The 42,921-nt window shown below is 73.4% G+C and carries 38 protein-coding genes and 1 pseudogene; 14 read left to right on the forward strand and 25 right to left on the reverse strand.

The window, feature by feature from the left end; all coding sequences use genetic code 11:
* Nucleotides 1-233: 233 nt before the first annotated feature.
* Genes AB0G16_RS31635 through pyrR form a run of 3 tightly spaced genes read right to left on the reverse strand, consistent with a single transcriptional unit; the run spans nt 234 to nt 3,079 of the window.
* Nucleotides 234-1,583, reverse strand: coding sequence for a dihydroorotase (locus AB0G16_RS31635; RefSeq protein WP_362813308.1), 1,350 nt, complete (start codon nt 1,581-1,583; stop codon nt 234-236).
* Nucleotides 1,584-2,513: an aspartate carbamoyltransferase catalytic subunit gene (locus tag AB0G16_RS31640; protein ID WP_362813311.1), complete on the reverse strand. Its 930-nt coding sequence runs from the start codon at nt 2,511-2,513 to the stop codon at nt 1,584-1,586.
* On the reverse strand, nt 2,510-3,079 hold the full coding sequence (gene pyrR, locus AB0G16_RS31645) for a bifunctional pyr operon transcriptional regulator/uracil phosphoribosyltransferase PyrR (protein ID WP_362813315.1): 570 nt from the start codon (nt 3,077-3,079) through the stop codon (nt 2,510-2,512). The genes AB0G16_RS31640 and pyrR overlap by 4 nt, the downstream gene beginning before the upstream one ends.
* Before the next feature lie 403 nt (nt 3,080-3,482).
* Between pyrR and AB0G16_RS31650 the strand changes: the two genes are divergently transcribed.
* The 5 genes from AB0G16_RS31650 (at nt 3,483) to AB0G16_RS31670 (ending at nt 9,294) form a co-directional block, all read left to right on the forward strand.
* Entirely contained in the window at nt 3,483-4,727 is a 1,245-nt protein-coding gene (locus AB0G16_RS31650) for an arginine deiminase (protein ID WP_362813318.1), read from the forward strand.
* 81 nt (nt 4,728-4,808) lie between these two features.
* Nucleotides 4,809-6,233 (forward strand): amino acid permease, encoded by a 1,425-nt coding sequence (locus AB0G16_RS31655; protein WP_362813321.1) that lies wholly within the window; start codon nt 4,809-4,811, stop codon nt 6,231-6,233.
* Entirely contained in the window at nt 6,230-7,186 is a 957-nt protein-coding gene (locus AB0G16_RS31660) for a universal stress protein (protein WP_362813324.1), read from the forward strand. Before AB0G16_RS31655 ends, AB0G16_RS31660 begins: the two co-directional genes overlap by 4 nt.
* Nucleotides 7,187-7,456: 270 nt before the next feature.
* Entirely contained in the window at nt 7,457-7,951 is a 495-nt protein-coding gene (locus tag AB0G16_RS31665) for a transcriptional regulator (protein WP_362813327.1), read from the forward strand.
* A 254-nt stretch (nt 7,952-8,205) separates the two neighbouring features.
* The gene (locus AB0G16_RS31670) at nt 8,206-9,294 is read left to right on the forward strand and encodes a PP2C family protein-serine/threonine phosphatase (protein ID WP_362813330.1); all 1,089 of its coding nucleotides are present in this window, start codon (nt 8,206-8,208) and stop codon (nt 9,292-9,294) included.
* A 362-nt stretch (nt 9,295-9,656) separates the two neighbouring features.
* On the opposite strand, the gene AB0G16_RS31675 is transcribed toward AB0G16_RS31670, so the two are convergent.
* Both AB0G16_RS31675 and AB0G16_RS31680 read right to left on the reverse strand, forming a co-directional pair.
* Nucleotides 9,657-10,103: an SAV_6107 family HEPN domain-containing protein gene (locus AB0G16_RS31675; RefSeq protein ID WP_362813333.1), complete on the reverse strand. Its 447-nt coding sequence runs from the start codon at nt 10,101-10,103 to the stop codon at nt 9,657-9,659.
* A gap of 479 nt (nt 10,104-10,582) precedes the next feature.
* Nucleotides 10,583-11,473: a L,D-transpeptidase family protein gene (locus AB0G16_RS31680; protein ID WP_362813336.1), complete on the reverse strand. Its 891-nt coding sequence runs from the start codon at nt 11,471-11,473 to the stop codon at nt 10,583-10,585.
* 119 nt (nt 11,474-11,592) lie between these two features.
* On the opposite strand from AB0G16_RS31680, the gene AB0G16_RS31685 reads away from it, so the two are divergent.
* Both AB0G16_RS31685 and AB0G16_RS31690 read left to right on the forward strand, forming a co-directional pair.
* Nucleotides 11,593-12,069, forward strand: a complete 477-nt coding sequence (locus AB0G16_RS31685; protein WP_362813339.1) for a YbaK/EbsC family protein — start codon at nt 11,593-11,595, stop codon at nt 12,067-12,069.
* Nucleotides 12,070-12,142: 73 nt separating this feature from the next.
* Nucleotides 12,143-12,691, forward strand: coding sequence for a GNAT family N-acetyltransferase (locus AB0G16_RS31690; RefSeq protein WP_362813342.1), 549 nt, complete (start codon nt 12,143-12,145; stop codon nt 12,689-12,691).
* Between the two features lie 87 nt (nt 12,692-12,778).
* Here the strand turns inward: AB0G16_RS31690 and metF are convergent, their stop codons facing one another.
* A complete protein-coding gene (metF, locus tag AB0G16_RS31695) occupies nt 12,779-13,711 on the reverse strand; it encodes a methylenetetrahydrofolate reductase [NAD(P)H] (RefSeq protein WP_362813345.1) in 933 nt (310 codons plus the stop codon).
* Between the two features lie 397 nt (nt 13,712-14,108).
* Here metF and AB0G16_RS31700 point away from each other — a divergent pair, with 397 nt between their 5' ends.
* Complete coding sequence (locus AB0G16_RS31700) at nt 14,109-15,176, forward strand: polyprenyl synthetase family protein (RefSeq protein ID WP_362813348.1); 1,068 nt, start codon at nt 14,109-14,111, stop codon at nt 15,174-15,176.
* 32 nt (nt 15,177-15,208) lie between these two features.
* Here the strand turns inward: AB0G16_RS31700 and thiE are convergent, their stop codons facing one another.
* The 3 genes from thiE to AB0G16_RS31715 are packed head-to-tail and all read right to left on the reverse strand — an operon-like array spanning nt 15,209 to nt 17,431.
* The gene (thiE, locus tag AB0G16_RS31705; protein WP_362813352.1) at nt 15,209-15,850 is read right to left on the reverse strand and encodes a thiamine phosphate synthase; all 642 of its coding nucleotides are present in this window, start codon (nt 15,848-15,850) and stop codon (nt 15,209-15,211) included.
* Complete coding sequence (locus tag AB0G16_RS31710; RefSeq protein ID WP_344896565.1) at nt 15,828-16,202, reverse strand: Rv2175c family DNA-binding protein; 375 nt, start codon at nt 16,200-16,202, stop codon at nt 15,828-15,830. The genes thiE and AB0G16_RS31710 overlap by 23 nt, the downstream gene beginning before the upstream one ends.
* A gap of 50 nt (nt 16,203-16,252) precedes the next feature.
* On the reverse strand, nt 16,253-17,431 hold the full coding sequence (locus AB0G16_RS31715) for an FAD-dependent oxidoreductase (protein ID WP_362813355.1): 1,179 nt from the start codon (nt 17,429-17,431) through the stop codon (nt 16,253-16,255).
* Nucleotides 17,432-17,764: 333 nt separating this feature from the next.
* On the opposite strand from AB0G16_RS31715, the gene thiO reads away from it, so the two are divergent.
* The 4 genes from thiO to pknB all read left to right on the forward strand — a co-directional run bounded on the left by thiO (nt 17,765) and on the right by pknB (nt 21,974).
* Complete coding sequence (gene thiO / locus AB0G16_RS31720) at nt 17,765-18,973, forward strand: glycine oxidase ThiO (RefSeq protein ID WP_362813358.1); 1,209 nt, start codon at nt 17,765-17,767, stop codon at nt 18,971-18,973.
* An 8-nt stretch (nt 18,974-18,981) separates the two neighbouring features.
* A complete protein-coding gene (gene thiS, locus AB0G16_RS31725) occupies nt 18,982-19,182 on the forward strand; it encodes a sulfur carrier protein ThiS (protein WP_362813403.1) in 201 nt (66 codons plus the stop codon).
* Between the two features lie 11 nt (nt 19,183-19,193).
* Nucleotides 19,194-19,952 carry a thiazole synthase gene (locus AB0G16_RS31730; RefSeq protein WP_362813406.1) on the forward strand — a complete coding sequence of 253 codons (759 nt, stop codon included), beginning with the start codon at nt 19,194-19,196 and terminating at the stop codon, nt 19,950-19,952.
* Between the two features lie 75 nt (nt 19,953-20,027).
* A complete protein-coding gene (pknB, locus tag AB0G16_RS31735; protein ID WP_362813360.1) occupies nt 20,028-21,974 on the forward strand; it encodes a Stk1 family PASTA domain-containing Ser/Thr kinase in 1,947 nt (648 codons plus the stop codon).
* 119 nt (nt 21,975-22,093) lie between these two features.
* Here the strand turns inward: pknB and alc are convergent, their stop codons facing one another.
* The 11 genes from alc to AB0G16_RS31790 form a co-directional block, all read right to left on the reverse strand.
* Entirely contained in the window at nt 22,094-23,047 is a 954-nt protein-coding gene (alc, locus tag AB0G16_RS31740; protein ID WP_362813363.1) for an allantoicase, read from the reverse strand.
* A gap of 225 nt (nt 23,048-23,272) precedes the next feature.
* Nucleotides 23,273-24,646: an allantoinase AllB gene (gene allB / locus AB0G16_RS31745; RefSeq protein WP_362813366.1), complete on the reverse strand. Its 1,374-nt coding sequence runs from the start codon at nt 24,644-24,646 to the stop codon at nt 23,273-23,275.
* Entirely contained in the window at nt 24,643-24,780 is a 138-nt protein-coding gene (locus tag AB0G16_RS31750; RefSeq protein WP_362813369.1) for a hypothetical protein, read from the reverse strand. Before AB0G16_RS31750 ends, allB begins: the two co-directional genes overlap by 4 nt.
* Complete coding sequence (locus tag AB0G16_RS31755) at nt 24,777-26,129, reverse strand: glycerate kinase (protein ID WP_362813372.1); 1,353 nt, start codon at nt 26,127-26,129, stop codon at nt 24,777-24,779. The genes AB0G16_RS31750 and AB0G16_RS31755 overlap by 4 nt, the downstream gene beginning before the upstream one ends.
* Before the next feature lie 231 nt (nt 26,130-26,360).
* Complete coding sequence (gene pucD / locus AB0G16_RS31760) at nt 26,361-28,679, reverse strand: xanthine dehydrogenase subunit D (protein WP_362813409.1); 2,319 nt, start codon at nt 28,677-28,679, stop codon at nt 26,361-26,363.
* A 20-nt stretch (nt 28,680-28,699) separates the two neighbouring features.
* Entirely contained in the window at nt 28,700-30,085 is a 1,386-nt protein-coding gene (locus tag AB0G16_RS31765) for an 8-oxoguanine deaminase (protein WP_362813375.1), read from the reverse strand.
* Nucleotides 30,082-30,597 carry a (2Fe-2S)-binding protein gene (locus tag AB0G16_RS31770; RefSeq protein WP_362813378.1) on the reverse strand — a complete coding sequence of 172 codons (516 nt, stop codon included), beginning with the start codon at nt 30,595-30,597 and terminating at the stop codon, nt 30,082-30,084. The genes AB0G16_RS31765 and AB0G16_RS31770 overlap by 4 nt, the downstream gene beginning before the upstream one ends.
* Entirely contained in the window at nt 30,597-31,472 is an 876-nt protein-coding gene (locus tag AB0G16_RS31775; RefSeq protein ID WP_362813412.1) for an FAD binding domain-containing protein, read from the reverse strand. The genes AB0G16_RS31770 and AB0G16_RS31775 overlap by 1 nt, the downstream gene beginning before the upstream one ends.
* Nucleotides 31,473-31,480: 8 nt before the next feature.
* The gene (gene pucL, locus AB0G16_RS31780) at nt 31,481-32,419 is read right to left on the reverse strand and encodes a factor-independent urate hydroxylase (protein ID WP_362813381.1); all 939 of its coding nucleotides are present in this window, start codon (nt 32,417-32,419) and stop codon (nt 31,481-31,483) included.
* Nucleotide 32,420: 1 nt separating this feature from the next.
* Nucleotides 32,421-32,732, reverse strand: coding sequence for a hydroxyisourate hydrolase (gene uraH / locus AB0G16_RS31785; protein ID WP_362813384.1), 312 nt, complete (start codon nt 32,730-32,732; stop codon nt 32,421-32,423).
* A 78-nt stretch (nt 32,733-32,810) separates the two neighbouring features.
* Nucleotides 32,811-33,551: a 2-oxo-4-hydroxy-4-carboxy-5-ureidoimidazoline decarboxylase gene (locus tag AB0G16_RS31790; RefSeq protein ID WP_362813387.1), complete on the reverse strand. Its 741-nt coding sequence runs from the start codon at nt 33,549-33,551 to the stop codon at nt 32,811-32,813.
* A gap of 131 nt (nt 33,552-33,682) precedes the next feature.
* Here AB0G16_RS31790 and AB0G16_RS31795 point away from each other — a divergent pair, with 131 nt between their 5' ends.
* Together AB0G16_RS31795 and AB0G16_RS31800 are read left to right on the forward strand one after the other, a co-directional pair.
* On the forward strand, nt 33,683-35,356 hold the full coding sequence (locus AB0G16_RS31795; protein WP_362813390.1) for a PucR family transcriptional regulator ligand-binding domain-containing protein: 1,674 nt from the start codon (nt 33,683-33,685) through the stop codon (nt 35,354-35,356).
* A 187-nt stretch (nt 35,357-35,543) separates the two neighbouring features.
* On the forward strand, nt 35,544-36,722 hold the full coding sequence (locus tag AB0G16_RS31800) for a deoxyribonuclease IV (protein ID WP_362813393.1): 1,179 nt from the start codon (nt 35,544-35,546) through the stop codon (nt 36,720-36,722).
* Nucleotides 36,723-37,944: 1,222 nt separating this feature from the next.
* Here AB0G16_RS31800 and AB0G16_RS31805 read toward each other — a convergent pair.
* From AB0G16_RS31805 to AB0G16_RS31825, 5 genes and pseudogenes are all read right to left on the reverse strand, one after another.
* Nucleotides 37,945-38,670: pseudogene (locus AB0G16_RS31805) on the reverse strand (LytTR family DNA-binding domain-containing protein); the annotation flags it as partial.
* 50 nt (nt 38,671-38,720) lie between these two features.
* A complete protein-coding gene (locus AB0G16_RS31810) occupies nt 38,721-39,932 on the reverse strand; it encodes a histidine kinase (RefSeq protein WP_362813395.1) in 1,212 nt (403 codons plus the stop codon).
* Between the two features lie 48 nt (nt 39,933-39,980).
* A complete protein-coding gene (locus AB0G16_RS31815) occupies nt 39,981-40,616 on the reverse strand; it encodes a molybdopterin-dependent oxidoreductase (RefSeq protein ID WP_362813397.1) in 636 nt (211 codons plus the stop codon).
* 111 nt (nt 40,617-40,727) lie between these two features.
* The gene (thiI, locus tag AB0G16_RS31820; protein WP_362813399.1) at nt 40,728-41,930 is read right to left on the reverse strand and encodes a tRNA uracil 4-sulfurtransferase ThiI; all 1,203 of its coding nucleotides are present in this window, start codon (nt 41,928-41,930) and stop codon (nt 40,728-40,730) included.
* Nucleotides 41,931-42,219: 289 nt separating this feature from the next.
* Nucleotides 42,220-42,858, reverse strand: coding sequence for a response regulator transcription factor (locus AB0G16_RS31825; protein ID WP_362813401.1), 639 nt, complete (start codon nt 42,856-42,858; stop codon nt 42,220-42,222).
* Between the last annotated feature and the right edge of the window lie 63 nt (nt 42,859-42,921).

Here is a 42,921-nt window from a genome sequence, read left to right on the forward strand (position 1 = left end):
TCTCCCCCTCGGCTCCGTAGGAGGTCCCGTGGAAGACACGTCCGTCCTCCAGCACCAATACCGCGGTCATTCACCCACCCCGATCGTCTCGGTAACAACACCACAAAGTATGAAATATCCGGCACGGCGGGGTGTCGGACGTCCGCCATGCGGGACGCGCCCGCGATCCGGGCCGGAAAGGGGGAACCCCCCGCGCGCCCCGCGTCCGAGCACGGGCACGCCTCGGGCGGCCCTCACGTGAGCTTCCCGTCCAGGACGGTGGGCCTGCCGCGCAGGAAGGTCGCCACCACGCGGCCGGGCAGGGGCAGCCCCTCGTACGGCGTGTTGCGGCTCTTCGAGGCGTACCCCGCCGGGTCGACCGCGGCGCGCACCGCCGGGTCGTACAGGGTGATGTTGGCCGGCTCGCCGACGGCGATCGGCCTGCCGTGCCCGGCGACCCTGCCGATCCTGGCGGGGGCCGCGGACATGCGCTCGGCGACGCCGGCCCAGTCGAGCAACCCGGTCTCCACCATCGCCTCCTGAACCACCGCGAGCGCCGTCTCCAGGCCGATCATGCCCATCGCGGCGGCGGCCCACTCGGTCTCCTTGTCCTCGACCGGGTGGGGGGCGTGGTCGGTGGCCACGCAGTCGATCGTGCCGTCGGCCAGGGCCTCGCGCAGCGCCTCGACGTCCGCGCGGGTGCGCAGCGGCGGGTTGACCTTGTAGATGGGGTTGTAGGAGCCGAGCGGGGAGTCCTCGACCAGGTCGTCGGTCAGGAGCAGGTGGTGCGGGGTCACCTCGGCGGTGACGTCCCAGCCCTTGGACTTGGCCCAGCGGATGATCTCCACCGAACCGGCGGTGGAGACGTGGCAGATGTGCAGGCGCGAGCCGACGTGGGCGGCCAGCAGGCAGTCGCGGGAGATGATCGCCTCCTCGGCGACCGCGGGCCACCCGGTCAGGCCGAGCCGGCCGGAGACCGCGCCCTCGTTCATCTGCGCGCCGGCGGTCAGCCTCGGCTCCTGGGCGTGCTGGGCGACGACGCCGTCGAACGCCTTGACGTACTCCAGGGCGCGGCGCATGAGCACCGCGTCCCAGACGCACTTGCCGTCGTCGGAGAAGACCCGCACCTGCGCGGCGGAGTCGGCCATGGCGCCGAGCTCGGCGAGACGCTCGCCCTGCAGGCCGACGGTGACGGCGCCGACGGGACGTACGTCGCAGCGGCCCGACTCCTGGCCCAGGCGCCAGACCTGCTCGACGACGCCCGCGGTGTCGGCGACCGGGTCGGTGTTGGCCATGGCGTGCACGGCGGTGTAGCCGCCCCGGGCCGCGGCCCGGGTGCCGGTCTCCACGGTCTCGGCGTCCTCGCGGCCGGGCTCGCGCAGGTGGGTGTGCAGGTCCACCAGGCCGGGAAGGGCGATCAGGCCCCCGGCCTCGACGATCTCGACGGGCCCGGGACCCGGGCGCTCCGTCGGGCCGCCCTCCAGGCCGTGGCCGATCTCCGCCACCAGCCCGCCGCGGATCAGGATGTCGGCGCTCTGGCCGCCGAGGATGCCGGCGCCCTTGATGAGGAGGTCATGGCCGCCGGTGCCGTTACGCTCGTCCATCTACTTGTCTCCTCCGAGGTCGGCGCCGCCGAGCAGCAGGTACAGGACGGCCATGCGCGCGGTCACACCGTTGGCGACCTGCTCGACGATCGTCGAGCGCGGCGAGTCGGCCACCTCCGCCGCGATCTCCATTCCCCGGTTCATCGGCCCGGGGTGCATCACGATGGCGTGGTCGGGCATCTTGGCGACACGGTCGCGGTCGAGCCCGTAGCGGCGGCTGTACTCCCGCTCGGTGGGGAAGAACGCCGCGTTCATCCGCTCGCGCTGCACGCGCAGCATCATCACCACGTCGGACTTGGGCAGCACCCCGTCCAGGTCGTAGGAGACCTCGCACGGCCAGGTGTCCACGTTGACCGGGAACAGGGTGGGCGGGGCGACCAGCGTCACCTCGGCCCCGAGCGTGGCCAGCAGCAGCACGTTGGAGCGGGCCACCCGGCTGTGCAGCACGTCGCCGACGATGGTGACCCTGCGGCCGTCCAGCGCGCCGAGGCGGCGGCGCATGGTGAAGGCGTCCAGGAGGGCCTGGGTGGGGTGCTCGTGGGTGCCGTCACCGGCGTTGACGACGCTGCCGCGTACCCAGCCGGCCAGCCGGTGCGGCGCGCCGGAGGCTCCGTGGCGGATGACGACGGCGTCGGCGCCCATCGCCTCCAGGGTCAGGGCGGTGTCCTTGAGCGACTCGCCCTTGGAGACGCTGGACCCCTTGGCCGAGAAGTTGATCACGTCGGCCGACAGGCGCTTGGCCGCCGCCTCGAAGGAGATCCGGGTGCGGGTGGAGTCCTCGAAGAAGAGGTTCACCACGGTGCGGCCCCGCAGGGTGGGGAGCTTCTTGATGGAACGTTCCGAGATCTTCGCCATCTCGTCGGCGGTGTCCAGGATGAGCAGGGCGTCGTCGCGGGTCAGGTCGGCAGCGGAGAGCAGGTGCCGCTTCACAGGTCCTCCCCCTTCAGCAGCAGGACCGCGTCACGGCCGTCGTTCTCCTCCAGGTAGACCTTGACGCTCTCGGACTTGGAGGTCGGCAGGTTCTTGCCCACGTAGTCGGGGCGGATGGGCAGCTCGCGGTGGCCCCGGTCGACCAGGGCGGCGAGCTGCACGGCCTGCGGGCGGCCCAGGTCGTTGAGGGCGTCGAGCGCGGCGCGGACGGTGCGGCCCGAGTAGAGGACGTCGTCGACGAGGACGACGAGGCGGCCGTCGATGCCGTCCGCGGGCAGCTCGGTGCGGCCCAGCGCACGGGCCGGCCGCAGCCGCAGGTCGTCGCGGTACATGGTGACGTCGAGGGAGCCGACGGGGACGGCGCGGCCCTCGAACTGCCTGATGTGGGCGGCCAGGCGGCGGGCCAGATGGACGCCGCGGGTGGGAATGCCCAGCAGGACGACGTTCTCGCCGCCCTTGGTGCGTTCGAGGATCTCGTGGGAGATGCGGATGAGGGCCCGGTTGATGTCGGGCTCCTCCAGCACGGCGCGGGCGCCGGCGGGCGCACGCGAAACGGCCTCGGCCAAGGAGTAACACCACCTTTCCCGCCTCACGGGACGGGTCTTAAAGGAAGTCGATGCCCTCACGCTACCAGCCGGGTCCCGGTTCACCCGGGGCGGGGGCGGAGCCGCCCCGGTCCTTCCCGTGCGTCCGACCCGCCCCGGGTGGGCGGGGCGCTTCGAGGGGGCGGGGTCGTCTCCAAGGGGATGGGGTCGCCTCGAGGGGCGAGGCCGCTTCGAGGAGAGCCTGGCCGCTGCGAAGCGGCGGGGTCACTTCAAAAGCGAATAAATATCTAAATCCTCCAGACTCTCAGTGGTTTTGATGGGTATGCGGCTTACATCCGCCCCACGGCGGAGTATGCCCGAGCGCCCGGGTGACCCCCGGCACCGCCCGCCCGCCGCTCTCGTCACCAGCCGAGAAGGAACCCCAATGACCTTTCACGTCGACTCCGAGGTCGGCCGGCTCCACCAGGTCCTGCTGCACAGGCCCGAGCTCGCCCTGAAACGGCTCACGCCGTCGAACAAGGACGACTTCCTCTTCGACGACGTGCTCTGGGTGCAGCGCGCCGTGGAGGAGCACGAGGAGTGGCAGAAGCTCCTGGTCGACCAGGGGGTGACCGTCCACATGCTCTCCGACCTGCTGCGCGAGACGGTGGAGATCCCCGAGGCGCGCAAGCACATCCTGGACGGCGTCACCGACGAGCGCTTCTTCGGCCCGATGGCCGTCGACGCCGTCCGCAACGCGCTGGACTCGATGGACTCGGTGACGCTCCAGCGCTACCTCACCGGCGGCATCACCAAGCGCGAGATGGTCGAGATGGGCACCGACCCCAAGAGCCTGGCCTTCCACACCCTGGGCCCGGACGACTTCGTCCTGCCCCCGCTGCCCAACCACCTGTTCACCCGCGACACCTCCTGCTGGATCTACGACGGCGTCTCGATCAACCCGATGAGGAAGAAGGCGCGCCGCCGCGAGACCGTCAACATGGAGGCGATCTACCGGTACCACCCGACGTTCGCCCCCGGCTACGACCGGCCCGGCGAGGGCGGCTACAACGTCTGGATGGCCGGGACGCCCTCCGCGCCCGCCACCATCGAGGGCGGCGACGTCCTCGTCCTGGGCGGGGGCGTGGTGCTGGTGGGGATCAGCGAACGCACCCAGCCGCAGGCGGTGGAGATGCTGGCGCGCAGCCTGTTCCGGCAGGGGGCGGCCACGAGGATCGTCGCGCTGAACATGCCGAAGGCACGGGCGTTCATGCACCTGGACACGGTCATGACCAACGTGGACGTCGGCGTGTTCACCAAGTTCGCCGGTCTGGGCATGCTGCCCTCCTACACGGTCGAGCCCGGGGACAACGAGAAGGAACTCAAGATCACCGACCATCCGGCCGAGGACATGCACCGGGCCATCGCGCGGGCGCTCGACCTGGACGACATCAAGGTCCTGACCGCCACGCAGGACGTGTACGCCTCCGAGCGCGAGCAGTGGGACGACGGCTGCAACGTGCTGGCCCTGCGGCCGGGCGTGGTCGTGGCCTACGAGCGCAACACCACCACCAACAACCACCTGAGCGCGAACGGGATCGAGGTGATCACGATCCGGGGCAGCGAGCTCGGCCGGGGGCGCGGCGGTCCGCGCTGCATGAGCTGCCCGCTGGAGCGCGAGGGCGTGTGAGCGTCACCGCGAGGCCTGGCCTCTCCCCCGGGCACGACGGATCATCACCGTAGACGGTGCAGTGGAGGGAAGGGAGGCCGGATGACTTCGGTGGTCCGTCGGCTGTCGCGTACCAAGCCGACCGAGGAGATCGTCGCCGAGGGCGGTCACGGCGAGGGCGGTGAGCTGCGCAGGACCATGACCCTGTGGCAGCTCACCCTGTTCAGCATCGGCGCCACGCTCGGGACCGGGATCTTCGTGATCCTCGGCCAGGCCGTGCCCAAGGCGGGTCCGGCGGTGGTCGTCGCCTTCCTGCTGGCCGCGGTCACCGCCCTGTTCTCCGCGCTCTCGTACGCCGAGCTGGCGGGCACGATCCCGGTCGCGGGTTCGTCGTACTCCTACGCCTACGCGACCATGGGCGAGCTGGTGGCGTGGGTGTGCGGCTGGTGCCTGATGCTGGAGTACGCCGTCTCGGTGGCGGCGGTGGCGGTCGGCTGGGGAGAGTACCTCAACTCCTTCCTGGACGACCTGTTCGGCTGGACGCTGCCGGCGGCCCTGACCAACTCCCCCGGCCAGCAGGGCGGCGTGATCAACCTGACCGCGATCCTGATCGTCCTGCTGGCCACCTGGATGCTGCTGCGCGGCGCCTCGGAGAGCGCCGGCGCCAACGCCGTCTTCGTGCTCATCAAGATCGCGGTGCTGGTGTTCTTCTGCGTCGTGGCGTTCACCGCCTTCAACGCGGGCAACCTGGCTCCGTTCGCCCCGCTGGGCATCGCGGGCATCACCGCCGCCGCCTCGCAGGTGTTCTTCTCCTACATCGGCTTCGACGCGGCCTCGACGGCCGGTGAGGAGGCCAAGAACCCCAAGCGCGACCTCCCCCGGGCGATCATGCTCTCGCTGGGCGTCGTCACGCTCGTCTACGTGCTGGTGGCGCTGGCCGCCGTCGGCGCCATGCCGTGGCAGGAGTTCGACCCGGAGAGCACCGAGGCGGGCCTGTCCCTGATCGCCAAACAGGCGGCCGGCGCCACCTGGCCGGGGTTGGTCATCTCCTTCGGCGCGGCCATCGCCATCGCCAGCGTGGTGCTCACCGTGCTCTACGGCCAGACCCGCATCCTGTTCGCCATGTCGCGCGACGGGCTGATCCCGAAGATCTTCGCGAGGGTGAGCCCGCGCCGCCAGGTGCCGGTCGCCAACACGCTCATCGTGGCCGCCTTCGTCTCGGTGCTGGCCGGGTTCATCCCGCTGGGGCAGCTCGCCGAGGCCACCAGCATCGGCACCCTGTTCGCCTTCGCGATCGTGAACCTGGGCGTGCTCGTGCTGCGCCGCACCCGCCCGGACCTCCCGCGCAGCTTCAGGACGCCGTTCTTCCCGGTCACCCCGATCCTCGGGGTGATCTTCTGCATCGTGGTGATGGCCGGCCTGGCCGGTGTCACCTGGCTGGCCTTCGGGATCTGGATGGCGGTCGGCCTGCTGGCCTACTTCCTCTACGGCTACCGCCACTCGCGTCTCAACGGGAGCGACCGATGAAGATCGAACACGTGCTCGCCGGGTTCGTCCCCGGCTCGGGCGGACGGGACGGGCTGGCGCTGGCCCTGCTGCTGGCCAGGCAGGCCGGCGCCGGGCTGACCGTCGCCCACGTGCACGTGCCCGCCTGGACCACGCCGGGGCCGGGCAAGGTCGACGCCGAGTGGCGGGCCCACGTCGCCCGTCAGGCGGCCCAGACGCTCTCGGCGGCGCGCGAGCAGCTCTCGGGCGTACGGGACGTGGAGATCGACTTCCTCTCGCAGGGCGACCGTGGCAGCGGGCGCGGCCTGGCCGCGCTCGCCGGCCGGATCGGGGCCGACGTGGTGGCCGTCGGCCCGGCGCCGCGCGGCGCGCGCGGGCGCATCCGCCTGGGCAGCACCGCCGACCAGCTCCTGCACGGCTCGCCGGTGCCGGTGGCGCTCGCCCCCCAGGGGTACGCCGTCACGGCCCCGGAGAGGCTGGTCCGGCTGGCGGTGGCCTACCGGCGCGGCCCCGCCTGCGCCGAGACCGTCCACCAGGCCGCCACGGTCGCGGCCGGGATGGGCGTGCCGCTGCGCCTGATCACCCTCGTGACGGGCGGCGGGCGGCGGAGCAGCGCCGACCGGGAGATGCTCCTGCGGGTGCGCGAGCGGGCCGCGGCCGACCTGGAGGCCGCGGCCCTGGCCCACGGGCGGATCGACGCCGGGACCGGTGGGACCGGGACCGAGGCCGGCATGACGGTGGAGGTGGAGGTGGAGGTGCTGGAGGGCGGGAACGTGGAGACGGCGCTGGCGAGTTCCGGCTGGCACGAGGACGCGCTGCTGATCTGTGCCTCCAGCCGGACGGGACCGTTGCGCCGGGTATTCCTCGGCGACACCTCACTGAAGATCATACGCGCCTCGCCGAGCCCGGTGATCATGTTGACCCGAATTCCGCGGACGGCACGGGATACGGCCCGAAACCCCGGAAAAACCTGATGTTCCGCCCACCCTCATGGGACGATCACGGCGTTTGAGGCGGATCCCACCGGACCGGATTCGGCATCTTTTTTCCAATCAGCTTGACCTTAGGCGCCCACCGCTTTACCGTCACTGTCCGTAACCATACCTCGGAGCGTTATCGGATGAACCCTGACGCACCGGTCACCACGGGCGCCTGCCCCGGGCACAACCCGGTGATTGGGGCATAAGTTGCGAGGTAGCACAATCAAGTTGAGAGCAGTGCATAGAGAGCCGGGGGGCCACACCATGCCGTCTGAGTACGCCAAGTCACTGGGTGGAAGACTTCGTGCCATCCGCACCCAGCAGGGCCTGTCCCTGCACGGGGTCGAGGAGAAGTCCCGTGGGCGCTGGAAGGCGGTGGTCGTCGGGTCCTACGAGCGTGGCGACCGTGCCGTAACGGTGCAGAAGCTTGCCGAGCTTGCTGATTTCTACGGGGTGCCGGTCTCGGAGTTGCTGCCCGGCGGGGCCGCTCCCAGCCCCCTCGGCCCGACACCGAAGCTTGTCATCGACCTTGAGCGCCTCGCCCAGCTCCCCAAGGAGAAGGCCGGCGCGCTCGCCCGCTACGCGGCGACCATCCAGAGCCAGCGTGGTGACTACAACGGCAAGGTGCTGTCCATCCGCCAGGAGGACCTGCGCTCCCTCGCCGTGATATACGACAAGTCCCCCAGCGAGCTCACCGAGGAGCTCATCGGCTGGGGCGTCCTGGACCCCGAGGCTCGCCGGGCCGTCGAATCCTTCTGACGATCCGACCGGTCGTGGGTGCGCCTGCCCCGGCGTGCCCACCCGCCGACAATGCCGCTCTTAGCTGAAGAGGCCTTTCCTCCCACCCGCGCGCTGGTCACTGTGGTAGGAAAAGGCAGACATGCCCTCAGCGAGATGTGGTGGAGATGGCTCCGGGAGACGATCGGCCCGATCGCTCTCGATCGCGCCCCGAAAGCCGCCTTCGCGCCCTGGCGACCTCACTGGGGTCCACCAGGACGAAGGCCTTCCTTCGGTTGCTGACCTCCATCGGCACCACCCGGACGCAGGACACCCTCAAGCTCCTGCCGTTCATCGTGATGGCCGTGGTGGCCCTCATCGACTTCGGCTCGGGCCCCACCTCGGGTCTCCTGCCGTTGCTCGCCCTCGGGCCGGCCTTCGCCAGCGTGGCGTGCGGGCTGACGCGCACCACCGTCGTCGGGGTCGTCGCCCTGGCCCTGTGCGTCTTTCTCGGCCTCTACAACGACATCCTCTGGATGCCCCGCACCAACATCACCATGGTCGCCATCCTCGGCGTCACCGTGGCCAGCGTGCTGGCCAGCGCCGGACGGCTGCGCCACGAGAACCAGCTCGCCGACGTGCGCTCGGTGGCCGAGGCCGCCCAGCGGGTGCTGCTGCGGCCGGTGCCGCGCCGGGCGGGCCCCGGCATCGGCGTGGCCGTCTCCTACACCTCCGCCACCGCCGAGGCCAGGATCGGCGGCGACCTGTACGAGGTCGTCAGCACCCCGCACGGGGTCCGGATCATCGTGGGGGACGTCCAGGGCAAGGGCCTGGAGGCGGTGGAGACCGCGGCCGTGGTCCTCGGCGCCTTCCGGGAGGCGGCCCATGACGAGGGAACGCTCCAGGGTGTGGTGACCCGCCTGGAGAACGCCCTGACCAGAGAGCTCTCCGGTGAGCAGTTCGTGACCGCCGTGCTGGCCGAGATCGGCGGCGGACCCGCCATCACGGTCGTCAACTGCGGCCATCCGCCGCCCATGGTGCTCGGCGGCGACGGCGGCATCTGGTTCGCCGACCCACCGGACGAGGCGCTCCCGCTGGGCATGAGCTCGCTCCAGACCAGCCGGCCGCAGCCCTACCGCGTCCCCTTCCAGCCGGGCGACCAGGTCCTCTTCTACACCGACGGGGTCATCGAGGCCCGTGACGAGGAGGGGGAGTTCTACCCGCTGGCAGAGCGGGCGCATCTGCTGGACGGCGCCGACCCCCAGGGGTCGCTGGACGACCTTCGCGCCGACCTGCTGCGCCATGTGGGCAGGCCCCTGGGCGACGACGCGGCCATGCTGCTGCTCCGTCACCGCGCAGCCCATCGCACCTCCTCGGCCGCCTGAGACCGGGCGGCCGCCGGGGACCTGGTGGGTGCCGGGAACCCAGTGGGTGCCGGTGACCGAGCGGGTGCCGGGAACCGGGCGGGTACCTGGGATCGACCGGTCGCCGGAGCGGGATCGGCCGGGACGAGAGGCGGCCGGGACCGGCCGGGACGGGACGCCGGAAGGGCGAGGGCCGGGACGGGGGGCGGGTCCGGGGGGGCGGCCCCTGAGAGGGGCGCGAGCCACCCGGCGAGGCGGGGACCCGGGGCGACAGGGTCACCGGCGAGACCGGGAGAGGGTGGCCGGGGGCGAGAGCGCCACGGTGAGATGGGGGGCGGCCGGAGGCGACGGCGCCACCGGCCGGGAGACGGTTCCGAAAGGAGCTACCCGGCCAGGGGGACGCGACCGGGGAGCATGGGTTGTGCCGGCACGCCGAGCAGATCCTCCACCTCGGTGACGAAACGCTCGGCCTCGGAGATGAGCTCCTCGGCGTCCCTCGACGACACGACGCGGGTCATCCCCGCCTCGGCCGAGGCGCGCTTGGCGGCGCTCATCTCGAAGTAGGGCGCCCAGTCGGCCAGTCGAGGCTCGGCCTCGGGCAGCAGCTCCCAGGCGCTGCGGAGCCGGCGCCTGCGGCCCTGCATGGGACGGGGGCGCGCGGCCAGGACGGCGGCCGCCGCCCTCAGCGCCGCGAGGTGCGCCGCGACGTAACGTGTGGCGGACGTCCGAGCGGCGGCGGCCTCTTCGAGGCAGTCGCGCGCGTCTGTGAGGTGCGCCCGCACCGTGGGGGACAACCGGGGCCCGCCGGAATCGCTGAGCCGAGGGGTCATGCGCTTCAGCCTCCTAGGTCGCAAGCGGCTCCCGGCGTTTTCGCCGGTGGATACCACACTCGCAGACCCCACCGACAAATTCGCCGGACGGCCGGACGAGGAGCTTCCCCTCTCCCCGCCCGTCCCGAGCGAACCCGATCGTCTCCGCCGACGACGCCGGCCCGCTCGACCGCCCTGGACGCGGGCCGCGAGCCCCGCGTCATTACCATCGAACATAAATTCGACCACTCGCACTGTCAAGTGATACGGCGAACAAAAGTTCGATCTTCGGTATCCGTTCACACGCGCGCGGGCCCTCGCACACGCGAAGGCCCCGGGAGGAGAACCTCCCGGGGCCTTCGACGGGACCACCGGACCTGCGCGTCAGGACCGGCGGGCCGAGAACCCACCGGCCACCGGCCACCGGCCACCGGCCGACCGGGTGACCGGCCGACCGGCCGGGAACGACCGGAACCGGCCGTGTCCCTCGTCATCGCTCGCTAGCGGACGAACCTGCCCCGTACGTGTACCGGCACCCCCGTGCCGAGCAGGCCGGGAAGGACCTCCGCCACGTGCATCGGCAGCCGGACGCAACCGTGGGAGGCGGGCGCCAGCGGCACCGACAGCGCGCCGTGGAAGGCGATGCCGCCGTTGAAGAAGATCGGGTTGTAGAGCTGTCCCAGATAGGACACATGCCAGCCGTCACGGCGCCAGGTGGTCTTGTAGTCGCCGGTGGGCGTGCGGGCGTTCCCGCAGAACCGCTGGGTCCTGCCCTGCCAGGTGGCCGTCTCGCAGTAGGCGATCCCGCTGCCCGAGGAGGTGTGGCTGATCAGTTTCACCACCCCGCCGACGTAGAGGACCATCACCTGCTTGGCGAGGTCGACCTCCACCCGGGTGGGTTTGCCGTTGCGGACCAGCACCCTGGGTGCCCTCGGCGCCTCCAGGGCGCTCCAGGTCCTGCGCGCCACCGTGCTGGTCGGCCGGATGCCGTTCACCTTCTGGAAGGCCCAGACCGCCGCCAGCGTCGCTCCGCCGTAGCGGCCGTCGATCCTGCCCGGCGCGTAACCGAGCGCGGCCAGCCTGCTCTGCAGCACCTTCACCGCGGCGCCCTTGGCGCCGAGCTTGAGCGTCTTGCCGGGCGCGACGAGAGCGGACCTTCCGGAGGCCGCCGCCGTACCCGAGGAACCCCTACCCCAGGCCCCCCTGCCCGGGAACGCCGCGTCCGGGAGCGCCGTCCCACCGGCCGTCAGGACCGTCGCCGACGAGCTCGAAGCCACGGCCGGGGCCGCGGCGGCGGTAGCCCAGGACGCCGAGGGCACCGAGATCGAGGAGAAGAGCACGGCACTCGCCGTCGTCAGTGCGGCCGTTCCCAGCCGCCGTCCAACCCCCATTTTTCACCAACTCCTCATGTCGCTATCGATCGGGTCAAGGGACCATAGCGCACGTCCACCACGTGCAAGCGAACGGTCATGAAGCGGCAAACGGCCGCCGATCTGTTTAGAGTGTCCGCGTGCCAGAAAAGTTGCATCCGAACGTCGAGAAGGTCGCCGCGGCGCTGCGCGAGCACGGCGTCCCCGGTGAGATCGTCGTCTTCGCCGAGGCCACCCCGACCGCCGCCACCGCGGCCGCGCAGCTCGGCTGCGAGGTCGGGGCCATCGCCAACAGCCTCGTCTTCGAGGCCGACGGCGACCCGCTCCTCGTGCTCACCAGCGGCGCCCACCGGGTGGACACCGGCCTGGTCGCGGAGAGGATCGGCGCGGCGCGGGTGCGGCGCGCCGACGCCGCCTTCGTCCGGGCGGCCACCGGTCAGGCCATCGGCGGGGTCGCCCCGGTCGGCCATCCCGCCCCGATCAGGACGCTGGTCGACGTCTGGCTGGGCGGGCACGAGGTCGTCTGGGCCGCCGCGGGCCACCCGCACACCGTCTTCCCGACCTCCTTCGACGAACTGGTCCGCATCACCGGCGGCGTTCCCGTCGAGGTCGAGTGAGGGATCCGGCGCCCGGCCGCACCCGGCCGGCGCGCCGGCCGGGTGCGGGTGCCGCCCTGCTAATGTGCGACGCGTGATCGGACTGCGACGGATCGGCCCCGACGAGTTCACGCTCCGGCTGGACGCGGTCCTCGACGTCTACACCCGTGCGATGGACCCGCCCACCGACCAGCTCTCGGGCCGCAGGGCGATCATGCGGAACCACGCCGCCCACCCCGCCTTCACCTGCCTGTTCGCCGAGGACGAGGCCGGCGTCCCGGTGGGCGTGGCGTACGGCTTCCACGGGGTCCCCGGCCAGTGGTGGCACGACGTGGTCCGCCGGGCCCTGGTCGAGCGGTACGGCGAGGACGACGCCCGGCACTGGCTGGGGGACGCGCTGGAGCTCGCCGAGATCCATGTCCACCCCGACCACCAGGGCAAGGGCATCGGCCGGGCGCTGGTGGCCGGCATATGCGCGGGCCGTCTGGAGCGCACCGCCGTGCTCTCCACCCGCGACGGGCACACGGCCGCCCGGCACCTGTACCGCAGCGTCGGTTTCGTGGACCTGCTCACCCGGTTCGTCTTCCCCGGCGGGCACGAGCGCTACGCGATCCTCGGCACCGCCCTCCCGCTGAGCGGCTGAGACGCCCCGCCGGGACGGGGCGCGGTCGCCCCGTCCCTGCCGCCCCCTGCCGTCCCCTTGCCGTACGGAGGACCCGTGGCGGGCCGCTCAGACCCGCACGGAGGCGGGGTGCGGCGTGTGGTCGAGGGCCTGGAAGACCTCACGGGTGGCGCTGGAGCGGTTGAAGGTGATGAAGTGGATGCCGGGCGCGCCCTCGTCGAGCAGGGTCTGGCAGAGCTCGGCGGCGTGCTCGATGCCCAGGGCGCGCACCGCGGCCGGGTCGTCGGCGACGGCCGCGAACCGCTCGGCCACCTCGGGAGGGAACGGCGCCCCGGAGAGCTGCTCGGACCTGGCGATGGTGCTGATCTGGGTGACGGGCATGATGCCGGGGATGATCGGCGTGTCGCAGCCGGCCGCCGCCACCCGGTCGCGCAACCGCAGGTAGTCCTCCGCGCGGAAGAACATCTGGGTGATCGCGTAGTCGGCGCCCGCGCGGCACTTGCGCACGAAGTGCTCGGTGTCGGACTCGATCGACGACGACCGGGGGTGCTTGTACGGGAAGGCCGCCACGCCCACGCAGAAGTCGCCGGACTGGCGGATGAGGCGGACCAGCTCCTCGGCGTACAGGACGCCCTCGGGGTGGCGCACCCACTCGCCCGTGACGTCGCCGGGCGGGTCGCCCCGCACGGCGAGGATGTTGCGCACCCCCGCCCCGGCGAACCGGCCGATCAGGTGACGAAGCTCACGGATGGAGTGGTTGACCGCGGTGAAGTGGGCCACCGGGGTGAGCGTGGTCTCGTGCGCGATCCGCTCCACGATGTCGACCGTGCGGTCGCGGGTGCTGCCGCCGGCGCCGTAGGTGACGGAGACGAAGGTGGGGTGCAGCGACTCCAGCTCGCGGACGGCACGCCAGAGCTGGCGCTCCCCCTCGTCGGTCTTCGGGGGGGAGAACTCGAAGGAGAACGAACGGGCACCGGCGGCGAGGAGCTCGCGGACGGTGGCGACGCGATCGGGCAGGAAGGACGGGCGACCCAGAGCCATGGGGCAAGGATACTTGCCCGGACCCCTCGGTGCCCGATCAGAAGGCTCACGTCTCACTTGAGAAGATGATCATTAAACAGAGGCATTTATAGATCTGAATGCACTGATGGGCGGTTAATCTGGACATCCAACCTCTTCTTGCGGTCCGAGTCGGCGGATTCCACGCATCACAGATCGGTCTCCATATGACTCGGTTGCAGAAATCCCGAAATGTTATGTCGTACAGCGGTTCTTCAGTCGTTACGGCTCCCCGCCGACCCGGTGGGGAGAATCTTGTCGATCATGCGTACGGTGGTCGTGGTGTCGCCACCGCCCGGCACGTCGTCACGGCGGGTGGCACCGCACCGCGTCTTCCCCCCAGAGCTGAAGCCAAGGGTCTCCACACTGGAGGTATTCGATGACCGCTTCCGTAGCCGCGCTGGACACCATCCGCTCCGAAGTGGATCGTTCTCTCCGGCGGTTCGTGGATCAACAGCGCCCCCAGATCGGCGCTCCGGAACTGGTCCCCCTGGTCTCGGCCGCCGAGGACTTCCTGGCCGGCGGCAAGCGGCTGCGGCCCGCGTTCTGCTACTGGGGCTGGCGCGGCGCGGGCGGGGGTGACGACCCGGCGCTCTTCACCGCCGCCGCCTCGCTGGAGCTGCTGCAGGCCAGCGCCCTTGTGCACGACGACGTGATGGACGCCAGCGATCGGCGCCGGGGCATGCCCTCGGCTCACCGCAGGTTCGAGAGGCTGCACCGCGAGGCCGGCTGGCACGGCTCGGCGGAGCAGTTCGGGGAGGGCGCCGCCATCCTGCTGGGCAATCTGATGCTCGTCTGGTCCGGGGAGATGTGGCGGAACAGCGGCCTGCCGGCCGCCTCGCTGGCCGCCGCCCAGAAGGTCCACGACGACATGCGCACCGAGCTGATGTGCGGCCAGTACTTCGACCTGCTGGAGCAGGCGCACGGCGAGGGCACCTTCGAGAGCGCCCTCCGGGTCGCCCTGTTCAAGAGCGGCAAGTACTCGGTGGAGCAGCCGCTCCGGCTCGGCCTGGTGCTGGCGGCGCAGGGCAGGCAGCCCTGGATCGACCGGCTCTGCGAGGAGTACGGGCAGTCGGTGGGGATCGCCTTCCAGTTGCGCGACGACATCCTCGGCGTCTTCGGCGACCCCGACGAGACCGGCAAGCCGGCCGGTGACGATCTTCGCGAGGGCAAGCGGACGATGCTGGTGGCCCGCACGCTCGCCGCCGCCTCCGGGTCCCAGGCCAAGGTGGTGCGCGCCACGCTCGGCGACCCGGACCTGGACGCGGCCGGGATCGACGCGCTCCGCGCGATCATCGAGGAGACCGGCGCCCTGGTGGCCTGCGAGGACCTGATCAAGGGCTACCTGGAGAACGCGCTCGGCTCGCTGGAGGGCGCCCCGATCCGCCCGGAGGCCCGCACGGCCCTGGCCGACCTGGCGGTGGCCGCCACCTCCAGGCGCACCTGAGCCCGGCCCGGCCGGCCTCGGCCGGAAGGCGTTCAGGCGGGGGCGGCCAGCCTCCGCTTGAACTCCTCGGCCGCCGCCTTGGGGTCGTCGGCCTCGGTGACGGCCCGCACGACCACGACGCGGCGCACCCCGTACGACATGACCTCGTCGAGGTTGTCCAGGTCGATGCCGCCGATGCCGAACCAGGGCCGGTCGGTCTCCAGGGCCGCGGCGCCGGTGAGCAGGCCGGGCCCCGGGGCGTGCCTGCCGGGCTTGGTGGGCGTCGGCCAGATCGGGCCGCAGCAGAAGTAGTCGACCCCGGGCTCGACGGCCGCGGCGGCGGCCTCCTCGGGGGCGTGAGTGGAACGCCCGATGAGGATGTCGTCGCCGAGCAGCTCGCGGGCGACCGGCACCGGCAGGTCGCCCTGGCCGAGGTGGAGCACGTCGGGGCGGCACGCGTAGGCGATGTCGGCCCTGTCGTTCACGGCCAGGAGCGTCCCGTGGCGGTCGCAGGCCTCGCGGAAGACGGCCAGGAGGTCGAGCTCCTCGCGCGCCTCCAGGCCCTTCTCGCGCAGTTGCACGATGTCGACCCCGCCCGCGAGGGCGGCGTCGAGGAAGTCCGCGAGGTCCCCCCGGTCACGCCGCCCGTCGGTGCACAGGTACAGCCGGGCGTCAGAAACCGAGGGCCTGGGCACGTCTCTTCACTTCGGTGTGGCGGCCCGCCACGATCGCGTCGACCGGCGACCCGGGCAGGGTGTCGTCGGGTGTGAAGAGCCAGCGGAGCGACTCCACGTCGTCGTATCCGGCGTCGAGGAGCACGGTGAGGGTGCCCGAGAGGCCCTTGACGACCTCCGTGCCGGCGAGGAACGCGGCCGGGACCTGCGGCTCGCCGCCTCCCCTGCGCACCCCGATGAGCTTGCGGTCCTTGAGAAGTTGCTTGGCGCGACCGGCGCTCAGGTTGAGCCTTCTGGCGACCTCGGTCAGGGTGAGCCACTCGCCCACCAGCTGGTCGGTCTCCCGGTCGATCTGCGCAACAGAAAGCGTCACGAATCCACCACTACCACATCGAGCCCTTCGCCAAACACCCCGCGGCGAGGTTACGCCGCCGTACAGTCGCGCAACGCTATCGCAGGGTCGGCGAGGCGCTCGACGTCCAGGCGCTGGCCGCCCTCGATGAGGCGGCGCCCCTGGACGAGATCGCGGGGGCGGTTCACCGCCAGGACCGCGACGAGCCGGTCCTCGCCGTCCACCCAGCACATCCCCCAGCGGGGTTTCCCCGGGACGGACGGGTCGCCGCGCCGGATCGGCCGGGCCCCGTCGTGGTGGCCGGCGTACTGGACCATGTGGCCGAACTGCTCGGACCAGAAGTAGGGCACGGGGTCGTAGACGGCGTCGTCCCCGACCAGGGTGGCCGCGGCCACGTCCGGGGCGCCCAGGGCGGTGTCCCAGTGCTCGACGCGCAGCCTCAGGCCGTAGCGGCGCGACCACCAGGCCGCGCAGTCGCCCACGGCGACCACGCCGGGCAGCGAGGTGCCCAGGTGCTCGTCGGTGACCACGCCGTCCTCCAGCGTGATCCCCGATCCGGCCAGCCACTCGACGGCGGGCCGCACGCCCACGCCGGTGACCACGACGTCGGCCTCGACCGCCGAGGCGTCGGCCAGGGTGAGCCCGCCGTGGTCGACGGAGGCGACCACGGTGCTCAGGCGGAGGTCCACGCCGGCCTCGGCGTACCACGCGGTGGTGTGCAGGCCGATCTCGCCGAGCGCGGCGGCCAGCGGGGTGGAGGCGGCCTCGACCACGGTCACCGCGCAGCCGGCCCGGCGGGCGGCAGTGGCCACCTCGGCGCCGATCCAGCCCGCGCCGACGACGGCGACCCGCCTGCCCGGCCGGAGCAGGGCGCGCAGCGCGAGGGCGTCGTCGATGGTGCGCAGCACGTGCTGGGGGCCGTCGCCGCGCAGCCGGATCGGGTGGGCGCCGGTGGCCACGACCAGCCCGTCGTAGGCCATCTCACCCTCGGTGGTCTCGACCACCCCCGGGTGCAGGCCCTTGGCGGCCACGCCCGCGCGGAAGTCGACCTCGAGCGCGTCGAGGTCGGCGTCGACCACCGTGGAGTCGGTCCCGCCGAGCAGCACGGCCTTGGACAGGGGCGGCCGGTCGTAGGGCCGGTGCCGCTCCTCCCCGATCAGTGTGATCGTGCCGCCGAACCCGCGGGCCCGTAACGCCTCGACGCTGCGCACACCGGCCAGGCCGGCACCAACCACCACGACATGATTCACACTTCCTGACCATAAGCGTCAGCACCGCCCTCCTACCAACGGTCGTTGATAACGAAAGAGGGATTTACCTCACATCTGACGCTCTAAGGATGTTGCCGCAACCCTTAGGGTGGACGGAGAAGACGCGCGGGAGCCCGGACGCACCGGGCTGAGAGGAGGGCCGCGGGGCTGGGCAGGACTCCTGCGAGCCACGTGACGTGTGAGGCAGGGCGCCGCCGAGGCGGCGCGGCCCGGCACGCGCGGGGCGGCGAGGTCCCGCCGGGCGGCCGCGAGCGGGCCCTCGACCGCCACGAACCTGATCCGGGTCATGCCGGCGAAGGGAGCGGAGCACGTATGCCCGACCTTTTCGACCTCGTCGTCGTCGGCGGCGGCGTCATCGGCCTGTCGGTGGCCTGGCGCGCCACCGGCCGGGGACAGCGGGTGGCCGTGATCGATCCCGCGCCCGTCTCCGGCGCCTCGCACGCGGCCGCGGGCATGCTGGCCCCGGTCAGCGAGGTCACCTACACCGAGGAGCCGCTGCTCCGGCTGGGACTGGCCTCCCTGGAACGCTGGCCCGCCTTCGCCGCCGAGCTGACCCGGGCGAGCGGGTACGATCTCGACCACCGCGCCGACGGCACGCTCGACGTGGCCTTCGGCTCCGACGACCTGGCCGCGCTGGACGATCTCGCCGCCTTCACCGCCGCGCTGGGGCTGCCCGCCGAACGCCTCACCGGACGGGAGTGCCGCCGCCTGGAACCCATGCTGGCGCCCTCCGTCCGCGGCGGCATGCTGGCCGGCGGGGACGCCTGGGTGGACCCCAGGAAGGTCACCGCCGCCCTTCTGGCGGCCCTGGACGCCGCGGGCGCCACCCTGGTGGCGGACCGGGTGACCGGGCTGCTCACGTCCTCGGGCGCGGCGCGCGGCGTACGGCTGGCGAGCGGCGGGAGCCTGGCCTCGGGCCGGGTGGTCCTGGCCGCCGGCGCCTGGTCGGGTTCGCTGGAGGGGGTGCCGCCCGAGGTGCTCCCGCCGGTGCGGCCGGTCAAGGGCCAGATCATGCGGCTCCGCTCCCCCGAACCGGTCCTGAGCCGCTGCGTGCGCGGCGTCGTGCACGGCTCCCACGTCTACCTGGTGCCGCGCGGCGACGGCGAGCTGGTGCTCGGCGCCACCCAGGAGGAGCTCGGTTTCGACACCCGCGTCACCGCCGGCGGGCTCTGGGAGCTGCTGCGCGACGCGCGCGAGCTCGTCCCCGGCGTGACCGAGCTGGAGGTGACCGAGACGATCGCCGGGCTGCGCCCCGGCACCCCCGACAACCTGCCGCTGGTCGGCCCCACGATCATGCCCGGCCTCGATCTCGCCACCGGGCACCACCGCGGCGGGGTGCTGCTCGCCCCGCTCACCGCCGACCTCTGCGCGGGCGAGGACTCCGGCGGGGGCTCCGGCGGGGGCGATCCGGTGCTCACGGAACTGGCGGGGCTCTGCTCCCCGCTCCGTTTCGCGAGGGCCGCCCCGCCGCGTCCCCCGCGGACGGGTCCCATCGAGAACACACCGCGGGAGCAGCGATGAACACGACCATCAGCGTGACCGTCAACGGCACCGCCTGCGAGCTGCCCGCGGGGGCGACCGTGGCGCAGGCCGTACGGCGGCTGACCGAGGCGCCGAGCGGGGTGGCCGTGGCGGTGAACGACGAGGTCGTCCCGCGCGGCGCCTGGGAGTCCACCGCGCTCGGCGAGGCCGACCGCGTCGAGGTGCTCACCGCGGTCCAGGGAGGATGAACGTGAACGACATGACGGACGACCTGCTCATCGGGGACGAGAAGTTCTCCTCACGCCTCATCATGGGCACCGGGGGCGCCCCGTCCCTGGAGGTCCTCGACCAGGCGCTCGCCGCCTCGGGGACCGAGCTGACCACGGTCGCGATGCGACGGCTCGACCCCGCCGCCCAGGGGTCGGTGCTCGACGTGCTGCGCCGGCGCGACATCAAGGTGCTGCCGAACACCGCGGGCTGCTTCACCGCCGGGGAGGCCGTGCTGACCGCCAGGCTCGCCCGGGAGGCGCTGGGGACGGACTGGGTCAAGCTCGAGGTCATCGCCGACGAGCGCACCCTGCTGCCCGATCCCATCGAGACCTTCGACGCGGCCGAGCGGCTGGTCGCCGACGGGTTCACGGTGCTGCCCTACATCGGCGACGACCCGGTGCTGGCCCGCAGGCTGGAGCAGGCCGGCTGCGCCGCGGTGATGCCGCTGGGCGCGCCGATCGGCTCCGGGCTGGGCATCCGCAACCCGCACAACATCGAGCTGATCGTGGAGTTCGCGAACGTGCCGGTGATCCTGGACGCCGGGATCGGCACCGCCAGCGACGCGGCGCTGGCCATGGAGCTGGGCTGCGACGCGGTGCTGCTGGCCACCGCGGTCACCCGCGCGCGGCGTCCGGAGCTGATGGCGCGGGCGATGCGCTCGGCCGTGGAGGCGGGCCGGGCGGCGCGCCTGGCCGGGCGGATACCCCGGCGTCGCTACGCGGAGGCATCCTCCCCTCTTCATCGCTAGAAAACGACCACGTCTCGGCATCGGTTTGGGATTCGAGGACCCTGTCGGCGCCAAATCGCCCGTAAACTCGGCCTCGTGGACACGACGCTTACGGATCCCCTGGTCGGGAAACTCCTCGACGGTCGATACCGCGTCGAGTCCCGGATCGCCCGGGGCGGTATGGCGACCGTCTATCTGGCCCTGGACATCCGGCTCGACCGCACGGTCGCCGTGAAGGTGATGCACCGCTCGCTCGCCGAGGACCCCGCGTTCGTGCGGCGCTTCATCGGCGAGGCCAAGTCGGTGGCGAGCCTGTCGCACCCCAACGTGGTGCACGTCTTCGACCAGGGCACCGACGGCGACAACGTCTACCTCTCGATGGAGTACGTGCCGGGGCGGACGCTGCGCGACGTGCTGCGCGCCCGCGGCAGGCTGCCCGCCCGCGAGGCGCTGGAGGTCATGATCCCGGTCCTCGCCGCGCTGGGCGCCGCCCACCAGGCGGGGCTGGTGCACCGGGACGTCAAGCCCGAGAACGTGCTGCTCGCCGACGACGGCAGGGTCAAGGTCGTGGACTTCGGCCTGGCCCGCGCGGTCGAGGCGACCAACCAGACGCGGACCGGCGTCATGATCGGCACCATCGGCTACATGTCGCCCGAGCAGGTGACCGCCGGCGCGACGGACGCGCGCAGCGACGTCTACGCGGCCGGGATCATGCTGTTCGAGCTGCTGACCGGCCGCCAGCCGTACGAGGGCGAGACGCCCATGTCGGTGGCCTACCGGCACGTGCACGACACCGTGCCGACGCCCTCGTCGGTGCTGCCCGGCTCTCCCCCGCTGCTCGACAACCTGGTGGCCGCGGCGACCGCCCGCGACCCCGCCCACCGCCCGGCGGACGCCACCGCCCTGCTGGTCGCGGCGGTCGAGGCCCACCGGATGCTGCCCCGCGACAGCGTCCCGCACCCGTCCGTCCCGATCGGCGCCCCGCACGCGCACGCCGCGGCGGCGCCCGAGCCGCCCGCCCCGGTCAACGCCACGCTGATCCAGCCGCGCGCCGACCTGCTCACCGGCCCGGCGGCCGGGACGACCCCGCCCGTTCCCGCCGCCAAGCCCCGCCGGTCGGCGGGCGCCCGCTGGTTCCTCATCGGGCTGGCCGTGGTCATGGTGATCGCGGTGGGGGTGACCGGCTGGCTGTTCTCGCAGAACACCACCATCGTGGTGCCCGCCACCCTGGTCGGCAAGAACGTCACGATCGCCACCGACGAGGCCAGGCAGCGTGGCTTCGTCGTCGAGCGGGGCAAGGCCGAGCACGACGAGAAGGCCCCCAAGGGTACCGTGCTGCGCACCGACCCCGTGGCCGGCACCGAGGCCGAACCGGGCAGCAAGCTGATCCTCATCGCCTCGGCCGGGCCCAAGAGGGTCGCGGTGCCCAACGTCGTCGGCATGAGCGAGCCGGAGGCCAGGAGCAGGCTCGCCGAGTCCCTGATCACCGTGGACGACATCAGGAAGCAGGCCAGCGAGACCGTTCCGCGCGGTCAGGTGATGCGGACCGTCCCGGCCGTGGGGAACCTGGTCAAGGAGAACAGCAAGGTCGACCTGGTGGTGAGCGCCGGACTGCTCATGCCGGACGTCAGGGGCATGCCCCGCGACCAGGCCGACGGGGTGCTGCGCGGGGCGGGGTTCACGCCCGAGTTCGTCGAGCAGACCGACAGCGCCCAGCCGTGCACGGTCATCGCCCAGGAGCCGCTGCCCAAGGCGGAGATCGACAAGGGCGCCGTGGTCCGGCTGACCCTGTCGCAGTGCAACACCGAGTGGCACTGGCCGTGGGAGCGCGACGGCCAGGCTCCCCCGGACGGCGGGGGCGACAACGTCGTGGTGATCCCGAACATCGTGTTCAAGGACTTCAGGGCGGCGCGGGACGAACTGCGCGCCGCCGGGATGAAGGTGAAGATGAGGCGAACGCTGGGCCGGGGCAGGGTGGTGGCCCAGCTCCCGGCGGGCGGGCTGTCGGCCCCGCCCGGCACCGAGGTGACCATCTGGTACTGACCGCCCGACGTCCCGCGCCGGGTGCGTGACGGGTGCCGGGCGCGCGGCCGTGCCGGGTGCGCGGCCTGGTCTTGGGTGCGTGGCCGGTCTTCGTACGACGAACCCGCGGGGCCGCCGTGTCAGTCGTCGGCGAGGAAGCCGTGCAGGCGGAGCCTGGCCAGGCCTCCGTCGGGGTGGATGTCCACCCGGGCGTACGCGGCCACGGGCGCGTCCTCGACGCGGAAGCGATGCCGGGTGTCCGGCAGCAGGCGGGTCCTGGGCAGCAGGGGAAACCAGGTCCCGCCGTCCGCGCTGCCGGTGATCTCGACCTCGGCCGGTGCGTTGAAGACCAGGTTGGTGGTGTCTATCTCGGCGAGCCTGACGATCCCGGAACCGGCCAGGCGGATCACCATCCAGTCGTTGCCGCCGTCGCGCCGGCGGGCGGTCTCCCACCCCTCGGCCTGGTGGCGGGCCAGGCCCGGGGAGATCACGTTGTTCGGTGAGGAGTAGAACTCGTCGGAGCAGGCGGTGACGAGCGCGCCGTTCTCCAGCGCGGCCAGGTCCAGGCCGAGTCCCTCGTACACCGACAGGTCGCACCTGACCTCGCCGTGCACCCTGAGCCGGGCGATGCCCCCGTCGGGGAACACGCTCAGCCGCACGTGCGTGTACCGGCGCTCGTCGGAGACCTCGAAGAAGTGCTCGGCGTCCCCGCCGAGGGGACTCACGGGCACCACCTCCACCCAGTCGGCGGTCTCCAGCTCGGCGGCCGTCGGGTAGCCCTCGACCTCGGCGGCCTCCACACGGGCGTGTGGCGGGTAGTTGCCCTTGAACCAGGCGGTGTCGATCACGACGCCCCGGATCACGCCGGGCATGCCGAGCCGCAGCAGGGCCCAGTCGTGGCCGGGCTCTCGCCGTCTGCGGGTCTCCCAGCCGTCGTAGACCTGTCCCTTGGCGCCGAAGGTGTGCGGCCGGAAGGCGGGGCGGCCCGGCCTGATCAGGTTCTCCCGTTCGGCGAAGGACTCGTCGTTGGCCGCGACGACCGAGCCCCCGAGGCTGCGCAGGGCGAGGTCGGGCAGGGCGGTGAACTCGGTCAAGGAGCGGGCCTTTCTCACGACGGGCGGTCGGACTGTCGGACGGTCGGGCGGGCCGAACGACCGCCCGGCCGGGCCGGGCCGGGCCGGACGGGCCGGGCCGGGCCGGACGGGCCGGGCCGGGCCGGGTGGGCCGGGTGGGCCGGACGGGCCGGACGGGCCGGACGGGCCGGGTGGGCCGGGTGGGCCGGGTGGGCCGGGTCCGCGGGGCCGGCCTTGGCGGGAGCGTTACAGGAGGGCCCCCCGGGGTTCCTTCCCCACCGCCAGGCCGCGCAGCCAGGTGGCGCGTACCTGTCCCCGGAGCGTCCTGCCGTGGTAGGGGGTGACCGGGTTCCTGTGGTGCAGGGTGGAGACGTCCACGGTGTGGACGGCGTCGGCGTCGAAGGCGACCAGGTCGGCGTCGCCGCCCACGGCGATGGCGCCCTTGCCGCGCAGCCCGGCGAGCTCGGCGGGGTTCCCGGCCATCCAGCGGACGACGTCGCCCAGACCGTGCCCGCGCCGTGCCGCCTCGGTCCAGACGGCGGTCAGGCCGAGCTGGAGGGAGGAGATCCCGCCCCAGGCCTCGGCGAAGTCGGGCACCTTGAGGTCGGGGGTGGAGGGTGAGTGGTCGGACACCACGCAGCCGAGCACGCCGTCGGCCAGGCCGCGCCAGAGCTCGTCGCGGTTGGCCTCGGACCTGATCGGCGGGCAGCACTTGAACTGGGTGGCGCCCTCGGGCACCTCCTCGGCCGTCAGCGTGAGGTAGTGCGGGCACGTCTCGGCGCTGAGCCTGACGCCCTCGCGCCTGGCCCCGGCCAGTACCTCCAGGCAGAGCGCGGACGAGACGTGCAGGATGTGCGCGCGTACCCCGGTCTCCCCGGCCAGCTCGGCGACCCGCTCGACCGCCCTGCGCTCGGCCTCCCCCGGCCGCGAGTCGAGGAACTCCGGGTACCCGGGCCCCGAGGGGTCGGCGAGCAGCGCGGGGTCCTCGGCGTGTACGACCAGCAGGCCGTCGAACGAGGCGATCTCCTCCATGGCCGCCCGCAGCCCGCCCGCGTCCAGCGGCGGGAACTCCTCCACGCCCGAGGGGGACAGGAAGCACTTGAACCCGCGTACACCCGCCTCGTGCAGTGCCCGCAGGTCGCCCGTGTTGCCGGGGATCGCCCCGCCCCAGAAGGCGACGTCCACCGCGCACTGCCCGGCCGCGGCACGCCGCTTGACGTCCAGGGCGCCGGCGTTCACGGTCGGCGGCAGCGAGTTGAGCGGCATGTCCACGATCGTGGTCACCCCGCCCGCCGCGGCGGCCCTGGTCGCCGTGGCGAAACCCTCCCAGTGGGTACGGCCGGGCTCGTTGACGTGCACGTGCGTGTCGACGAGGCCGGGCAGCAGCGCGACGTCGCCGAGGTCGACCCGCTCGGCGGCGCCGAGACCGGCGCCGGGGCCCGCGCCGGGCCCCGCGTCGAGACCCGTGTCGGGACCGGTGTCGAGGTCGGCGCCGAGGGGGTGCACCCCGATGATCTTCCCGTCCCGTACGACGACCGCCGCCGGCCCCTCCCCGGTGGGCAGCACGACCCGGCGGGACCGGATGACCAGATCCGCCCGGTCGCCGGGGCCCGCGCTCATCGCGATCCTCCCGCGGCTCCCCCGGACGCGCGGGCGGTCGTCGGCACGGAGGCCACGGAGGCCACGGAGGCCACGGAGGCCACGGAGGCCACGACGGCCACGACGGCCACGACGGCCACGGCGACGGCGCTCACGACGGCGCTCCCAGGTGGCGCTCCGCGACCGTGCCGGCCAGCCGCTCCAGCAGCGGTCCCGCCTGGGCCATGCAGACGGCCGGGTCGGGTTCGAGGTCGGTGAGCGCGTAGGCGGCCGTGATGCCCGCCGCCCTCAGCTCCTCGTCGGTGAGGGCACGGCGGCCGCAGACCGCGACGACCGGCACCCCCGCCTCGGCCGCGGCGTCCGCGACCCCGGCGGGCGCCTTGCCGCGCAGCGTCTGCTCGTCGAGCGACCCCTCGCCGGTGATGACGAGGCGGGCGCCGTCGAGCCGGTCGTGGAAGCCCAGCAGGTCGAGGAGGTAGCCGATGCCGGGCCGGAACCCGGCGCCGAGGAAGGCCAGCGCGGCGAACCCGACCCCGCCCGCGGCGCCCGCGCCCGGCTGACCCGCCACCCCCATCGAGCGGACGACGCCGTCGTGCTCGGCGGCCCCGACCAGGCCGTGGGTGTGCGCGGCGACCGCGGCGAGCCGGGCGAGGGCCGCGTCGAGCAGCTTCACCTCGTCCGGGCTCGCGCCCTTCTGCGGCGCGTAGACGGCGGCGGCGCCCTGCGGGCCGAGCAACGGGTTGTCCACGTCGCCCGCGACCACGAACTCCACCTGGTCGATCGCGACGAGCCCGGAGGTGTCGATCTTCTCCAGGTCGGCGAGGGCCGCGCCGCCGGGCGGGAGCTCCCGTCCCTCGGCGTCCAGGAAGCGGACGCCGAGTGCCCGCATCATGCCCGTGCCGCCGTCGGTGCACGCGCTGCCGCCGAGACCGAGCACGACCCGCCGGGCACCGCGCCGTACGGCGTGGGCGATCAGCTCGCCGGTGCCCTGGCTGGTCGCGGTGAGCGGCGCCGTCTCGACGCCCTCGTGCGCGGCCGACTCCGGGTCCCGGCCGGCCGGCTCGGCGGCGATGGGCAAGCGGCGCAGGCCGGACGCCTCGGCCAGTTCGACGACCGCCGTCGGCACGTCCACGGCGACGGGGCCGCCGGAGGAGCCCGCTGAGGTCGCGGAGGTCGCGGGAGCCGCGGAGGCCGGGGAGACCGCGGGGTCCCCGGAGGCCGGGACGTCCGGTCCGGCCCCCTCCCCCGCCGGGCGGGCGTCGCGCCAGGCGTAGGAGGCGAGGACCGGCGCGCCCACCGGTCCGGTGACCTCGACCTCGACGCGGGTGAACCCGCAGGCCACCACCGCGTCCACGGTGCCGTCGCCGCCGTCGGCCACCGGCAGCGCGACCGTGGCGACGCCCGGTCCCAGGCCCGCGGCGACGTGCGCGGCGACCTCGGCCCCGGTCAGCGAACCCTTGAACTTGTCCGGGGCGATCACGACGTGTCCCGACGACTCAGACAACCCTGCTCCCTGCTGGCGGAGGGCCGGCACGGTCCCCGGCCGGTAGGGACGGACGGGAGACGGGTGCCGGGCCCCGGTGAGGTGGACGACCATCTTGACATCCGTCCCCGCGCCCACCGACGCCCGGTCCTTTCCCGGCCGCCCCCGCAGGCCGCGGGTCCGCGGGGGCTCCGTCCGCCCCGGTGAGCCGTGGGTCCGCACGGGTCCCGGCCGTCCCGGCGGGCCGGAGGTTCACGCGAGCCCGGTGACGTGCTCGGGGCGCAGCGGCACCCGGGTCAGGTCCAGGCCGGTGGCGTCGCGGACGGCCGCGACGATCGCGGGCGTCGAGGAGAGCGTGGGCGGCTCCCCGGCGCCCCGCAGCCCGTACGGGGCGCGGGGGTCGGGGTTCTCCAGGATGTCCAGCCGCATCGGCGGCATGTCCAGGATGGTGGGGATCAGGTAGTCGGTGAACGAGGGGTTGAGCACCAGCCCGTCGCGCACCTGGATCTCCTCCATCAGCGCCAGCCCCAGCCCCTGCGCGGTGCCTCCGTGGATCTGCCCCTCCAGCGAGACGCGGTTGAGGATCTTCCCCACGTCCTGGACGGCCGCCAGCTCCACCACCTTGACCAGGCCGAGTTCCACGTCCACGTCCACCACGGCGCGGTGCACGCAGAGCGCGACCTGGGTGTGCGAGGCGCCCTGCCCGGTCACCGGGTCCATCCGTTCGGTGGGCGCGTGGTGGTACTCGCGGGTCTCCTCGACCACGGTGTCGCCCAGCACGTCCTCGACGGCGACGCCCGCGCCGGTGGCGGTCGAGACGACCTCGCCGCCGGCCAGGAAGAGGTCGCCGGGCGCGGTGCCGAGGCGGGCCGCGGCCAGCGCGAGCACCCGCTCCCGGACCGCCCGGCAGGCCGTCATCACCGCGCCGCCCGTCATGTACGACTGGCGGGAGGCCGAGCTGGAGCCCGCGTCGCCGACCCGGACGTCCGCGGGCTGGATGACGACCCGCTCGACGCCCAGCTCGGTGCGCACGACCTGCGCCTGGAGGGTGACCAGTCCCTGGCCGACCTCGGCGGCGGCGGTGTGCACCAGCGCGGTGGCCCGCCCGCCGATCACCTCCAGGCGGACGCGGGCGGTGGAGAGGTCGTCGAAGCCCTCGGAGAAGCAGATGTTCTTCAGGCCGATGCCGTAGCCGACGCCGCGCCGCACGCCCTCCCCCCGGGTGGTCTGCGAGACGCCGCCCGGCAGGCCGCGCGGGTCGGTCGCGTCCAGCGGCGCGGGCATCGGCAGCTCGCGGGCCCGCTGGAGCATCTCGGCCATCGGCAGCGGGGCCGCGACCACCTGCCCGGTCGCCAGCACGCCCCCCTCGGACAGGGCGTTGACCTGCCGGACCGTGAGGGGGTCGAGCCCGCAGGCGTGGGCCAGCCGGTCCATCATCGACTCGTAGGCGAAGCACGCCTGCACCGCGCCGAAGCCGCGCATCGCGCCGCACGGCGGGTTGTTGGTGTAGACGCCGTACGCGTCGATCCTGATGTTCGGGATCGCGTACGGCCCCACGCCGAGCGAGGCCGCGTTGCCGACCACGTTCGCGGTCGAGGAGGTGTAGGCGCCGCCGTCGAGGAGGATCTCCACGTCGGCGTACAGGAGCCTGCCGTCGCGGGTGGCGCCGTACTCGTAGCGCATCTCGGCCGGGTGGCGGTGGACGTGGCCGAAGAACGACTCCTGCCGGTTGTAGACCATCTTGACGGGCCGGCCGGTGCGGAGCGCGAGCATCGCGGCGTGGATCTGCATCGACAGGTCCTCGCGCCCGCCGAAGGCGCCGCCGACGCCCGAGAGCGTCATCCGGATCAGCTCCTCGGGCAGGCCGAGGCAGGGGGCGATCTGCTTGAGGTCGTTGTGCATCCACTGGGTGGCGACGTAGAGGTCGACGCCGCCGTCCTCGGCGGGCACCGCCAGGCCGGACTCCGGGCCGAGGAACGCCTGGTCCTGGATGCCGATCCGGTACTCGCCGGAGACCGTCACCTCGGCCCGCGCCCTGGCCGCGTCGACGTCGCCGACCCTGACGGGCTGGTGGCGGGTGACGTTGCCGCGTGGGTGGACCGGCGGGCAGGAGGGGTCGAAGGCCGCCCTGCGGGCGTCGGTCAGCGGCTCCAGGACCTCGTAGTCGACCCTGATCCTCTCCATCGCCCTGCGGGCGGTCTCGGGGTGGTCGGCCGCGACGATCGCGACCGCCTCGCCCTGGTGGCGTACCTCGTCGAAGGCGAGCACCGGCTGGTCGGGGATGGCGTCCAGGCCGAAGTGCTTGCTGCCGGGCACGTCCTCGTGGGTGAGGACGGCCGCGACCCCGGGGTGCGCGAGGGCCTCGGAGACGTCGACGGCGACGATCCGGGCGCGCGGGTGGGGGCTGCGCAGGGTGGCGCCCCACAGCATGCCGTCCATCCACAGGTCGGAGGAGTAGGCGAACTCGCCCCTGACCTTGAGCGTCCCGTCCGGCCGCGGGGGGCTGTCGCCCACCCCTCCGGAGCCGGGCGCGGCGATCTCGCGCGGCGCCCGCGCGGGCGCGGTGCGCACCCGCGGACCCGTTCCCGCGTTCACCGGCCGACCTCCTGGCCCGCGGTGAAGCCCTGCTCGTCGGCCAGCCGGACGAGGCGGCGGTGCGCCTCGGCGCCGGCGCGGCCCAGCTCGTCCTGGGCGACGGTACGCAGCTCGTCGTCCTCGACGACGGTCCTGCCGCCCACCAGCAGCCGGGCCAGCGCCGGTTGCCGGGTGCCGAAGACCAGGGCGCAGACCGGGTCGTCGACCGCGGAGGCGAAGGCGCCGGTACGCCACAGCGCGATGTCGGCCAGCTTCCCCGCCTCCAGGGAGCCGAGCTCGTCCTGCCTGCCCAGGTTCCTCGCCCCGCCCAGGGTCGCGATCTGGAGGGCCTGGCGGGCGGTGAGCGCGGTCGGTCCGTACCGGGCCCGCTGGAACAGCAGGGCCTGGCGCATCTCGCCCGACAGCGAGGTCAGCTCGGCCGAGGCGCTGCCGTCCACCCCCAGGCCGACGTTCGCCCCCCTCCGCAGCATCTCGGAGACGCGGGCGATCCCGGCCCCGAGCCGGCCGTTGGAGCTGGGGCAGTGCGCCGACCCCGTACCGGTCTGGGCGAAGACGTCGATGTCGCCGTCGCTGAGGTGGACGGCGTGGGCGAACCACACGTCCGGGCCGAGCCAGCCGAGCTTCTCCATGTAGTCGACCGGACGCTGCCCGACCTGCTCCAGGCAGTGCTCCTCCTCGTCCAGGGTCTCGGCGAGGTGGGTGTGCAGGCGTACCCCCTTGGACCTGGCCAGGGCGGCGGCCTCGACCATCAGGTCGGCGCTGACCGAGAACGGCGAGCAGGGCGCGACCGCGACGCGGAGCATGGAGGAGAAGGACGGGTCGTGGTAGGTGTCGACGGCCTCGGCGGTCGCCTCCAGGATGTCGTCCAGCCGCTCCACCACGACGTCCGGCGGCAGGCCGCCCTGCGACCGTCCCCGGTCCATCGAGCCGCGCGCCGGGTGGAAGCGGATGCCGACCCGCCGGGCCGCCTCGATCTCGGCGGCGAACAGGTCCCCGCGCCCGGAGGGGAAGATGTAGTGGTGGTCGCTGGAGGTCGTGCAGCCCGACAGCGCCAGATGCCCCAGCCCCGCGCCGGCCGCGCCTCCGACCACCTCGGCGTCCATGGCGGCCCACACCTGGTAGAGCGCGGTCAGCCACTCGAACAGGGTGGCGTCCTGGGCGAGCCCCTGGGAGGCCCACTGGTAGAGGTGGTGGTGGGTGTTGACCAGGCCCGGCGTGGCCAGGCAGCCGGTCCCGTCGATCCGGACGGCCCCTTGCACGTCCGGGGCCGGCCCCGCGCCCAGGGCGGCGATCCTGTCGCCCTCGACGTGGAGGTGGCCCGAGGCGATCTCCGGGCCGACGACCGGGGCGATGTGGACGTTCTCGATCAGGACGCTGCTCATCGGCGCTCCTCGGGCGCGGGCGTGCCGCCGTACGGCACGGGGTCGGCTCCGGCCCCGCGCTCCGCGGCCAGGCGCACGGCGTCGAGGATCTTCTCGTAGCCGGTGCAGCGGCACAGGTTGCCCGCCAGGGCCTCGCGGATCTCCGCGTCGGACGGGCTGGGCACCCGTGCGAGCAGGTCGTGGGCCTGCACGACGAGGCCGGGGGTGCAGAAGCCGCACTGGACGGCGCCGCACTCGACGAACGCCTCCTGGACCGGGTCGAGCCGGTCGCCGTCGGCGAGCCCCTCGACGGTGAGGACCGTCCTGCCCTCGGCCTGCCCGGCGGCGACCAGGCACGCGCAGACCGGCAGGCCGTCCAGGTAGACCGTGCAGGAGCCGCACTCGCCCTGCTCGCAGGCGTTCTTCGAGCCGGGCAGGCCGACCCGTTCGCGCAGCACGTACAGCAGGCTCTCGCCCTCCCAGACGTCGTCGGCGGTCTCGGTGCGGCCGTTGACGGTGAAGGTGACGCGCATCAGCCGGCCCTCCTCTCGAAGTGCCCGGAGCGCAGCTCGTTCCACGCCCAGGTGAGGGTGCGCCGCGCCATCACCGCGATGGCGTGGCGCCGGTAGGCGGCGGTGCCGCGCACGTCGTCGATCGGCGAGGCGGCCTCGGTGGCCAGCTCGCCGAAGCGCGCGAGCACCCCGGGGTCGAGCCGGGCCTGCCAGTCGAGCTCGGCGGCCAGGAACTCCTCGGCGGCGACGGCGCGGCGCGGTGTCGGGGCGGCCGAGCCGATGCCGGTGCCGACCCTGCGCTCGCCGGGGTGCAGGGCGATCGCGAACGAGCAGACCGCGATCACCATGGCGTTGCGGGTGCCGACCTTGGAGAAGTACTGCGGGCCGCTCGCCGGGGCGATCCAGAACGCCCGGATCAGCTCGTCGGCCTCCAGCGCGCTGCGCTTGACCCCCAGGTAGAAGCCGTCGGCCGGGATCATCCGGGTGCCCCGGGCGGCGGACTCGACCTCGACGACCGCGCCGGCGGCGAGCAGCGGCGGGTGGGAGTCCCCGGCGGGCGAGGCCGCGCCGAGGTTGCCGCCCACGGTGGCCCGGTTGCGGATCTGCGGCGAGCCGACCGTGCGGGACGCCTGCGCGAGGCCGGGCAGCCGGTCGCCCAGCTCGGCGATGAGCCGCGCGTACGACACGCCCGCCCCGACCCTGAGGCGGCCGTCCGCCTCCCGGCTCCAGTCGGCGAGGCCGGCGACGCCGTTCAGGTCGAGCAGCCCCTCGGGCCGCCGCGCGTCGAAGTTGAGCTCGACCATCATGTCGGTGCCGCCCTGGATGGGCGCCAGCTCGGGCCGGTCCGCCTTGGCGGCCAGCGCCTCCGCCCAGGTGGCGGGTCGCAGGAAGTCCATGGTCGTCACTACTCCCAGGCGAAACGGGCCCCGGGGGCGTCGAGGGCGTCGTCGCGGAGCACGGTCCCCTCGATCAGCCCGTAGGGACGGTCGGCGGCGTGGAACACCTCGTTGGGGTTGTCCATCCCGAACGGGGTGAGGTCCACCGTGAAGTGGTGTTTGTTCGGCATGGCCAGGCGCACCTCGCAGACCTCGTCGCGGGCGTTCAGCACCCGCTCGCCCATCGCGTAGAGCGTCTGCTGCAGCGACAGGCTGTAGGTGCCGGCGAACGCCTCGACCAGGTGGCGGCGCACCTCGTCGTAGGACTCACCGTACGCCGCCGCCGCGCCCGCCCCGCCCGCGCCGTCCGGCCGGCCGGGCGAGTGCCGCCAGCGGGCCGTGACCTCGGTGGCCAGGACGCGGTCGGCGGTGGGCTTCAGGGTGGTGTACTCGTCCTCGGCGAACCCGGAGAACTCCGAGTCGGTCGAGTTGAGCACCACCAGGTCCTTGAGCCCGGAGACGACGGTCGTGGTGCCGTCGGCGTCGTGGTGGACCAGGCAGGTGCGGGTCTCCCGGCCGGAGCGGACGAAGGAGTGGCGCCGGTCGCCCGCCCCCGGGCCGGTGGCCGAGGCCGGCACCGGGATGCGGTCCCAGAAGTGCTCCTCGATCGACACCCGGGCGTGGTGGACGGCCGACTGGGAGTCCACGTAGTGGCGGGCCAGCAGGATCGCGAAGTCCTCGATCTCTGCCACGCCGTGTTTCCCGGCGAAGGCGTACACGGTGTTCTTCTGCGTGTCCGTGGGCAGCACCGCGGCGTTGTCGCCGGTGAGGTGGACGGCCTCCATGTCGCCGGACAGGGCCGTGGAGACGGTGAGGTCCTTGAGGTGGTGGACCCCGCCGTCCCTGGCGACGCGGACCAGGCGGACCTCGGCCTTGCCGTAGCGGTTGGGACCGAGAACGACGCGCATGTCAGCTCCCCCGGTACGTCGAGTAGGCGAACGGGCTGAGCAGCAGGGGCACGTGGTGGTGCTCCCCGGGGTCGGCCACGGTGAAGTCGATCGAGACGCGCGGGTAGAAGGCGTCCACCGCGCGGGCGGCGAAGTAGCCGCCGGTGTCGAAGACCAGCCGGTGGGCGCCCGCCCCGCACGTCCATCCCGCGATCCGGCCGTCGGCGTCGGTGACCCCCTCGGCGAGCACCTCGCCGTGCCGCTCCAGGCGGACCGCGACCCCGGCGGCGGGCCTGCCGAGGGCGGCGTCCAGGACGTGCGTGGACAGGCTCATGCGGCATCCTCCGGGGGAGGCGCGGGGGTGGACGGGCTCATGCGGCATCCTCCGGAGGGGGCGCGTGCGTGGACGGGCTCATGCGGCGTTCCCCGGAGGGGGCGCGGGGACGGGTGCGAGGAGCTTGGCCAGCCGCAGGCGGGTGATCGCGGCGAGCTCGGCCCTGACCACGTCCCGTTCGGTCCCCTCGTCGTTCCCGAGCCGCCCGGTGAGGCGGTCCAGCAGCTCCGCTGCGGACAGGCCGGTGGCGCAGACCAGGTAGACGTGGCCGAACCGCCGCTCGTAGGCGCGGTTGCCCTCGGCCAGGCGGTCCAGGATCCCGGGGCCGGCCGCGCCGACCCCTGACTGCTCCTGGCGGGACCAGGCCGACTCCCTCCCGGTGGGACCGGCGGAACCGGCACGACCGGCGGGATCCGCGGGACCCGCGACATCTGCGGGACCGGTGGGACCGGTGGGACCGGTGGCATCGGTGGCATCGCCGGGACCGGTGGCATCGGCGGGAACGGTGGCATCGCCGGGACCGCTGGGGCCGGGTCGTCCGGGCGGGGGCTCCGGGGCGCGGGGCGCCTCCCCGATCCTGGGGTGGGCCGCCAGGGCCTCGCGCACGTCCGGCCAGTCCAGCTCCCGTACGACGGCCTCCGCCGTGCCGGCCAACCGGTCCAGGTCGGGGTAGGGGCGCAGCCCGGCCACCCGCCGCGCGAAGGCCGTGCTGGCGCAGCAGGTCAGCAGCTCGGCCTCGGCCCCGGCGCGGTCCAGCGCGTTGAACGCGGCGAGCCCGTCGAGCGGCGGAGCGGGACTCGCGGGACGCGGCGTGGACATGTGAGCAGTACACACACCGCGAGCGCCCCCGGTCCAGCGGCAGGACGTCCGAATCACGGCAAGGGTCCGCCATGAGTTTTCGTAACATGCTCCAAACCTGGAGGGGTCCGGCACTCGGTTACCCTCACGACATGCGGCTGAGCGCACTGCTGGAGATGACCGGTCTGGGCCTGTCGCTGGTCACGGGCCGCGACGAGCCGGACCCGGCGCTCCGCTGGGTCGTCACCACCGACCTGCTCGACCCCGGCCGCTACCTCCGCGGGGGCGAGCTGGTCCTCACCGGCCTGGTCTGGCGCCAGGACCCGGCCGACAGCGAGACGTTCGTCGGGTGCCTGGCCGCGGCCGGGGTCTCGGCGCTGGGCGCGGGCGATCCCGGCCGCGACGAGCTCCCGCCCGACCTGGTGCGGGCCTGCCTGCGGCACCGGATCCCGCTGCTGCACGTACCGCCCGCGCTCTCCTTCGCCGAGCTGACCGAGCAGGTCGTACGGCGCCTGTCCGCCGGCCGGGCCTCGGACATCACCGCCGTCCTCGACCGGCACCGGCGGCTCGTCGCCGGGGTCACCGCCGGCGCGGGCCTGGACCCGGTGCTCCGCCTGGTCGGCCACGACCTCGGCATGCCCTGCTGGGTGCTGACCCCGGCCGGGCGGGTGGTCGCGGGCTCGCACCCGCTCGACGAGGGTACGGCCCCGCTGCTGGCCCGGGGTTTCCTGGCGGCCGAGCGGCTGCCGTGCGTCCCGCCCGGCGCGGAGCGCTACTCGGTGCTCGCGGTGGACGAGCAGGCCACCCCGCGGGTCGCCGACTGGTTCCTGGCCTTCGAGGGCTCCTGGCGGGACTGGGCCCCGGAGCGGCGGGCGCTGGCCGCCGAGCTGGCCGCCGTGGTCGCGCTGGAGCGCGCCCGCCTGGACGACCGGCTGACCCCGGAGGGGCGTACCACCCAGGAGCTGGTGGGGCTCGTCCTGTCCGGTGGCAGGCCGGACGACTTCCTGCCGCGGCTCCGGGTCACCGGCCTGCTGTCGGAGCGCGGCTACGTGGCGGTGTCGGCGACCGCCCGCGGGGGCCTGAGACCGGGCGAGCTCCGCGTCGTGGTCAAGGAGGTCCTGCACCGGATGTGCGCCTTCCCGGCGGTCGGCGTGGCCGGGAGCGCAGAGCCCTTCGGGGGTGCCGGCGACGCCTGGAGTCCCGGGGAGGCCGGAACTCGCGGGGGCGGCGGGGCCGGCGGGGGCGGCGGGGACGGCCGGGGCACGACGGGCCCGGGAGACGAGATCATCGCGCTGCTGCCCGCCCCGGGGCCGGGCGGTGCGGCGGAGGGCGCCGGGGGGACCGACGTCACCGCCGAGGTGCGCGAGGCCGTACGGGCCCTCGCTCCCGGGCTCGGCGCGGGCAGGATCAGCGTCGGGGTCAGCGGCGTCGTCCCGGTGGAGGGACTGCGCGGCGCCGTCGAGGAGGCCCGGCACGCCCGGCGGATGGCCGAGGACCGCCCGCAGCCGGACGCGGTCGTGGGTCACGACGAGCTGGCCAGCCACCTGCTGCTGCTCGCCTCCGTTCCCGACGACGTGCGGCGGGTGTTCCGGGCCCGGCTGCTGGACCCGCTGCACGACTACGACCGCGCGCACCGCGCCGACCTGGTCGGCACGCTGGAGACGTTCCTGCGGGTCTCGGGCTCGTGGACCCGGTGCGCCGAGATCCTGCACGTCCACGTCAACACGCTGCGCTACCGCGTCCAGCGCATCGAGGAGCTGACCGGCCGCGACCTGTCCGGTCTCGAGGACCGGGTGGACTTCTTCCTGGCCCTGCGTCTGGGGTGATCGACCGCGGCCGCGTCCCGTGGCCGGGGCGATCCGCGGGCGGCCGCGTCCCACGGCCCGGACGGTCGTCGGGGGTCACGTCCCGCGAGCGCGCCGGCGCGCCGGGGGCGGCAGGACGGACGACCGGCGTGCGGACACGGCGCGGGAACGGTGACGGGACGGGGGGAGCACCTAAAATGGCCCCACCATGACTCCTCTCTCCCCCATCGGCGGACACGTCTCCGTCACCGGCGGCCTCGCCAAGGGCGGGCTGCAGTACGCGTCGGACATCGGCGCCGAGATGATCCAGGTGTTCGTCACCAACCCCCGGGGCTGGGCGCTCGCCGCGGGCAACCCCGCCCAGGACGCCAAGCTGCGCGACTCGGGCGTGCTCTCCTTCGTGCACGCGCCGTACCTGGTGAACCTGGGGTCTCCCAGCGCCGACACGCTGGACAAGTCCCTGGCCACACTGCGGCACGGCCTGTTGCGCGCCCAGGCGATCGGCGCGAAGGGGCTGGTCGTCCACACCGGATCGGCGGTGAGCCAGTCCCGCGACGACGCCATGCGCCAGGTGCGCGAGCGGCTCCTGCCGCTGCTGGAGGAGATCCCCGACGACGGGCCCGACCTGCTGCTGGAGTCGATGGCGGGGCAGGCCGGGATGCTCTGCAGGACCGTCCAGGATCTCGAGCCCTACCTGGAGGCCCTGGAGTGGCACCCCAAGGCGGGCGTCTGCTTCGACACCTGTCACTCCTTCTCCGCCGGTCACGACCTGTCGACGTCCGAGGGCGTCAAGGAGACCCTCGACGCCCTGCAGGCGATCGCCCCCGGCCGCCTCAAGCTCATCCACGCCAACGACTCCAAGGACGAGTGCGGCTCCTCGAGGGACCGGCACGCGAACCTCGGCGCGGGACACATCGGTGTCCTGCCCTTCATGGACATGCTGCGCCATCCGGTGGCCGCGGGGGTGCCGTTCTGCATCGAGACCCCGGGAGGGGTCGAGAAGCACCGCGCGGACATCGAGGTGCTCAAGAAGCTGCGCGAGGGCGAGGTCCCCGATCTCACGACCGTCACCGTCGAGGTCGACAGCGTCGAGATCAGCAGCGTCGAGGTGGAGGAGACCGAGGCCCGGGAGACCCCGGCACGGAAGACCAGGGTCCGCAGGACCAAGGTGCGGAAGACCGAGATCCACAGCGTCGAGGTCCGCGAGACCGAGGCCGGAGGTGCCGGGGTCCGTGAGACCGAGGTCAGCGAGGTCGGTGAGGTCACCGAGGTCAGCGGCGTCGAGGTGCGCGACGTCGAGGTGCGCGACGTCGGGACGGACGCCGTCGAGATCCCGGCCTCGCGCCCCGAGGCGTCGATCCCCCAGCCGTCGAAGTCGGCCCGCTGAGGTCGCACCCGGCTCCTCGGAACCGCGTGCGACGCCGGTGGCCCGGAAGATCACGGGGCCGGACGACGGGTTCGTCCCGGTGAAGACCGCGGGACCGAGCGGGACACCCGCCCCCGGACGAAGGTGATCGGGCCGGACGGCGGGTCCGTCCCCGGCGAAGGCCGTGGAATCGGACGGGACGCCCGTCCCCGTGATCCGGCCGCCCCCGTGTGGCCGGATCACGGACAGGTCCCCTGCGCGGGCGTCCCGTCGTATCGGAGATCGGTGGCCCCTTCCCCCCGGTAAGGACCCGGCGGCCGATGACCGGACCTCGCCGGTTACCGGCGATCGCCCGGTGCCCGCGCATCAGGTCTTGTGCGAGCCTTGCGGCCCTGTCCCCCCTGACGCGGCGGGTCTCGCTCTCCGATGAGGGAACACTAAAGGCGCGTCCGGACGAGCGAGTGACGCTTGACGCCCAGCGCGATTAACGGCGTGTAGTTGTCGATGTGCGGAAGGCGCCGGCACGACGAGCGGCGGACGGCGGACGACGAGCGGTCGATCCGGGGCCCGTGGGGCTCGTGGGGAGCCGCCGGGGCGTGGGATCGCCGTCGCGGTGCGACCTGCCCACGGCACGGCCGACCGGCGGGTACGCGATCGTCCGAGGGGCACGCCGGACGGTCCCGGGGCGGCCCGGGACCGCCCGGGACCGCCCGGGACCGCCCGGGACCGCCCGGGACCGTCCGGGGCGGCCCGGGACCGTCCGGGGCGGCCCGGGACCGTCCGGGGCGGCCCGGGACGAAGACCCCGGAGGGGAGGGACGAAAGGCGAGCCCCCGGACGGCCGGGGTCGGGCGAACGACGCCGGGCCGCGTCCTCCCGTGGAGGCCGGAGCGGCCCGAGAAGGCCGTGAACGGCCCCGCGGACGGCCGCGGGGCCTCAGGCGGTCACCGCAGGGCGGCGGAGGGCACGGGCCTGCTCTGGACCGCGCGCGACGCGGCGGCCATCCCCGGCGCACTCGAAGCACTCGAAGCACCGGAAACCCTCGGGGAGCCCGGGACGTCCTGGACGTCCTGGACGTCCAGGGCACTCGAAGCCACCGGGGCACCCAGCACCCCCGGCGTACCCGACGCACCCGGCGTACCCGGCACACCCGGAGCGCCCGGCATCCCGGACCCGCCCGCCGTGCCGCCCGGGTCCGGCATCCCGGCGGCGACACCGGTGATGCCCGGCACGTCGGGCCGGTCCCGGAACTGGCGGACGAGCCGCTCGCGGACCTGGCGGGTGTGGCGGCGGCTGACCGGGAGCGTCTCGGTGCCCACCCGGAGCATCACCCGGCCCCCGTCGAAACGCAGCTCGCTCACGTGCCGCACCGCGACCAGGGTACTGCGGTGTACCCGGATGAAGCCCGAGCCGGCCCAGCGCCGCTCCAGGGCGGCCAGCGGCATGCGCACCAGGTAGCTGCCCTCGTCGGTGTGGAGCCGGACGTAGTCGCCCTGGGCCTCGGCGTACCAGACCGCCTGCTGGGGGACGAACCTCGTCCGCCCGGCCAGCTCGACCGGGATGACGTCCTCGGGCACCGGCTCGGCGGCGGCGGGGGCCGAGTACTCCAGGCGCCGTACGGCCTCGGCCAGCCGGTCGGCCCTGACCGGCTTGAGGAGGTAGTCGACCGCCTCCAGCTCGAACGCCTGCACGGCGCAGTCCTCGTGGGCGGTGACGAAGACCAGCCTGGGCGGGTTCGGGAAACCCGCGATGAGCCTGGCCAGGTCCAGGCCGTCGAGACCGGGCATGCGGATGTCGAGGAAGACCCCGTCCAGCCGCTCCCCCGTGCCGATCATCTGGACCATGTCCTGGAGCGCGGTGACCCCGCCCACCGCCGTGGAGACGTGCTCGATCCGGGGGTCCTGGCGGAGGAGATAGGCGATCTCCTCGAGAGCGGGGACCTCGTCGTCAACGGCCAGGACTCGCAACATGACCCTACGCTGTCCCTTCCGGCACACCCACCGCAACCCTCATGGCAACTTCAGGTAATAGTTTGACTACAAATAGCTACCGCCGGAGGGGGCTTGGGGACACGGACCCGCACCCGGGTCCCGGCACCCGGGGCGCTCTCCACGACGAGGCCGTAGTCCTCCCCGTAGAGCTGGCGGAGCCGCAGGTCGACACCGGCCAGCCCGGCCCCCTCCTCGTCGCCCGGCCCCGCGGGGCCGCCGTCGAGGAGGAGCGCGACCTGCTCGGCGGACATGCCGGGGCCGTCGTCCTCCACGCTGACGTGCGCCTCGGCCCCGGTGTCGGAGACCACCACCCGCACCTCGCAGGAACGTCCGGTGGCGGCCACACCGTGCTTGACCGCGTTCTCCACCAGTGGTTGCAGGCACAGGAACGGCACCGTCAGCGGGAGCACCTCGGGCGCCACCCGGACGGCGAAGCGCAGTCGGTCGCCGAACCTGGCACGTTCCAGGATCAGGTAGCGGTCCACGCAGTGCAGTTCCTCGGCGAGGGTGGCGAGATCGCGGGCCCGGCGCAGCGCGTACCGGTTGAAGTCGGCGAACTCCACCAGCAGTTCCCTGGCCCGCTCCGGGTCGGTCCGGACGAACGAGGCGATGGTGGTCAGCGCGTTGTACACGAAGTGCGGGGACATCTGGGCGCGCAGCGAGCGCATCTCCACCTCCATGGCGCGCCGCCGCGAGGAGTCCAGCTCGGCCAGCTCCAGCTGGCCCGAGGCCCAGCGGGCGACCTCGGTGACGGTCCTGACCAGCCCGGTGCCGACCACGGTGTCGTACGCGGCCAGCGCCCCGACCGCCCGCCCGTCCACGGTGAGCGGCACCACGATCCCGTCCCCGGCCGCGGCGCAGCCCGGCGTGTCGCAGCCTGAGGCGTCCCGGGGAACCAGGCGGGGGCGCGCCGAGGCCAGGACCGGGGCGGCGTGCTCGCGGGCGTGGTCGCGCCTGCAGGCCGGCGCGCCGTCCCAGGCGAGCAGACCCTCGGGACCGGTGACGGCGACGGCTCCGGTGCCCAGCAGGGCGCGCAGGTGACCGACGGCCTTGCGGGCGGAGTCGCGGGTCAGGCCGGACCGCAGCGAGGGCGCCGCCATGGCCGCGATGTGCAGGGTGACGAAGGTCGCCTCCTCGGTCGGCCCGCCCGCGTCGCCCGGGGAACGCCCCCGCCGGCGCGGGAGGACGAATCCGATGAGGACGCTCAGGACGCAGAGAAGCACCCAGCCGGTGGTCGACATGCGGGAAACCGTAGTCAACCCGCCCCCGCGATCAGGGGCGAACGCCGATCACGGCGGGCCTTCGCCCGCTTCCTCCTGGTACGAGTACCGCTGCTCACGCCAGGGGTCGGCGATGTTGTGGTAGCCGCGCTCCTCCCAGAAGCCGCGCCTGTCCTCCAGCAGGTACTCCACGGCGCGCACCCATTTGACGCTCTTCCACGCGTACAGGTGCGGGACGATCATCCGCACCGGGAACCCCCGCTCCGGGGAGATGGGCTTCTCGTCGAGCTCCATCGCGAACATGGTCTGGGCCCGGGCGAAGTCGCCCAGGCGCACGTTGGCGCTGTAGCCGTACTCGCCCCAGATCATGACGTGCCTCACGCCGGGCGCGGGCGGGACGAGCTCCATCAGCGTCGCGGTGGACACCCCGCTCCACTCGTTGCCCATGATCGAGAACTTGGTGACGCAGTGGAAGTCGGCCAGGACCGTGGTGCGCGGCAGCTCGGAGAACTCGGGCCAGCTGAACCCGTGCTGCTCGCCCGAGGCCGTCGCCCCCATGACGTGCAGACGCCAGGTCGCCGGGCGGAAGGTGGGCACCCGGCCGTAGTGCATCACCGGCCGGCCGCGGGGGACGTACTGGCCCGGGGGCAGGCGGGGCTCCTCGGGCTCCTCAGGCTCCTCGGGCGGTTCGGGCTGCTCCACCATCACTCCCCTCGCCGTTTCCCCGATGGCACGGGGTAATCCTGCCATCGCGGGTTTTCCCCCGGCCCGGCGGCCACCGCATAGCGCTCCCGGGGCCCGGGAGCGCCGGGTGCGTCAGGTGTCGAGCCGGTACTCCTGCAGGGACCCGGCCAGCCGGGTGGCGAGCTCCTCGACGTCGAGGCGGCGTTCGATCCTCTTCAGGTCGGCGACCTTCGCGGCGGTCTCGGAGCGGCGCGGGGCCAGCAGCGTGCAGCAGTCCTCGTCCGGCAGCTCGGAGATCGCCAGGGTGCCGATGCGGCGGGCCTCGGCCATGATCTCGGTCTTGTCCAGGCCGATGAGGGGACGCAGGACCGGCATGTCGACCGCGTCGTCCTGGGCGGTGATGTTCTGCAGGGTCTGGGAGGAGACCTGCCCCAGGGAGTCGCCGGTGACCAGGGCCGCGGCGCGCAGCCTGCGGGCGACCTCCTCGCCGGTCTTGAGCATCAGGCGGCGCTGGGTGATGACCGCCAGGCGCTCCTGGCCGGAGGCCTTGATGGACTGCTGGGCCTTGCCGAAGGGCACGACCCACAGCCGGGACCCGCCCTGGAACCTGTCGAGCGCCTTGACCAGCGCGTACGCCTTGTAGATGGACTCGGAGGTGCTGAAGGGGATGCCGGAGAAGTGCAGGAAGTCCACGCGCAGGCCGCGTCGCATCATCCGGTAGGCGGCCACCGGAGAGTCGATGCCGCCGGACATCAGGACCAGGCCCCGGCCGCTGGTGCCGACCGGCAGCCCGCCCTGGCCCGGCTGCCCGCCGGTGAAGACGAACGCCTCGTCCCGGTCGACCTCGATGGAGACCACCAGTTCGGGCCTCTTGAGGTCGACGGGCATGCCGTAGATGTCGTTGAGCTCCCCGCCGACCGAGCGGTCGAGCTGCATCGAGGTGAGCGGGAAGCGCTTGTCGCGGCGGCGGGAGCGGACCGCGAAGGAGACGCCGCGCCTGACGTCCTCACGGTCGGCCAGCAGCTCGATCGCGGCCTTGGTGATCGCCGAGGGGTCCTTGGCCACCTTCCAGGCGCGGTGCACCCAGACCAGTCCGGGGACGTAGGAGACGCGCTCGGCGACCGCGTCGGCGACGCCGGCGTCGCTGCCCTCCGGCAGGAAGAGCGCGATCACGCCGTGACGCTGCCGTACGTCGACCTTGACGCCGACGTCCTTCAGGGCGGCCTTGATGTTGGCCTGCAACCTGCGCTCGAAGAGCTCGCGGTTGTTGCCCTTGAGGACGACCTCGCCCAGTTTGAGCAGAACGCAGGGCTCGCCCAAGGCGGACATGGTCATGGTGCGACCTCCGGTGGAGCTTCGAGGGGGACGGGGGTTTCGGGGGCGTGCTGGGGGACGTGCGGGGGCGGGAAGGACTCGCGGGCACACGCCGGGGGGCGCGACCCCGGGCTTTCCCGGGCCCGGGCTTCCGCGGGGCTCGGCGTCGGGGTCCGCCTCGAGACTTCCACAGGTTTCGGGATGTTCAGGGGGTTCTGGAAGTTTAGCGGCGGACCACGGGTGGGTCTTCGTCAAGTCTCTCTCGTGCCCGCGTGAACGCAACGCCTCGACCGTGTCACCTTAGTCCGGCCTACGGCTCGTCGAGACCCTGTTCGATCGCGTACCGGACGAGTTCCACCCGGTTGTGAAGCTGGAGCTTGTTCAGCGTGTTCTGGACGTGGTTCTGCACGGTCCGGTGGGAGAGCACCAGCCGCTCGGCGATCTGCCGGTACGACATTCCCTTGGCGACCAGGCGGAGCACCTCGGTCTCGCGCTCGGTCAGGCGCGGGGTCGCCTCGGGCGCGGGCCGGGCGGCCAGCCTGCGGTACTCCCCCAGCACGAGCCCGGCCAGGCCGGGGGTGAACACGGCGTCGCCCTCGGCGGTACGCCGCACCGCGTCGAGGAACTCCTCCTTGCTCGCCGATTTCAGCAGGTATCCGGAGGCGCCGGCCTTGACGGCCTCCAGGACGTCCTCCTGCTCGCCGCTGGCCGAGAGCACCAGCACCCGGGGCGGCGGCCGGGTCGCGGCCAGCCCCCTGGCGACCTCGACCCCGGGCAGGTCGGGCAGGCGCAGGTCCAGCACGACCAGCTCGGGCCTGACGGCCGCGGCGACCCGGAGGGCCTGACGCCCCTCCCCGACCGTGGCCACGACCTCGTACCCGGCCTCGGCCAGGTCCCTGGCCACCCCGTCCCTCCACATCGGGTGGTCGTCCACCACCATCACACGCATCCGCTCACCTTACTGACGGTTTCAGAATGAGGTTCGGAGTCGGCGCAGGCAGATGAGGCTGCA

This window comes from Streptosporangium sp. NPDC023615, from assembly GCF_040640155.1.
In the GTDB taxonomy this organism is placed as follows: Bacteria; Actinomycetota; Actinomycetes; order Streptosporangiales; family Streptosporangiaceae; genus Streptosporangium.

What these genes read in the sequence shown, in the direction of transcription:
- AB0G16_RS31825 (WP_362813401.1), bottom strand. Translation starts at nt 42,858, where the DNA reads ATGCGTGTGATGGTGGTGGACGACCACCCGATGTGGAGGGACGGGGTG.
- AB0G16_RS31680 (WP_362813336.1), bottom strand. Translation starts at nt 11,473, where the DNA reads ATGGGGGTTGGACGGCGGCTGGGAACGGCCGCACTGACGACGGCGAGT.
- thiO (WP_362813358.1), top strand. Translation starts at nt 17,765, where the DNA reads ATGCCCGACCTTTTCGACCTCGTCGTCGTCGGCGGCGGCGTCATCGGC.
- AB0G16_RS31650 (WP_362813318.1), top strand. Translation starts at nt 3,483, where the DNA reads ATGACCTTTCACGTCGACTCCGAGGTCGGCCGGCTCCACCAGGTCCTG.
- AB0G16_RS31675 (WP_362813333.1), bottom strand. Translation starts at nt 10,103, where the DNA reads ATGACCCCTCGGCTCAGCGATTCCGGCGGGCCCCGGTTGTCCCCCACG.
- metF (WP_362813345.1), bottom strand. Translation starts at nt 13,711, where the DNA reads ATGGCTCTGGGTCGCCCGTCCTTCCTGCCCGATCGCGTCGCCACCGTC.
- AB0G16_RS31730 (WP_362813406.1), top strand. Translation starts at nt 19,194, where the DNA reads ATGACGGACGACCTGCTCATCGGGGACGAGAAGTTCTCCTCACGCCTC.
- AB0G16_RS31770 (WP_362813378.1), bottom strand. Translation starts at nt 30,597, where the DNA reads ATGCGCGTCACCTTCACCGTCAACGGCCGCACCGAGACCGCCGACGAC.
- AB0G16_RS31790 (WP_362813387.1), bottom strand. Translation starts at nt 33,551, where the DNA reads ATGTCCACGCCGCGTCCCGCGAGTCCCGCTCCGCCGCTCGACGGGCTC.
- AB0G16_RS31635 (WP_362813308.1), bottom strand. Translation starts at nt 1,583, where the DNA reads ATGGACGAGCGTAACGGCACCGGCGGCCATGACCTCCTCATCAAGGGC.
- AB0G16_RS31660 (WP_362813324.1), top strand. Translation starts at nt 6,230, where the DNA reads ATGAAGATCGAACACGTGCTCGCCGGGTTCGTCCCCGGCTCGGGCGGA.
- AB0G16_RS31795 (WP_362813390.1), top strand. Translation starts at nt 33,683, where the DNA reads ATGCGGCTGAGCGCACTGCTGGAGATGACCGGTCTGGGCCTGTCGCTG.
- AB0G16_RS31800 (WP_362813393.1), top strand. Translation starts at nt 35,544, where the DNA reads ATGACTCCTCTCTCCCCCATCGGCGGACACGTCTCCGTCACCGGCGGC.
- AB0G16_RS31655 (WP_362813321.1), top strand. Translation starts at nt 4,809, where the DNA reads ATGACTTCGGTGGTCCGTCGGCTGTCGCGTACCAAGCCGACCGAGGAG.
- uraH (WP_362813384.1), bottom strand. Translation starts at nt 32,732, where the DNA reads ATGAGCCTGTCCACGCACGTCCTGGACGCCGCCCTCGGCAGGCCCGCC.
- AB0G16_RS31815 (WP_362813397.1), bottom strand. Translation starts at nt 40,616, where the DNA reads ATGGTGGAGCAGCCCGAACCGCCCGAGGAGCCTGAGGAGCCCGAGGAG.
- AB0G16_RS31700 (WP_362813348.1), top strand. Translation starts at nt 14,109, where the DNA reads ATGACCGCTTCCGTAGCCGCGCTGGACACCATCCGCTCCGAAGTGGAT.
- AB0G16_RS31665 (WP_362813327.1), top strand. Translation starts at nt 7,457, where the DNA reads ATGCCGTCTGAGTACGCCAAGTCACTGGGTGGAAGACTTCGTGCCATC.
- thiI (WP_362813399.1), bottom strand. Translation starts at nt 41,930, where the DNA reads ATGACCATGTCCGCCTTGGGCGAGCCCTGCGTTCTGCTCAAACTGGGC.
- AB0G16_RS31810 (WP_362813395.1), bottom strand. Translation starts at nt 39,932, where the DNA reads ATGTCGACCACCGGCTGGGTGCTTCTCTGCGTCCTGAGCGTCCTCATC.
- pucL (WP_362813381.1), bottom strand. Translation starts at nt 32,419, where the DNA reads ATGCGCGTCGTTCTCGGTCCCAACCGCTACGGCAAGGCCGAGGTCCGC.
- AB0G16_RS31775 (WP_362813412.1), bottom strand. Translation starts at nt 31,472, where the DNA reads ATGGACTTCCTGCGACCCGCCACCTGGGCGGAGGCGCTGGCCGCCAAG.
- AB0G16_RS31765 (WP_362813375.1), bottom strand. Translation starts at nt 30,085, where the DNA reads ATGAGCAGCGTCCTGATCGAGAACGTCCACATCGCCCCGGTCGTCGGC.
- allB (WP_362813366.1), bottom strand. Translation starts at nt 24,646, where the DNA reads ATGAGCGCGGGCCCCGGCGACCGGGCGGATCTGGTCATCCGGTCCCGC.